This is a genomic window from Bacteroidota bacterium, assembly GCA_018266755.1.
Classification (GTDB): Bacteria; Bacteroidota; Ignavibacteria; order Palsa-1295; family Palsa-1295; genus JAFDZW01.
Map to the genome: position 1 here is coordinate 288,358 of JAFDZW010000001.1, position 57,671 is coordinate 346,028.

General features: G+C 54.3%; 50 protein-coding genes (2 of these 50 only partly in view). 33 read left to right on the plus strand and 17 right to left on the minus strand.

All coding sequences use genetic code 11. The features are described from left to right. Together JSS75_01165 and JSS75_01170 are read left to right on the plus strand one after the other, a co-directional pair. Window positions 1-2,561, plus strand: partial view of a T9SS type A sorting domain-containing protein gene (locus JSS75_01165; protein MBS1902295.1) — the 3' portion only. The gene continues 493 nt to the left of window position 1, outside the view; the window shows 2,561 of its 3,054 coding nt (coding positions 494-3,054); its start codon lies beyond the left edge, outside the window; it ends in the stop codon at window positions 2,559-2,561. Between the two features lie 59 nt (window positions 2,562-2,620). Beyond that, window positions 2,621-3,157 (plus strand): GNAT family N-acetyltransferase, encoded by a 537-nt coding sequence (locus tag JSS75_01170; GenBank protein ID MBS1902296.1) that lies wholly within the window; start codon window positions 2,621-2,623, stop codon window positions 3,155-3,157. 47 nt (window positions 3,158-3,204) lie between these two features. Here JSS75_01170 and JSS75_01175 read toward each other — a convergent pair whose 3' ends face one another. The 6 genes from JSS75_01175 to gyrB form a co-directional block, all read right to left on the minus strand. Next, window positions 3,205-3,498: a hypothetical protein gene (locus tag JSS75_01175; GenBank protein ID MBS1902297.1), complete on the minus strand. Its 294-nt coding sequence runs from the start codon at window positions 3,496-3,498 to the stop codon at window positions 3,205-3,207. 93 nt (window positions 3,499-3,591) lie between these two features. Then, window positions 3,592-4,377: a hypothetical protein gene (locus JSS75_01180; protein ID MBS1902298.1), complete on the minus strand. Its 786-nt coding sequence runs from the start codon at window positions 4,375-4,377 to the stop codon at window positions 3,592-3,594. Between the two features lie 49 nt (window positions 4,378-4,426). After that, window positions 4,427-6,784: a hypothetical protein gene (locus tag JSS75_01185; GenBank protein ID MBS1902299.1), complete on the minus strand. Its 2,358-nt coding sequence runs from the start codon at window positions 6,782-6,784 to the stop codon at window positions 4,427-4,429. Between the two features lie 67 nt (window positions 6,785-6,851). Further along, a complete protein-coding gene (locus JSS75_01190) occupies window positions 6,852-7,604 on the minus strand; it encodes a phage Gp37/Gp68 family protein (GenBank protein ID MBS1902300.1) in 753 nt (250 codons plus the stop codon). Between the two features lie 742 nt (window positions 7,605-8,346). Next, window positions 8,347-9,480, minus strand: coding sequence for an ATP-binding protein (locus JSS75_01195; GenBank protein ID MBS1902301.1), 1,134 nt, complete (start codon window positions 9,478-9,480; stop codon window positions 8,347-8,349). Between the two features lie 21 nt (window positions 9,481-9,501). After that, a complete protein-coding gene (gene gyrB / locus JSS75_01200) occupies window positions 9,502-11,502 on the minus strand; it encodes a DNA topoisomerase (ATP-hydrolyzing) subunit B (GenBank protein MBS1902302.1) in 2,001 nt (666 codons plus the stop codon). 255 nt (window positions 11,503-11,757) lie between these two features. Between gyrB and JSS75_01205 the strand changes: the two genes are divergently transcribed. Then, a complete protein-coding gene (locus tag JSS75_01205; protein ID MBS1902303.1) occupies window positions 11,758-14,361 on the plus strand; it encodes an ATP-binding protein in 2,604 nt (867 codons plus the stop codon). A 323-nt stretch (window positions 14,362-14,684) separates the two neighbouring features. Here JSS75_01205 and JSS75_01210 read toward each other — a convergent pair whose 3' ends face one another. From JSS75_01210 to JSS75_01220, 3 genes are read right to left on the minus strand one after another with little or no spacing between them, the layout of a single operon-like run. After that, window positions 14,685-14,852 carry a hypothetical protein gene (locus JSS75_01210; GenBank protein MBS1902304.1) on the minus strand — a complete coding sequence of 56 codons (168 nt, stop codon included), beginning with the start codon at window positions 14,850-14,852 and terminating at the stop codon, window positions 14,685-14,687. Next, window positions 14,839-15,132, minus strand: coding sequence for a helix-turn-helix transcriptional regulator (locus JSS75_01215; GenBank protein ID MBS1902305.1), 294 nt, complete (start codon window positions 15,130-15,132; stop codon window positions 14,839-14,841). The genes JSS75_01210 and JSS75_01215 overlap by 14 nt, the downstream gene beginning before the upstream one ends. Beyond that, window positions 15,095-15,454 (minus strand): type II toxin-antitoxin system RelE/ParE family toxin, encoded by a 360-nt coding sequence (locus JSS75_01220; GenBank protein MBS1902306.1) that lies wholly within the window; start codon window positions 15,452-15,454, stop codon window positions 15,095-15,097. Before JSS75_01220 ends, JSS75_01215 begins: the two co-directional genes overlap by 38 nt. 211 nt (window positions 15,455-15,665) lie before the next feature. Between JSS75_01220 and arr the strand changes: the two genes are divergently transcribed. Further along, on the plus strand, window positions 15,666-16,076 hold the full coding sequence (gene arr / locus JSS75_01225) for an NAD(+)--rifampin ADP-ribosyltransferase (protein MBS1902307.1): 411 nt from the start codon (window positions 15,666-15,668) through the stop codon (window positions 16,074-16,076). A 21-nt stretch (window positions 16,077-16,097) separates the two neighbouring features. On the opposite strand, the gene JSS75_01230 is transcribed toward arr, so the two are convergent. Continuing rightward, window positions 16,098-16,544 (minus strand): CopD family protein, encoded by a 447-nt coding sequence (locus tag JSS75_01230; protein MBS1902308.1) that lies wholly within the window; start codon window positions 16,542-16,544, stop codon window positions 16,098-16,100. A 191-nt stretch (window positions 16,545-16,735) separates the two neighbouring features. Between JSS75_01230 and JSS75_01235 the strand changes: the two genes are divergently transcribed. Continuing rightward, the gene (locus JSS75_01235; protein ID MBS1902309.1) at window positions 16,736-17,731 is read left to right on the plus strand and encodes a PD40 domain-containing protein; all 996 of its coding nucleotides are present in this window, start codon (window positions 16,736-16,738) and stop codon (window positions 17,729-17,731) included. Window positions 17,732-17,998: 267 nt separating this feature from the next. On the opposite strand, the gene JSS75_01240 is transcribed toward JSS75_01235, so the two are convergent. Continuing rightward, the gene (locus JSS75_01240; GenBank protein MBS1902310.1) at window positions 17,999-18,244 is read right to left on the minus strand and encodes a helix-turn-helix transcriptional regulator; all 246 of its coding nucleotides are present in this window, start codon (window positions 18,242-18,244) and stop codon (window positions 17,999-18,001) included. A gap of 105 nt (window positions 18,245-18,349) precedes the next feature. Here JSS75_01240 and JSS75_01245 point away from each other — a divergent pair, with 105 nt between their 5' ends. Next, entirely contained in the window at window positions 18,350-18,490 is a 141-nt protein-coding gene (locus JSS75_01245; GenBank protein ID MBS1902311.1) for a helix-turn-helix transcriptional regulator, read from the plus strand. Between the two features lie 62 nt (window positions 18,491-18,552). On the opposite strand, the gene JSS75_01250 is transcribed toward JSS75_01245, so the two are convergent. Beyond that, window positions 18,553-20,073: an aminoglycoside phosphotransferase family protein gene (locus JSS75_01250; protein MBS1902312.1), complete on the minus strand. Its 1,521-nt coding sequence runs from the start codon at window positions 20,071-20,073 to the stop codon at window positions 18,553-18,555. A gap of 440 nt (window positions 20,074-20,513) precedes the next feature. Next, complete coding sequence (locus JSS75_01255) at window positions 20,514-22,382, minus strand: AAA family ATPase (GenBank protein ID MBS1902313.1); 1,869 nt, start codon at window positions 22,380-22,382, stop codon at window positions 20,514-20,516. 271 nt (window positions 22,383-22,653) lie between these two features. Between JSS75_01255 and JSS75_01260 the strand changes: the two genes are divergently transcribed. Further along, the gene (locus tag JSS75_01260; protein ID MBS1902314.1) at window positions 22,654-23,289 is read left to right on the plus strand and encodes a peroxiredoxin; all 636 of its coding nucleotides are present in this window, start codon (window positions 22,654-22,656) and stop codon (window positions 23,287-23,289) included. 715 nt (window positions 23,290-24,004) lie between these two features. Here the strand turns inward: JSS75_01260 and JSS75_01265 are convergent. Together JSS75_01265 and JSS75_01270 are read right to left on the minus strand one after the other, a co-directional pair. Further along, window positions 24,005-24,490: a hypothetical protein gene (locus tag JSS75_01265; GenBank protein ID MBS1902315.1), complete on the minus strand. Its 486-nt coding sequence runs from the start codon at window positions 24,488-24,490 to the stop codon at window positions 24,005-24,007. A gap of 130 nt (window positions 24,491-24,620) precedes the next feature. After that, the gene (locus tag JSS75_01270) at window positions 24,621-25,100 is read right to left on the minus strand and encodes a hypothetical protein (GenBank protein ID MBS1902316.1); all 480 of its coding nucleotides are present in this window, start codon (window positions 25,098-25,100) and stop codon (window positions 24,621-24,623) included. Window positions 25,101-25,408: 308 nt separating this feature from the next. Between JSS75_01270 and JSS75_01275 the strand changes: the two genes are divergently transcribed. The 20 genes from JSS75_01275 (at window position 25,409) to JSS75_01370 (ending at window position 47,924) form a co-directional block, all read left to right on the plus strand. After that, a complete protein-coding gene (locus JSS75_01275) occupies window positions 25,409-26,794 on the plus strand; it encodes a tyrosine phenol-lyase (protein MBS1902317.1) in 1,386 nt (461 codons plus the stop codon). 152 nt (window positions 26,795-26,946) lie between these two features. After that, on the plus strand, window positions 26,947-28,326 hold the full coding sequence (locus tag JSS75_01280; GenBank protein MBS1902318.1) for a tryptophanase: 1,380 nt from the start codon (window positions 26,947-26,949) through the stop codon (window positions 28,324-28,326). Window positions 28,327-28,529: 203 nt separating this feature from the next. After that, window positions 28,530-29,096 (plus strand): hypothetical protein, encoded by a 567-nt coding sequence (locus JSS75_01285; GenBank protein ID MBS1902319.1) that lies wholly within the window; start codon window positions 28,530-28,532, stop codon window positions 29,094-29,096. A 42-nt stretch (window positions 29,097-29,138) separates the two neighbouring features. Further along, window positions 29,139-29,468, plus strand: a complete 330-nt coding sequence (locus JSS75_01290) for a VOC family protein (GenBank protein ID MBS1902320.1) — start codon at window positions 29,139-29,141, stop codon at window positions 29,466-29,468. After that, window positions 29,465-31,450: a DUF2723 domain-containing protein gene (locus JSS75_01295; protein MBS1902321.1), complete on the plus strand. Its 1,986-nt coding sequence runs from the start codon at window positions 29,465-29,467 to the stop codon at window positions 31,448-31,450. The genes JSS75_01290 and JSS75_01295 overlap by 4 nt, the downstream gene beginning before the upstream one ends. Window positions 31,451-31,686: 236 nt before the next feature. Beyond that, window positions 31,687-32,766, plus strand: a complete 1,080-nt coding sequence (locus JSS75_01300) for a bifunctional phosphoglucose/phosphomannose isomerase (protein ID MBS1902322.1) — start codon at window positions 31,687-31,689, stop codon at window positions 32,764-32,766. 220 nt (window positions 32,767-32,986) lie between these two features. Continuing rightward, window positions 32,987-33,289 (plus strand): GIY-YIG nuclease family protein, encoded by a 303-nt coding sequence (locus JSS75_01305; GenBank protein MBS1902323.1) that lies wholly within the window; start codon window positions 32,987-32,989, stop codon window positions 33,287-33,289. Window positions 33,290-33,402: 113 nt separating this feature from the next. Further along, window positions 33,403-34,359, plus strand: a complete 957-nt coding sequence (locus JSS75_01310; protein MBS1902324.1) for a methionyl-tRNA formyltransferase — start codon at window positions 33,403-33,405, stop codon at window positions 34,357-34,359. Window positions 34,360-34,361: 2 nt separating this feature from the next. Further along, a complete protein-coding gene (locus JSS75_01315) occupies window positions 34,362-35,057 on the plus strand; it encodes a glycerophosphodiester phosphodiesterase (GenBank protein ID MBS1902325.1) in 696 nt (231 codons plus the stop codon). 218 nt (window positions 35,058-35,275) lie between these two features. Beyond that, on the plus strand, window positions 35,276-37,330 hold the full coding sequence (locus JSS75_01320; GenBank protein ID MBS1902326.1) for a thioredoxin domain-containing protein: 2,055 nt from the start codon (window positions 35,276-35,278) through the stop codon (window positions 37,328-37,330). Continuing rightward, window positions 37,331-37,918, plus strand: a complete 588-nt coding sequence (locus tag JSS75_01325) for a DNA-3-methyladenine glycosylase (GenBank protein MBS1902327.1) — start codon at window positions 37,331-37,333, stop codon at window positions 37,916-37,918. It begins immediately after the preceding gene. An 11-nt stretch (window positions 37,919-37,929) separates the two neighbouring features. Continuing rightward, complete coding sequence (locus JSS75_01330; GenBank protein ID MBS1902328.1) at window positions 37,930-39,078, plus strand: redoxin domain-containing protein; 1,149 nt, start codon at window positions 37,930-37,932, stop codon at window positions 39,076-39,078. 43 nt (window positions 39,079-39,121) lie between these two features. After that, complete coding sequence (locus JSS75_01335) at window positions 39,122-40,189, plus strand: ankyrin repeat domain-containing protein (protein MBS1902329.1); 1,068 nt, start codon at window positions 39,122-39,124, stop codon at window positions 40,187-40,189. Between the two features lie 252 nt (window positions 40,190-40,441). Further along, the gene (gatB, locus tag JSS75_01340) at window positions 40,442-41,908 is read left to right on the plus strand and encodes an Asp-tRNA(Asn)/Glu-tRNA(Gln) amidotransferase subunit GatB (protein ID MBS1902330.1); all 1,467 of its coding nucleotides are present in this window, start codon (window positions 40,442-40,444) and stop codon (window positions 41,906-41,908) included. Between the two features lie 77 nt (window positions 41,909-41,985). After that, window positions 41,986-42,366: a four helix bundle protein gene (locus tag JSS75_01345; GenBank protein MBS1902331.1), complete on the plus strand. Its 381-nt coding sequence runs from the start codon at window positions 41,986-41,988 to the stop codon at window positions 42,364-42,366. An 89-nt stretch (window positions 42,367-42,455) separates the two neighbouring features. After that, window positions 42,456-43,229: a triose-phosphate isomerase gene (locus tag JSS75_01350; GenBank protein MBS1902332.1), complete on the plus strand. Its 774-nt coding sequence runs from the start codon at window positions 42,456-42,458 to the stop codon at window positions 43,227-43,229. A 13-nt stretch (window positions 43,230-43,242) separates the two neighbouring features. Beyond that, window positions 43,243-45,090, plus strand: a complete 1,848-nt coding sequence (locus tag JSS75_01355; GenBank protein MBS1902333.1) for a bifunctional homocysteine S-methyltransferase/methylenetetrahydrofolate reductase — start codon at window positions 43,243-43,245, stop codon at window positions 45,088-45,090. Window positions 45,091-45,096: 6 nt separating this feature from the next. Beyond that, complete coding sequence (locus JSS75_01360) at window positions 45,097-46,041, plus strand: glycosyltransferase family 2 protein (GenBank protein ID MBS1902334.1); 945 nt, start codon at window positions 45,097-45,099, stop codon at window positions 46,039-46,041. A 6-nt stretch (window positions 46,042-46,047) separates the two neighbouring features. Further along, window positions 46,048-47,073, plus strand: a complete 1,026-nt coding sequence (locus tag JSS75_01365; protein MBS1902335.1) for an NAD-dependent epimerase/dehydratase family protein — start codon at window positions 46,048-46,050, stop codon at window positions 47,071-47,073. A 242-nt stretch (window positions 47,074-47,315) separates the two neighbouring features. Continuing rightward, window positions 47,316-47,924, plus strand: coding sequence for a hypothetical protein (locus JSS75_01370; GenBank protein MBS1902336.1), 609 nt, complete (start codon window positions 47,316-47,318; stop codon window positions 47,922-47,924). A gap of 12 nt (window positions 47,925-47,936) precedes the next feature. On the opposite strand, the gene JSS75_01375 is transcribed toward JSS75_01370, so the two are convergent. Then, window positions 47,937-49,991, minus strand: a complete 2,055-nt coding sequence (locus tag JSS75_01375; protein MBS1902337.1) for a thioredoxin family protein — start codon at window positions 49,989-49,991, stop codon at window positions 47,937-47,939. A gap of 46 nt (window positions 49,992-50,037) precedes the next feature. After that, entirely contained in the window at window positions 50,038-50,688 is a 651-nt protein-coding gene (locus JSS75_01380) for a hypothetical protein (protein ID MBS1902338.1), read from the minus strand. Window positions 50,689-50,805: 117 nt separating this feature from the next. On the opposite strand from JSS75_01380, the gene JSS75_01385 reads away from it, so the two are divergent. The 6 genes from JSS75_01385 to JSS75_01410 form a co-directional block, all read left to right on the plus strand. Continuing rightward, window positions 50,806-51,891: a type 2 isopentenyl-diphosphate Delta-isomerase gene (locus JSS75_01385; GenBank protein ID MBS1902339.1), complete on the plus strand. Its 1,086-nt coding sequence runs from the start codon at window positions 50,806-50,808 to the stop codon at window positions 51,889-51,891. Window positions 51,892-51,970: 79 nt separating this feature from the next. Further along, entirely contained in the window at window positions 51,971-52,930 is a 960-nt protein-coding gene (locus JSS75_01390) for a polyprenyl synthetase family protein (protein ID MBS1902340.1), read from the plus strand. Between the two features lie 12 nt (window positions 52,931-52,942). Beyond that, complete coding sequence (locus JSS75_01395; protein MBS1902341.1) at window positions 52,943-53,209, plus strand: HPr family phosphocarrier protein; 267 nt, start codon at window positions 52,943-52,945, stop codon at window positions 53,207-53,209. Window positions 53,210-53,266: 57 nt separating this feature from the next. Next, a complete protein-coding gene (locus JSS75_01400) occupies window positions 53,267-55,354 on the plus strand; it encodes a T9SS type A sorting domain-containing protein (GenBank protein MBS1902342.1) in 2,088 nt (695 codons plus the stop codon). A gap of 204 nt (window positions 55,355-55,558) precedes the next feature. Then, on the plus strand, window positions 55,559-57,400 hold the full coding sequence (locus tag JSS75_01405) for a PD40 domain-containing protein (GenBank protein MBS1902343.1): 1,842 nt from the start codon (window positions 55,559-55,561) through the stop codon (window positions 57,398-57,400). A gap of 38 nt (window positions 57,401-57,438) precedes the next feature. Then, on the plus strand, window positions 57,439-57,671 hold the 5' portion of the coding sequence (locus tag JSS75_01410) for an outer membrane beta-barrel protein (GenBank protein ID MBS1902344.1). 598 nt of this gene lie beyond the right edge of the window; 233 of the gene's 831 nt are visible here — the first part of the coding sequence; it begins with the start codon at window positions 57,439-57,441; its stop codon lies off the right edge, out of view.

Sequence of the window (57,671 nt, forward strand, 5' to 3'; positions counted from 1 at the left end):
GCTCGCATGTGTACGATTATCCCGATTATCCCGACCGTTGGGTGTTCTCGACTCATAATCTGCTGGTCAATGGTAACGTCCAGACACTTCGGGCGATCGCCGACACGATGGCAATGTATAAGCTCAACGGGATCCAGCAGTCGGACTTTAAATATTCTGTTCTCCAATTACTGGGACCTTCATATTTCGCGAACATCGATTCGCTGCTTGCGACGAGTCGCAAGGACAATATCGATATTATCCCCGGTGTTGTCGGGCTTGGCTGGTCGGAAGGGATTCTCTATAACGATCCGAACCTTGCCGAAGGATTGCATGCGGTGTCGAAATATATCATCGAAGCAGATACCGGAAGGCTGATCCCGGACCCACGAGTGACAATCCCGAACGGAGGGTTCGAGCAGGTTGACGGTACCGGGAAGAAGTTCACAGGCTGGACGTTTTACGATGGCGTAAACGATCCCTCGACGGTGGACGTCACGACATCGCACAGTGGTTCGCGCAGTGCGCGGTGCTCGAATTTTACGCTGAATAATCCGAACGGGAATGCGCGCTTCAATCTGAAAGTCGATTGCGATTCCAACGGGTACTACGTGATGTCGTTCTGGTATAAGACCGATGCGAATTATTCCGGCGGTTTTGTGCAGTTACTTGCCACGGGCGTCAATGACGGACGGACGCTAACCTCGACCTCGCTTGCATTGCAGCCGAGCATGGACTGGACACGCGCGGAAGTCACTATTAACACGCTTGGCAACACCTCGATCAATTTGTACTGTGGTGTGTGGGGCGGCAGCAGCGGGACGATTTGGTATGACGACTTCCAGATCAAACCCGGAGGACTCTGCAATGTGCTTCGCCGACCGGGTACCCCGATCAAAGTGACCAACGTCCATACAGGCGTTACCTATGTGGAAGATGTCGATTTCGCGCACATCACCGATCCTTCGATCGCGACCTCCAACGGCTCGTATTTCCCGTGGCATACGCCGCCAACGTTTCGTCGTTTGACGAACGGCATTTTGCATAACGGCGATACTGTCCTGATCTCCTACTACCATCCCTATGCAGCCGTGAGCGATAACTCGGGTAATGGCAGCGTGATGGCATGTGTATCGGAGGATACTCTCTATAAGATCCTTCGCGACCAGGTGACACGTGTGAATAATCTCTATCACGGCAGCACATTCATGATGGGGCACGATGAGATCCGCAACCTCGATCATGACGCTGCGTGTATCAATCGCGGATTGAGCCCGGCAACATTGCTCGCGGATAATGTCACGAAGTGCCACGACCTCATCCGTTCGATCTCACCGAACGCCGATATCTGTGTCTGGAGCGATATGTTCGACTCATTGCACAATGCGACGAACAACTATTATCTCGTCAATGGCGATTTGCGCGGCGATTGGTTGAACATTCCGAAGGATCTGACGATCATGAATTGGAACGGCAGCGATAAAGACCGGTCGCTTCGGTTCTTCTCAAACCTGGGAATGAAACAGATCGCTTCGGCATACTACGATGTCGGCGATCTGACGTCGATCCTTGCATGGCGCAGAGCGATGGATTCGATTCCCGGGGTGCGCGGGATGATGTACACGACATGGCAAAACGATTACCGCTTTATGGTGCCGTACTCATTTTATGCATGGGGAGCGGGACCGTCGATCATTCATGTGCCACTCGACTCGAGCCGTCTGCATGGTGTGTCGATCGATGTCGATGCCGAGGTACACAGCGATCCGTACGATATTGCCGATAACGTTCAGTCCGTCGAGCTTGAGATCTACGATCTGAACGGGACGTTTTTGAAACAGGTCGATCTCGGGATACTCTCCGGTGCAAAGTGGCATGCAACGGCAACGAATTTGTATCCGAACGGATATGAATATAAGATCGTCGCGACGAACCGTCAGAGGTTGACACGGAGCACTCCGATGTATCGGATCGAACCGTTGAATTTCGTGCCGGTTGCTGGAACGTTGACAAGCCCGGACACGCTCAACTTCGGCGATGTCCCACTCGATAAGCCGGCAACAAAATCATTGTTGGTGACGAACTCGCCGCCGAGCGGTATGACGGTTGTGATGGATTCCGGTGTGCTTGCTGCCGGAACTGCTCCGTTTACACTCAACGGCTTTTTCCCGACACTATTCCTTGGCGGTGCGGTCAAACCGTTGAGCATCACATTCGCGCCAACGGCGATCGGGAATTTCAGCGCGAAGGTTCGCCTCTATTATTCACGAGGTGCCATGCGCGAAGCAGTGCTGGTCGCACATGCGGTGCAGTCGACCTCCGTACCGATGACTCATGAAGACGAACTCAGCGTGAGTGTGGTCCCGAACCCGTTCACGTCGCAGGCGCTCTTAACGATCCGCAATGCTTCGCCGTCGGTGAAGGTAACACTTACCGATATACTGGGCCGTGTAACACCTCTGCCCGCGAGCGAACAGATTCTGCTCGATGCAACGGCGCTCGGCTTGTCGAAGGGTACCTATGTGTTGCGTGTCGAAGACGGTGCGACGGTGATCACCCGGAATATTATCAATCTGAAATAAGCCCGCTGCTGGATTCGAGTACCGATATCCTCCCATTTCCTGTCCTCGAGACCGAACGGTTGATCCTGCGCGAGTGGGAAGAGCGCGATGCGCGCGATTTATATGAGATGTGGCGGCACGAACAGGTGCTGCAATATACTGGCGTACCACGTGTCGACAGTATTGATTCCGCCCAGCAATTGATCCAGAATTTTCGTTCGCGATTCCGTGAGCATCGGTCCGGTCTTGTCTGGGCGATTGCCAGTCGATCCGATGGTCGAGTGATCGGGGAGAGCAGTATTTTCCGTTTGCAGGAAGAGCACCGAAAGGCGGAGATCGGCTGTACGTTCGGTCCGAGCGGGTGGGGCCGTGGCTACGCGCGCGAAGCGCTTACGGCTGTCGTCAAGTATCTTTTCAACGATTTACCGTTCTTCCGATTGAACCGACTTGTCGCAGAAACCGACCCACGAAATGCATCGGCGATTCGATTACTCGAGTCGCTCGGCTTTCGGCAAGAGGCCCTTCTGCACGATTACTATTTCGAGCGAGGCCAATTCGTGGATCAGTACATCTATACGTTGCTGCGGCGAGAACAAAACACACCTGTTGGGCAGTGAGCCCTAGCCTCACTGCCCAATGACCGCGCATTGCGATCGAACAGGTACTACTGTTTTCCGCCCTGCCCCTTGCGCTGACCCTGACCTTGCCCTTGACCGCGTCGTTTCGCGCCTGAACCTTGCGTGGCTCGGTTCGCTTTCTGCCGGGCCTCGCGTGACTTCACGTTCTGCTCGTGATAGACGCCCGTCGAATCACGCTTACGAAGCTGCTTGCGTTGTTGGATCTGCGTTTTGAGCTGAGTTCCTTTCCCCGTACCCTGACCTTGCCCGCCCTGCGGTTGGGCCACGATTACCGAAGCGGAGAACATCAGCGCACACAGCGCCATGGAAATCGATTTCATTGCGATACCTTTCCCGGTTGTAGTTCGATCGGGGGAATCGAACCGGTGAATTACACTCGTGAGATGCAGCGCAGACCTAAAAGATTCAACCGGTCAATGCTGGGGAGTTTCTATATACCTGCTTCCGTCGAACTCGAAGAGTCGGTTCGAAGAGGTCAGGCTGTCACCGACGGCGACCGGTACACTCAATGTCTGCATCGTATTCGAGAACTTGATCTTGAACCGTTCGCGGCCCAACTTCTCGCTATAGTTTTTGAAGTAGTCGTATCGAAGCTCGATCGAATGCGCGGCGCCGCCGGTTGTTTGGAACAGTCGGGCGCCTTTCCGGAGCGATCCTTCCGAGATCGTGTACGCATCGAGCCGCTGTGCGACCTGGTTTGCGGTGAACTGCGAATTGACGAACGGAATATAATACGTCTCTCCTTGCTTCGTCGTGACCGTGTAGATCGTGTCATACCAATCGGGCGCATAACCCGTTGTCCCGGTCGGGCGCAGATCGGCCACCTTCACGCCACTCGACGTGCGATACTCGAAGAGCATAACGATCTGCGGTTGCTCGCCGCCGGTTTTCGTGTCCCACGCCCACGTCCTCAGCTTCTTATCGGCCGACGTCGTCAGCCAAAGATTCTCCGGTGTCGCGATCGGGGCATCGATCGATTCCGGGATCAGCGGCAGCGTTTGTAGCAAATATCGGCGCACGTCCTCGCTCGCTTCGCGCAGCGAATCGGCGTATGCGGCCGACTTCTCAGGATCGACGCGGAATTGACGTCCGAGCCGGTAACATTCGTTGATGCGATCGAACGAACGCGCCAATGTCGATTCGAGACTCTGGAGCGATTGCCCCGAACTCGGACGTGTTAACGCCAGTAACAGCAGCACAGCGGATAATCTTCGGGCAGTCGAACGGACTCTCATACAGTACAATAGATCAGTGCGTGACTATCAAACGTCGCTCGATGACGTATCCGTTCGATTCAAGACGGCACACGAGGCTGGAGGTTGGCAGCGAACGCGTGTCGAGATCGAGCGTGTAGCGGCCCGCTTCGCGCGTCTCATCGACGGGTCTCAGAAGTTCTCTGCCGGTTTCGTCATAAACGCTAAGTCGCACGCGTGCTCGCTCGCCAAGCTCGAATGAGAGCAGCGAGTGATCGGATGCCGGATTGGGAATCACGGAAAGATCCGTCCCGGATGTCGTCGCCTCCCCAACTCGTAACACGTATGTGATCGGTACACCCCAGAAGCAGAATGCACCGAGGCCGTTGTTGTTGCGAAGCCATGGGCCTTCGTAAGTGATCGTTGTGTTGTTATAGTATGTATCCGGCAGATATGCAATCGTCCGAGCATTCGTCGAATGCTTGAGCTTCAAAAGTATGGTGTCGCCATGCGCGGTGACTTCGCTAACAAGCGACGTATCGGTGCCGACGTAGAAATAGTCTTTGATAGACGCTCGCAGCGTATCGAACATGCTATCGGCGGGCACATTCATACCGCTGCCACCGGTGTTGAATAGTAGCGTGATCGAAGTGTGCGTCTCGTCGGTATATCGTGCGGATAGAATATCGGGCGAGTTGATGCCAATGGTGTCGGTGCTGTGATAGAGATCGCGCTCGACGAGTGCGAAAAGCTGGTCGCCGAGCATGTGATAGCCGTTGACCGCCTTGATAAAGTGGCAACCGTCATGATCCGGCAGGCCCATCGTTGTGTGTGTCACGACATCGAGGTAATATCTCGAGAGCGAGCGCAACAGGTCGCGCAACTCGCTGCTGTTGCCCGGAGCGGCGCAGCCCGGACGAACCTGCACGACGTAGAACTTCTTCACTGCAGGATAGTCGATACGCCAGGAGTTCGAAAGCTTCTTGAAGTTGTCGAAGTAATTCGTGATCGAGTTCGATTCACCCTGATACCAGAATAGCGCTTTGGCTTTGTTTACAAGTCCGGCCTTTCTCACTCGGTAGAGCATCGAACCATAGATCGTGCTAAGATCCGTCGGATTGTTTGCATTCGGCAAATGCTGTTCGATCGCCGTGCCACCGACGCTGCCGGTGATGAGCGCTGTCGGCAGGTGCATGCGCTCGGCGTAGTCGCGCTGGATCTCGAGCCCAAACGCGCCGACGTTCGATCCGCCGCCCGTGCCGTACCCGACTGAGAGCGACCACGCGGTATCGGCTTTCGATGATGAGAAGTTGCCGCCGAACGTGCGGCAGTATTCGTTCGTGTACGTATCGAGACCGAAGATGGAGTTCGACTGGCCGTCAATGAGAATTGCTTCGCCGCAGACCACACTGTCAACTTGTCGAAGCACGGAATCCTTGTCCGAACCTTTGGCGCCGATCGTGAACGAATACTCTGAGAGCTCTGCGTGAATGCGAGCGTTAAGCGCGAACGGCTTGCCCGATGTAAGCGGCACGCTTGAATATGAGTACGTGACACCGTTCTTTTTCGCGCGCAGATACACCGAATCGAAACCGATTGCACGTAGTGTCCCTTTGACGCCAACGGTCGCAGAGTCATCCTCATCACGCGCGTAGAAACCGAGGCGTTTCGGTACCTCGCTGAATGTCGTGTCCGGCGGCTGCGGGCCGGTGATGCCATATTTCTTGAAGAGCGTGTCTTCGAGCTGTCTGCGTTCGATATCGGAGACGAAGCGAGGATAGATCAACACCTCCGCAATATCGCCCGACATGAAGTTACCGCGCTGATAGCATCCGAGATAGATCGTGCTGTCGGTGTTCGTCCCGACCAGACTCGAATCGCCATCCTGACCGTTGACGTACCATCCTGCGTTTTGCGTACTCTGGCGAAAGCGCCCGATCACGACGGCAGGCGATGCGCTCAGAGGCGCTGAGGAGACCGCTTGTGTATTGAAGTTGCCGTGCAGGAAGCGAATGCTTGTTGCGCCACCGAAGTAGGTTGCATGCGTCGTGCCCGAGACGATGTTGTTCGTCACGCCGAAGTTCGTGATGCGCATCACCATTACGACGGTATAGTCCTGGCTCACAGGGAAGAGATGCGGCCCTTCGAGATAGCTGCCGCTCGGCAAGAACGTGATTACCGGATGGCCGTTGATGTTTGCGGCGCCAACGTACGGTCGGCTCGCGGTGTCCGGCGCAACGAACGCGACGCCGTTCTTGCTCGCATCGGACCATTGTGTCAGGCGTCCACCGGTCGAAGTCGTCTCCGCCCCCGCATCGAGCCGCAACAAAGCACCCGATGGATACTGCGCCGCGGCAACTCCCGCGAGCGCACACACGACCACCAACACAACCCAAGTGAAAGACTTTCGCATAGTAAGACTTCTCCGTGGGAGAATCAACACACGAGGGGAGGGGATTGGTTGAGGGGAGGAGGGACTTCTACTGAACTACTTCAAGTGGATAGTACTCTTGCTGTTTGGAATAATAGCCTGGCATCTGATCGTACGTGCGACCGTATAGTTTGCGGCCGGTGATATGCTTACGAACGCCTCCCCACTGTTTAAAAAAGAATGGGACTTTTGCATTCCTACATTGTCGGTGAATTGAAGTGACCCAAGCATTGAGCATTGGCCGGGATTTGGGCCCTGATTCACCGCCGACAATTACCCAATGAATGCCATCGAGAGGAAGGTTCTCAAGCGGCCCGATAAGTGGTTCGAGTGACAAAAAACGTGTGGTCGCAGGAACATGCTGTAGATCGGTAATGCGGTTTGCCACGCGCTCGTCTTCTACACTCACACCCATCCAAATATTCTCAGTCCATGTAAGGTACTTGGCAACCTTTCGAAGTCGTTCGCTTCGCTTGGTTAGAATTTGATATGTGTGGTGGGGAGTTTCATTCATCGTTTTGAACACCTGCTGAATGAACTCAAGGGGAATATCCGGATGGAAGAGGTCACTCATCGAGTTCACAAACACGATGCGTGACTTCTTCCACTTCCGAGGCAGGTCGACAAGATCGTCGTGCAATGTGACAGCAAAGCCATTGCGGTATCGCTCGGACCCCATGGCTTTCAGTCGCTTGGCCATCCGCTCTGCGTAGCAATGCTTACACCCCTGGCTAATCTTGTCACATCCCGTGACAGGATTCCAGGTGACCTCGGTCCATTCGATGTGGGAGATTGTTGACACGATTATGACTTCTTGTAATGACTGTGGAAGGAATCATACATAGAAATTCACGACAGGCGAATGTGTGGGACTCAGAGGCTCCGAATGAGTCCTAAGAAATGCTGAAAGGACTCGAGGTGATCGGATTGTTGCTGAACTCGACTCTCAAGCGCACCTATGAACGCTTGGCTTATTGCCGCTCCGGGGCGCGAGGGGTTGTATGAGCCACCACAGCCATGCATGAGTTCTCGTAGGTACTCTTTGTGAAACTGGTTGTAAGTGAACCGATGGTCATAATGGCCGCACTTTTCTGGATCTTCAACAAAGACATTATGGTATGCAAGGTATTCTCGAAGCGGGCTTCCGATAGGAGAGATTGTTCGCAATGAATTATTTCCGAGAAGCCAAGTCTCAAAACAACGGTTTTGGATGATGACGTGTAAGCTAGCGTGCAGCAGTTGGACGTCAAGTGCGCTTAGCCTCTTGAATACCTCTTGCACTCGAGGCGCTACACCTATCTCATCCCCGTCCAAGCATATCACTAGGTCTGTGTATTGGGGTAGTGAATTCAACTCAGAGACAGTATTCTTGAGTGCAACGTCGAGTATTCTTGGGTATCCACAACCACTGAATATATAGAACGAGTTCTCGGACGCGAGTTGCACCGACGGAACCCTTGAAAGGCCAGGGTTGAGCTTGTCAATCCAGGTAGGGTAGACCCTCTTCTCACAACTCCTCCCCTCCACCAAAAAGTAAACGTTTCTCACACTCCGATGCCTTCTGTGAAGGGCTCTGAATTGAGCAGTTGGAGAAAGGCGTCATGTTTGCTTAGTCCTAGACCTAGATCGCCGGCGTCTCTCACTGAAACAACATGGCCACGTCTGAGGACGACGCGCCAAGATGGCATTGGTACCTGATTGATAATATAGGGATGGTGGCTGGTAATAATGAACTGGATGTCCTTTCGTTTCGACAGGATCACATTGGTAACGAAATCAAGGCAGTTTACTCCCATGCTATTTTCAAACTCATCAATTAGGACTATGCTTCCTGGACTTGCCAAATATAGGTCTGCCAGATTACTTAGCGTACGTCTCATTCCGGATGAAACATTCTCGCTGCGAATCCAACGGTCGGCTTCCCTAATTTGAAGCAGATATCTTTCGTTATCTTCTCTGTCAAGGTTTTCAACACTTGGTTGAACAAACCTCAAATCTTCAACTGTCGGAAAAATTTCCTTAAAAGCACCGAATATAGGAGCGACTTCCTCTGGGAAATAGCGGTATAGCTCGATTAGCTTAAACTCGGAGGTATATGGTACCGCTATGATGCTTTGGGCGTCAGCATACGTCGGCTTGTTTGGCCAAGCGCTTGAGTCGGTAAACCAGGGTAACTCGGCGCGCGACTGGTCGTGGAGAAACATTTTTTTTAGCCCCCACACCAGCTCGAACAGTTTATCTTCCTCCTCAAATAACGAAATTAGGCTCTCCGAGGATGACAGCTTTGGTTCAACTTGCTTATTCTCAAAGAAAACCCCTCCGGGGCCACGTCGGGCGACTTCGGCACCTCCGAGATTAATCGTTTCGCGAAGTATCCTTGGTGCATTCTCAGCGGTGGCTTGTCGCTCATACTTTGCGGGCACCTTCAAGACCCCAATATTTTCGAACTCACCCTCCCATACATATCGCTTGTTTCCACTAGCCTCGAATTCCGCACTCCAAGTCAACCCACTCACGGATGCACCGTGCGCGATTTCATGTAAAGAGAGGATGGCCCTCAGTATCAGGCTCTTGCCGACTCCGGAAACGCCCACAAGGAGATTAAAATCATCGAAGTAGGTCCGCTCGAGCTTCCACTCAAGCGCTTTGTTCTCGTACTCTAATGATACCAGTCTCATGATTCATTGCGAACGATAGGTCTACACATCCAAATTCCGCACATACGTTGCATTCTTTTCGATGAACTGGCGGCGGGGTTCTACTTCGTCGCCCATGAGGGTTTCGAAGACGTCGGCGGCGGCGGCGGCGCTGTCGATGTTGACGCGCAGCAGTGTGCGCGTCTCGGGGTTCATCGTCGTGCTCCAGAGCTGCTCGGGGTTCATTTCGCCGAGACCTTTGAAGCGCGAGATCACGATGCCTTTCATCTCCGGCGGGACCGGCGTTGCAACGGAGGTTTCGTCGGCGACGAATTCGCTCTCCAGGATCACTTCCTCCTCCGGCTCGTCCTTCGATTTCTTTTGCGATTTGATGCGCTTGATGATCTCGTCGCGCTCTTCGTCGTTGTAGGCGTAGAACTCCTGCTTGCCTTTCTTCACCTTATAGAGCGGCGGCTGTGCGATATAGATGTTGCCGTTCTCGATGAGGTCGCGCATGTGATTGTAGAACAGCGTCAGGATGAGCGTGCGGATATGCGCGCCGTCGATATCGGCATCGGCCATGAGGATGACCTTGCCGTAGCGCATCTTCGAAAGATCCTGCTGTTCGCCGATGCCGACGCCGAGCGCTGTGAAGATGTTTCTGATCTCCTCGTTCTCGAGCATCTTATGCAAGCGCGCCTTCTGCACGTTCAAGATCTTACCCTTGAGCGGCAAGATCGCCTGGAAGCGTCGGTCGCGGCCCTGCTTGGCCGAGCCACCTGCCGAGTCGCCCTCGACGAGGTAGATCTCGCAATGCTCCGGATCGGTGATCGAACAGTCGGCAAGCTTGCCGGGAAGCGCCGAGTTCTCGAGCGCGTTCTTGCGGCGGACCATGTCCTTCGCCTTGCGCGCAGCCTCGCGGGCTTCGGCGGCGCGGAGCACCTTGTCGATGATGCGCTTGCCGATGGCCGGGTTCTCTTCGAGCAATGCCGAGAGCTGCTCGCCCATAATCATCTCGACGACCGACTGCGTTTCGCTATTGCCGAGCTTCGTCTTCGTCTGGCCTTCAAACTGCGGCTCTGCGACCTTCACCGAGATAACAGCCGTCAGACCTTCGCGATAATCGTCGCCCGTGAGCGAGATCTTATCGCTCTTGATGAGATTGTTCTTCTGCGCCCAGTTATTCATCGTACGCGTGAGCGCCTTGCGGAACCCCGCGACGTGCGTGCCGCCCTCATGCGTGTTGATGTTATTGACGTAGCTGAAGAGATTCTCGTTGTACGCGTCGGTGTACTCGAAGCAGATCTCGACGGGCGTGTTCTCTTTGTTGCCCTCGACATAGACGGGCTTGTGGAGCGAGATCTTGTTGCGGTCGGTGTGCTTGACGAAATCGCGCAAGCCGCCCTTTGCGTGAAAGACCTCTTCTTCCTTCGTGTTCTCGTCCTTGAGCGTGATGGAGACCGTCGGGTTCAGGAACGACAGCTCCATCATGCGCTCGCGCAGGTAGTCGAAGCGCATCTGCTGGGTCTGCTTGAAAATTTCGCCGTCGGGCTTCCAGGTCGTTTTGGTACCGGTCTTCTTCGTCTTGCCGATGACCTCGACCTTCTTCTTGGGTTCGCCGCGCTCGTAGCGCTGGAAGAAGATCTCGCCGTTCTGGTGGACTTCGACCTCGCACCACTCGGCCAGCGCGTTCACGACCGATGCGCCGACGCCGTGCAGACCGCCCGAGACCTTGTAGACATTCTTATCGAACTTACCGCCGGCATGCAGCACGGTCATGACGACCTGCAGCGCGCTGACTTTCTCGACGGGATGAATTCCGGTCGGGATACCGCGGCCGTTATCGGTGACGGTACACGATCCGTCGGCATTCAGGACGACCGTGATCTCGCTGGCGAACCCGGCGAGCACTTCGTCGATCGAGTTGTCGACGATCTCATACACGAGGTGATGCAGGCCGCGCGGACCGACATCGCCGATGTACATCGCAGGGCGCTTGCGCACCGCTTCGAGGCCTTTGAGAATTTGAATATCTTGAGCGCCGTACTCCTGAGTTTTCGCCATCAGAACGGAAAATTTAACGAGTTGAAAAACAACGACTTACGGAATGCAGAAATCCGATGAATGAGAACAAGAAAATGGGGGGGAAGGTTTGCGGAAAGGGAGTAAGACCTAACTCAATTCTGCGCTATTAACTGTCGCAGGATTCCCACTCCATTTGCAGTCTATTCGTTGTATCGCCAGTAGTAGCCGTCGAACCTTTGTATCTTTGATGAGTAGGTATAATCCACCCCTGAATATCTTAGGGTTGTGACGACAATGAGGGCAGTAGAAATGAAGAAAATCGAGGAAACAAAACTCTGGCTAGCTATGAACGCTGCACCCGAATTGCAGCATGAGCTTTTGTCAATTCGCAGCAACTGTGAGAAAATAGCAGATCGTGTCCAAGTTGTGCTTCCGGGGTATACTGACCACAGTGTGCGTCACATGGATGCACTCTGGGGGATTGCAGAAGTTGTCTTCACCGATAAGGAGCTTGAACGTTTCTCGGCTTCAGAGGTATTCGTACTCGGCGCCTCTTTTTATTTCCATGATCTTGGAATGGCGAGGGCTGCCACAGTCCAGGGCTGTGAGGATCTACGTAATAGTGATGCATATCGAGCTCAGAAAAGCCGAGCGATTTCGGTTCTTGGGCTTGCTGAGCGAGAGGCGGACTTTCTTGCCTTGGAAGTGGGCGCTCGAGATACACATGCTGAATTTGCTGAAAAGTTGTGTAAGGAGGAGTTCCCGGGGTTGGGTCAACATGTGATTGAAAAGGCGGAGATTCGGCGTCATTGGGCAGATTACATAGCAAAGGTATCAGTGAGTCATCACTGGGGAATGGCAAGAGTTGAGAACGAGTTAGGCAAACGTCAAACGGAAAACAGTACCAGAGGTGAAGCGGTCAATCTATCATTTCTAGCTTGCGCACTTCGAATTATTGATTATGCTCATATTAACACAGAACGAGCGAACTATCTAGAGCGGGTACTAAGAACAGGAGTGAGCGGTTCAAGCTTGCTTCACTGGAAAGCCCAAGAGAATATCAGTCCACCGATTCGTGTTGAAAATAGGATTAAATACACCACTTTCCGACCAATCGAGGACCAAGATGCTTGGTGGTTATTTTACGAAATGGCGACTGGACTGGACGTCCAAATATCCCTAGTCTCTGAATTCTTATCTAGTACAGTTACAACGACGAACAGGTTTTCGTTGGAGGGAGTGTCTAGAGTAAGTACGCCCACAAATTTTGCTTCATTTGTCCAACCCTTCAACTTCGAACCTGTCGATGTCAGGTTTAAGGCTGATTCGATTGAGTCTGTTGCTCGACTGATAGAAACTGTAGGTGGCAAGACTCTATACGGTGACGATGATCTTGTTCCGTTGCGTGAGTTGATCCAGAACGCAAGAGATGCGATAGTGCTAGAATCTCGTCAACGAAGGGCGGGTGACTTGCCGCACATCGACGGGAAGCTCATAATTGGGATGCTTGAGGAGAGTGGTGCTCGGACATTGATTGTAGAGGATAATGGAGTTGGGATGACGTCTTCTGTTATACGGAATTACCTTCTTGGCATCGCGACCAATTTCTGGGAGTCTCCTGAATTCTATAATGCATATCCGGACATACAGCGATCAGAATTTAGACCGGCAGGAAAATTTGGGATAGGCTTTCTCTCGATATTTATGGTTGGCAATAAAGTTTCTATTGCTACTGAGAAACGAGGTGAGAAACGTTTCGAGATTGAGCTGCACGGATTGGACAAGCGGGGCGCGATGCGGGAGGTCACCCCGAAGGGTATTAATGGAACGAGAATAACCGTAAAGATCGAGAAGCAGAGCCCGGAGACTTATTCTGAGCTAGGGAAACGAGTTTCGCTTCGTGCCCCAATGCTGCCATTTGATGTTGAACTGCGAGAGAATGACAAGGTATCAATCCTGCAGAAGGAGTGGTGGAAGCGAATATCTCAGAAGGAACTGTACGACTTTGTTCTGTCATCCGAACACGAGATACCAAGGCGTAGGACCTCACCCCGAGAGCTTCGAGGAGTATCCGATTTTGATTTCACTGGAGAGTCATCAAAAAAATATGACGACATTCCATTGGCAAAACGGTGGCTCGGTGATGCCCCAGAGTATGTCTCAAGTGACCGAAGGATTATTGCCATTCCAGGTTATGGCCGCGTCTTGCTCTGTTCGAAGGGCATTTCGATACAAACTATTAGGACTCGTGGGGTGGTTGGGCTCGTTGACATGGATGACGTGAAGCTAACCGCATCTCGAAACCAGACCATCGAGTGGGATTACAGTGCCTTTAACGTTTCCACATTCGCTGAATTGAAGGGTGGAATCGTACGAGCTATTGGAGCATTAGAAAGCGAAGGAATGATCCCTTCCCGCTCTGAGTTCCTCGTCACCGTTATCAGTGATTATGGCCCTTCTGTATTGTACGAAAGCACACTTCCATGGTTCAACGCCGTGCTTTCACCCGGTGAGTCTAGGCTGCTGACGACCGAAGGTGCAAAGCAGCTTCTTCTCGACAAATCGGAAGTGATGCTGTCGTATGGCGTTGGTCCGTGGTCCTCTGTTCCGGGGTGTAGGGCACGATTTCCTGGGGTAGCACCCAATGCTGTTGTTATCCCTGTCAGTAGAAGTGGACAGCCCAGCCTAAGGGGCAGCTATGATGATAAGAATATCAGCGGGACTCTTGAATCACACTTTCATAACGAACCATATAGGTCAATGCAGAGGGCCTATTTGCTTAATGCATACCTTGAAGTTATAGCAACTGCCTGGGGTATGTCAAGCAAGGATTTCTATAACTCAGTTTCAATTCGGCAAGGCTCGGATGAGTTCTATGTCCACTTGTCACGAAGGTAGTGAACTCAATCTTACCATGTCAATAAGTTCAAATCTTGGGGGAGGGGGGGTAGATCCCGTTCAGAAAAGGTTGGGGGCGCGTTTTCGTTTTACTCTATCAGAGATTGCTCCGTACTAAGCTGTTTCGACCAAAGCAACTACGATAGTTGGAAGCGCGCAAGTGCCAATTTGCGCGACTTGCCCCTGCAACCTACCCCCCTTTACACTCCTGCTGTCCCTCGCTGTTGTCTTGCCCATCCACTTTATCTAACAATTACCACCAATATGGCAAGACGACAAGAAGAAGATGTAAATGTCATTGTTTGATACTCCCTCTCCCATCTCTATTTCGCCAACACTTTCTGTGCTTGCTTCGGCATGGCAGCGACGAGCGTCAATAACGCCAACGCCGGGCCGCTGGGGGAGCGGCGGCCTTGCTCCCAGTTGCGTAGCGTACCGACGCTGACGTGCATCGTCAGCTTGAAATAGTCGAGCGTATCAGAGTTCAACACTCACGTGCAGTTTCCCTCCCAACCCCTGCTCGACGATTTTGATCAGGGTCGAGAGGCGGATGTCGCTGGCATCGTTCTCAATGCGCGAGATATAGGACTTGTTCGTATTTGCTTTGGCAGCGAGTTCGCTTTGCGAGAGGTGAAGCTCCTCCCGAGCTTGGCGAATCATCACTCCAAGCTTGAATGCCTCAAAGCCGCGTTCGAAGTCATCGCGCCGCTTGGTGCCGCGCTTGCCATAGCGCTTATCGAGATGTTCTCCGAGTGTGGTCAGCTTTTTCATCGCAATATTCCTTTCTGATTCGCAGCGCGCGCTGAATCTCTGAACTCGGCGTTTTCCGAGTCTTCTTCTGAAAACCGTTTGCCACGATCACTAACTTCCCTGCATCGAAGAAGCAGAACATCCGATAGATATTGCCGCTCAACTCGACGCGTATCTCATACAATCCGTCTGTCCCTTCAACGTGCTTCAAGAACTTCTCCGGCACAAGTTCAAGAGACTCGACCAGCCTTAGTACATGGTCGATCTTCCGACGCACTGTTTCGGACTGCTCCTCAAAGAAGTCCAAGAAGTAGCGTTTGTAGAAGACAATATTCCTGATCATGATGAATCGGTACTAAGCGCTAACGTTGTCTAATTAGACAACGACGGGACCGAAACAGTTCAGAGACAAAGGTCTGCAGCCACGTTGTAGCAGTACCGGGATATTGCGAACGAATACCCTGTGAAACCCAACACCCCTCTCCCGCCGTTGTGCGGGCGATTGAGTTAGCCATTGCATTGCCAGATCCTTGCCACAAGCCGAGAGTAACCAGATGAAGAACGATAACAACAACGTGTTGGATAATGGGCCGTTTTATCACGGGACGAAAGCCGATCTGAAAGTTGGCGATCTCTTGACCGCGGGGTATCGGTCGAACTACAAACCTGAGGTCGTTATGAATCACATCTACTTCACCGCATTGCCGAACGGTGCGGGGCTTGCTGCGGCGTTGGCGCCGGGAGACGCGCCGCAGCGTGTGTATATCGTCGAGCCGACCGGCGACTTCGAGAACGATCCGAACGTGACTGACAAGAAATTCCCCGGCAACCCCACCCGCTCCTATCGAAGCTCGGAGCCGTTGCGCGTCGTGGGCGAGCTAACCGAATGGAATAGACTTACAGAAGAAGAGATCGCCGACTGGCGCGCACGCATCGCGAATATCAAAGGGGATATTATCAACTAGACCGCGGACCATCCCATCTGGTTACCACCACCCACCAAGCCGAACGCCGGCGCCGAAGACGAGCATCGAGACGCCCAGCAGGGTGATCGTGATGATGTGCGCGGCGAGGAAGTTCAGGTTGCGTTCTTCGAGGCGGGTGATGAGGCGAATGCGCGCATGCACGGCGATCACCACCGTGACGAGCAGCAGGATGAGCTTCAGCGCGATCATCGCATGCGGTCCCGGGGCGAAGTCGAAGACGTCGAAGAGATTTTCGGTATAGTTATAGGCCATCCAGATACCGGTCGCGATCTGCAGCAGCAGGGCAGGGACGCCAATGTGCTCGAAGATCGCCTCGAAGTTCGCGACGATCGTATGGTCGCGTTTCTTGAGCGCCTTCGGCAGGACCATGAGGGCAAGCACCAGATGTCCGCCGACCCACACCGATGCGCCGACGAGATGCAGGACGAGTAGTAATTTGAAAAGCATAGCGTTTGCAGTTTGTGAGCGTGCGCCGACGCTACGAAGTTACTCAACCGTGTGGTTTCCGTGTATGATCTATGTCATGCCCCGAGTACGAACGTCCGTCCGACGCCGTGATTGCTTCCGCTGTTTGCAACATCAATTCCTACGTATCTTTGTGAAATTGTATTGGGATACAATCATTTCTATTAATCACTATGAGACCATTCTTTCCCCGTGCGATTGCCGCGTTGTTGTGTGTGTTTTCGTTCGCGTTCGTATCATGCAAAAGCTCGACATCTCCAAATAATGACGGTGGCCAGGGCTGGAGCGGCACGCTCATTTACGATATTCCGTCGGCAGATGGCGAGATCGGCATCTATGACTTCGCAAATCGGCGCGAGACGGTGGCCTTCTCGAGCGGACGCGGCCCAAGCTGGTCGCCGAGCGGGCTTATACTCTACGAAGAACCGAGCGACGTGTCGCCGCGTGTGAATTGGAAGATCGCTACCCGAGCGAGAAACGGTACGGCAGAGAACATCCTGCTCGATTCAAAAGCGTTTAGCCTGAGCGTCTCGAAGTCACCGAAGATGTCGCGAGACGGCAAGACGATCTGCTTCAATTATTGGTATGACAACGTCGGAGGGCCGGACCTCTACACCGCAAGCGGTTCGATCTTGATGCAAAGCGACGGCACGCTCATCGGCGGGCTCGACAGCGTCTTCGACGGTTCATGGATGCCCGACGGTTCGATCGTCTTCTCGGCAACGGTCGACGAACTCGACGGCGAGCGCACGTTTTATCAGGACGGTCTCTACCGGCTCTCGTCCGACTTCTCTCAGTTTACCGCCGTCGGCAGCGGTCTTGTCAAGCCGAAGCATCCGGCCTGTAGCCCCGATGGAAAGCGAATCGCCTTTGCAATGAACGGACACATCTGGATGATCAACGCCGACGGAAGCGGGCTGCGACAAGTGACGACCGGATCGAAGGAAGAGTCGCATCCGTGCTGGTCGCCCGATGGGAAGTTTCTGGCATGCATGAGTTTCGGCACATTCGAAGTATCGTATTATACCGCCATCGCAGTCGTGCCGACGGATATTTATTCCCCGATCGATATGACGAACGAGTCGCCATATTGGATTCGCGATGCGCAGTATAGCTCGCAATCGTCCGAGGGTCGCCGCTCGGCCTATACGTCGATCTCCTGGAAATAGGCGAAGGGCGCTTCGCTGGGTGTCGGTGGTGAATGAAGCAGGGAAGACGGCCTTCGTCCGGCAAGTCAGATTCCGCGCGTCGAGTAGTGACACCGTCCTACCCGCCGTCATTCTGAGGTCGCCGCGGCGACCGAAGAATCCCTTGATGAAACGGAGTGAGTCTGAGCCACAGCAATTTGTTGCGGAGCTCGCACGGAGCGAAGCGTATGTGCGCAGAATGACATCGGTGTAACACCATCCGACACCGGGCCGCTGCTCACGTCGTATTCATACAGGCTCGGCGACGGACACGAGCGCCTGCACCTGCACCCCGAGCGCCGTGGCGATGCGCGAGAGCGTATCGGCGCTGACATTCACGCGGCCGCGCTCGAGGTTGCCGACGAAGTTCAGGCTCAGCCGCGACCGCACCGCAAGCTTCTCCTGCGACCACGCCTTCGACTCCCGAATCGCCCGAATATTCGACCCAATCGCGCGGCGAAGCGATAGTGCGTCCTGGGATAGGTGTCTTTCCATACGGGAATAATACGGAAAGGGGAAGCGAGTTTTATGCGGTGCTACTATTAGGTAGTATCAACAATCCTGCTCATCTCTGTTGACGCAAAAAAGCACGCCGAGAAAATGAAGCTACATAGAGCCTACGTAGTTTTTTTGGAGCGAGGGGAGAGGAATATCTCGGTGGATACGATTGTGGTGATCTCTGAGGCTCTTGGTGTCGCGCCTTGGGTGGTCCTGTTGCCTAAAGTCAGGAACTGGATGTGAGCGACGCATGGATGTATCTTATTAGTATGGAGCGAGCTTGCGCATTCGAGATATGACGACAGTCAACCGGAGGACATAATTGTTGGTATTAGCACCCGAATTACAGACCTGACAAACGTCTGTTGTAACTCGGGCATAATCAATGACTGGGTTGCAACAAGGAAAAGTGCAGCTAGGTAATCAATCGCGCCTCCACCATGTGATTCCATGACTCCGACAGCATTATTGCGGGCGGCAACCATGCCACCCAGACAAATACGGGCGTGAGGGGAAGGCCCGAAGACCGCAGGATATTTTTCTATTAGTGCCGACATATCGTGTCGGGTTATCGATAGGTCGAAGACAAACTGATCAATGTCTGCCTCCTCACAGTATTGCCTTAGTTGCGAGAACATCAAGGCACACTGCAGACGAACCAAGTCCACGGCAGGGTGGCCTCGTCCACTGGAAGCAAAATCAATTAGATGCATTGACTCTTCGGCACTTACTAATATGTTGCGAAGATGGACATCCCCGTGAATAATGCCCCTCTCCCTGTAGGCGGCGAGAATTGCGGTTGCCTTGGTCCGTGCAGCACCGAAGTCGGGACCTAGCCTCCAGTTGTATCCCTTTTCCTCCAGATCGTTGATCTGCGAGACACTGGGATTCTCGTAAATCGTGAAGTCGTGGTTCGTTGACGTCCCCTTATTTAGCTCGGCAAGGTGTGCACATAGATTTCTCAAACCGCTTTCCAAATTCGCAGTATAAGCAGGACTCAATTCATCCGTTCCCATTGCAGGAAAGATCTCTTTGTTCCAACATAGTTCTAATACATCCCATAGCATTGGGGCCGGTTGGGAGGTTCGGTCGGCACGGTTGACGAGCTTAAAGTAGAGTACAGCAGAGTCACCATGGATGAATAACTCGGGCGTAATTGTTTCGTCCCATCGTTGGATAAATGTGCGGAAACGTTGCGTTTCTCGAAGAAGGGACTCCTTTCGATCTATCTTAGCCACGTAGTATTTCCCGTCATCATTCGTTTTTACGAGTGCAAGTTTTGCATCGGTACGACCACCGCGGAGAAATCTTGCTTCAACGCTCTTCACCGTAAACTCCTCGTAGTTTCTCAGACGGGACTCCATCTCGTAAGCGGCTGCTACCAGAAGGTGCGATTGGCCCTGCGTGAGGTCACCAAGAGTAAAATTTACACGTTTGTGGCGATTAAGAATATGTTGAGCATTAAAAATGCTCTCAAGCTCGGACTCTTTGATCTGAGGGCTGTTTTGTAGCGACAGAATTGTTGACGGTACGTGGTCCTTCCGTGACTGCGCCGAGCGCACAATTGCCTCGATTTCATGATTTGAAAGGTGGGACGCAGAGACGTCAATGCGGAGCCAAGCGAAGGTGGAATAGACAGCTAGGTCTCCAATCAGCTTTGTCTGTTCGGCCTTGTTTAGCCCTTTCAGTACTGAGCTGTCGATCAACACAGCTACAATGTCATTGTTGGTAGAAAGCTGTAGCAATGCAGTTTCGGCGGTCTCAAGGCAGATAGGTACGAAACTAGGATCGAGAATATGGCGATATCTGTTTGCGTTGTGTAGCATAGTGAGAACTAGGACGGACATCCTCTCTGCCGAGGGATGCTGCAAGTCTTGATCCTTATTTGCCTTGGCTCGAGCACTGGGAGCGGGTGCCTTCACTCCTACCTGCTTCTTGAATAGCGACCCTCGGATTTCCTCAGACGCTGCCCCTAATATTTCGTTTCGAAGGTGAGACCTCAGCGATGGCGTCCTAGTAGACAAGAGCGTGAGTTCACTATCATCAAGTGCCAGTTTGTTGAGGACAGCTCTAAAGCGCGTTGCCTGCTTAAATTGGCCAACTCCAGGCGAATCGGCAAGTGCCACTCCAATATCATGAGCAAGTTGTACCCGGTCCAGACCATGACTAGCTGGAGTAGTGGTTAGTTTGGATATCCCACTAAGGAAAGTCTGATCTTCTGGGGAACAGACTAGTGTGATTCTTGAATCAACTTCCTGCGTACTCATTATGCTTCCAACAACTGTTTGTATTTAGCCTCGCGTTTTTGGAATGCATCTATGCCGCCTTCGAGAAGATCCAGAATGTCAAATTTTCTCTCGTCAACTGATCCGACTTTCGGTGGGTTTGCACGGTGGGGAGTGTCCATACTCATCACTACGATACTCTCGGCCTCCCCTAATACAGGGATATTTGCATTGTGAGTGACAAAAATGATCTGGCGACTCTCTTTTAGCTGCGTGATTGCGTCAATCAGACGTTCCGTGATGTGACGATTGTCGAGATCGTCCTCTGGCTGGTCAAATATCAGCGGGTAGGGTAGTGGTCTCAGTATGAGAGGGAGAATTGCAGTTGCCTTCTGCCCCTTGGACAGTGTTTCGATTGGCTTCGCCACTCCATCATCGAACATCACTATCTCAAGCTGGCACAGAGGTGGGGTGACTTCCAGCTCGAAGAGTGATTCGTGGTCCGACAAATGTGCGATTACCCTTTGCATCTGCCCAATATCTCGACCAAGCAATTCTGCCATTCCAATGCTGTCTGCCTGCTCTACATAGTCGACTAATTGGAATGGTGTGAGAGTGGACGCAATTTGTCTTGCAACTTCGTCGCGAAATTTTATCCTGGAGCCGCTCAGCATGTCAGTTAGGGCAGTTACATATTTTGGTGACCCTGTCCCGTAGCGGAGTGTCAATTGTATACGCTGAGCGTGTTCTTCGTTTATCTTCTCCACCTCTTCGAACCTTGTATCAAATATCTTTCCATCGAGCGATTCAATTTCCGCCCGCAATTTCTGGCGCTCGAGATTGAGCGTGTCGCGTCTCTTTTCCGCTTCGTCAAGTTTCTTCTGCACAGATGCTAGCAATACTTGTTGCTTGTTCAACATCTCCTTCCGCTTAAGAAACTCGTTTGCACGTTGTTGCTCCTGTCTCAATCTAAAGTAATTCGCGTTCAAAGATGTAAAACGTTCAGAAACTCGAGGTACGATTGTTTTGAGGTTATCCTTCTTGAGTATGCCTAGGGTTGAGATCACTGCCGGAATACCGTCAACAAAATCATCAAACGGCTGCTTAGTTGTTAAGTCTGAAGAAAAGTCCGCGTCGCTCTGAAAACCAGAGTATAGCCGCAGGGCATGTTCAAGTCTGTCTCGCAAGACTCTCACATCTTCAAGTGTTTCAGACTGAAGCATCGCCAATTCGTTCAGTTCTGCCAACACTCGATTTCTCCGCTCAAATGAAATATTCTCAACCTCAAGCTCGTTGGAGATCGAGGGTGAATTTTGGTTGAGTTCCTCAAGCTGACGCTGAACGTTAGCCGAAGGCTGAAGCTGTTCCTTTTGAATCGCGATCTCAGAATTCACAGATCGAAGGTCATTTCCCACCTTCCTTAATTGCCCTGCGAGGTTGTTCCTTCTTAACTGGAGCATGAGGATGTGAGCAGCCTTTGGTCTGTCAATCAAAGCGAGCCTCAATCCTTCATCAGCCTGGTCTGCCAATTCTTGGATTTGACCCTGGGAGTATATTTCAACGCAATTTGAAAAATCGTTTGTTTCGAGCTCTCTAATGTCGTCCTCGAAGATGGTTGCCTCTGAACCAACCTCTCGCTCAATCACAAACCTAGATTCGTCCGTGTCGTCCTGTCGCAGCAACTCGCAATTAACGGTGCCAAAACCAAGTGTGTTCTGGATAATCCCCGATTCAATCGTCCTTAGCTTCTCATCAGATCCGTGACGCAAGGCAAATCGGATACTTTCGATCACTGTGGACTTGCACGTCCCTCTCGCGCCTATGATACATGTGAGTTTAGGGCTGAACTGTATCTTGCAGTTCTCCAGAAATCCACCTGTCGTCGAAATTGAGCTAAGAGTGTATCGCATATTAGAGTCGAGTATGTTGTACGGTAGCATCACCCGAGGTTAATGTTGAGAGCCGCCGATTGAATTCAAATCCAAACAGCCTATGATTAGTGCCATCGTCGAAACGATGCCAATTTGGGAGGCTAATACAATCGTGTCTCTCAGACAACTCTGAGTCTTAGCACTATTCAGGGATCGAAGCTGCCCCCTGCCTCCCCCGAACTCATCCCCCTCCCACCCCGTTTTCCCATCCCGAAATTGGGCTTAGTTTACCATTTATTTACCACCCACCATGGCAATTCGATTAGGAGATATTGCGCCGAATTTTACGGCGAACACTACTGAGGGGGAGATGCATTTTCACCAGTGGCTCGGCGATTCGTGGGGGATGCTGTTCTCGCATCCGGCGGACTTCACTCCGGTCTGCACGACGGAGCTCGGGATGGCCGCGAAGCTGATGCCGGAATTCGCGAAGCGCAACGTGAAGATCGCCGCGGTCAGCGTCGATGCGATCGACGATCACTGCGGCTGGGTGAATGATATTAACGCGTCGCAGGGCACGTCGATGAGCTTCCCGATTATCGCCGACGATTCGCACGTCGTCGCGAACCTTTACGACATGATCCACCCGAATGCGAACGCGACGATGACAGTGCGTTCGGTCTTTATCATCGGTCCGGATAAGCGCGTGAAATTAATGATGACCTATCCGTCGTCAGTCGGGCGCAACTTCCACGAAGTGCTCCGCACGATCGACTCGCTGCAACTCTCGGCGCAATTCCCGGTCGCAACCCCGGCAGATTGGAAGAACGGCGACGACGTCATCATCATGACCTCCGTTACGAACGAACAAGCGAAGGCGCAATTCCCGCAGGGTTTCAAAGAGATCACTCCGTATTTGCGCACAACGGCGCAGCCGAACAAGTAGGGCACGACCATACGGTCGTTCTGAGTATAGCGAAGAATCCCTTTCGGTATGTACGGGAGCTCCGTGCAGACCTGAAGGGATTCTTCGCGTTGCTCAGAATGACGCAGTGATAAAAGATTCTTCGCGTTGCTCAGAATGATACTGTGATAAGGGGTTCTTCGCGTTGCTCAGAATGACGCCGTGATAAGGGATTCTTCGCGTTGCTCAGAATGATACTGTGATAAGGGGTTCTTCGCGTTGCTCAGAATGACGCAGTGATAAGGGATTCTTCGCGTTGCTCAGAATGACGCAGTGATAAGGGATTCTTCGCGTTGCTCAGGATGACGTGAATCTTATTGACCGGGGTATATAGGTGCCCGTAATATTAAATCTCAACTTTCTTTTGATGGGCACCTTGTAAGTCCCATACGCTCGCCCTATATTGGAAGGGTGCAATATGAGCACCTACGTTTGACCACATCCTAACCATCTCCGGGCAAGCGTGCAGCCGGAAATCCTCCTATCGGACAATAGCCAACGGTCCGACCGGTTGCCGCTGCCCCCTCCCTTTTTCTCGGCATGCTGTGGCGAGAAGGCGGGGGAGAGAATGTAAAATGTAAGATGTAAAATTGGGGATGCGGATCGGGTTGGCTGGTTGGATTTGGGCGGAGAGGGATAGGTGCCTTTGTGTAAACTTATATCGATGAATTATAAAGGGTTAGATATGGCTCGAGGACTATTTTCGATGGCGGCGGCGATGCTTTGGGAGTGGGTCCTTTTGCTGCTCGACGAGCTGGGGTGCGGGTGTTGTTTGTGTTGGTGCGACCTCGAAATTCTTCGAGTGGATCCAGATGATGAGTGGATCTTTTGACTCAAAACCGAGATCGGTCGGCTTTGTTGCCTTGCGCCGACTGCCTAATTCATACGAACCGACGAGGAACGGCGTGTTGTGCGCGTGGTCGACGAACCCCATGATCCAAATATGGGCCGTCGCCCGGGCGCTGATGTCGTTGTCGTTGCTATCGACGATCGTTAATTTGTACGCCCCGGCCGGAACGGGGTCGATTTCGATCGGCCCTTCGGAGACGGGGTAAGTCCAGTGGTGCCATCCGCCGATTTGTTGGAGCTTGAAAAAAAATCGGTCGTCGGCACGAGCGAATGCGGCGACAGCGAGGAGTGTGGCAGTCGCAAAAAATGTACGTGTAGCGTGGCGGATCGTCATTCGATGTTGCATGCAACAACAGCTATAGCGGTGAACGTGCCGATGTAGAAATAAAATACGTCACGACCCTGCAGCTGGGGGATGGCTGCAGGGTCGTGATTGTGTAGTGTACGGGACACTCGGGATACGATTAGCGAATGTTGCCGACGGAGTTCTTCGCGGTCTCGTGCCTTGTCTTGAGCAACGTGGCGTCGTCGAAATTCGAGATCGTGATCTTCCACGATCCGATCTTCCCGCTGGATTCAAGAACGTGCGGCAGTACGAACTCTTTAGTGCTTGACGCGGCAGCGACCGGTTGGGGTTCGAAGCCGAAGACGGCAAGATCCACTGCCGAGGTATGCGAGTTGACGACGAAGCCCTGAATCTTTACATCTGCACGGATCTGGCCGGTGACATCTTTGCCCTCAGCGTTGACGATGATCACCGTGTAGGTGTCAGGGGGTGTATGATCGACCGTCCAGGTGCCATTCTTGCAGGCGACCGACTTGACAACCGTACCGTGTGCATTCTTGAACTGCAGGTAGTAATCGGCCGAAGCAAAGGCCGAAGTTGTCGTACAGAATGCCGCGATTGCAGCAAGAGCGATGACGAATGTTCTGAAGTGTTTCATAGTAGTGTACGATGAATGTGTGTGAATGAAAGTCATGTGTCTCGAACGTTTCGCAGGTATTCGGGCGTGACGGATCGGCGGATGAATTCGCATTCATAGTGCCCGCATCGGCTTTTCGACAATTCATAATGCCTCTGAAAATATGGTATCCTTTCTAATGCCGTAACCCTTGAGAGACACTATCTGGATTGCCTGTCATTACCGTAGATCCCGGCAATATGTTTAACGTCCGCTCGTGGTGGCACGATTGTTGACTTATTGCGTCGCTGAGCCCGCATCGCGGGGTTATACCAGCACAGTGCACGCACATGAAATCAATCGAACGCCATCATTCCTGGGCAGAACCGTATAAGATCAAAATGGTCGAGCTTGTTCACATGACAAGCCGGGCCGAACGCGAAAAAGCCATACAGCAAGCGGGTTACAATACCTTCCTGCTTCGAAGCAAGGATGTATATATAGACCTGCTGACCGACAGCGGAACATCGGCCATGAGCGACCGTCAGTGGGCGGGCATGATGATTGGCGACGAAGCGTACGCGGGAAGTGAGAATTTTTATCACCTTGAGGCGGCCGTAAGAAAATATTACGGCTATCGGTATGTCACCCCGACGCACCAGGGGCGAGGTGCGGAGAATATCATTTCGAAGATACTCATCCGTCCTGGGGACTATATCCCAGGCAACATGTACTTCACGACGACTCGCCTGCACCAGGAATTAGCCGGCGGGACGTTCGCCGATGTGATTATCGACGAGGCCCACGATCCGGAAAGCCTGCATCCATTCAAAGGCAATGTCGATCTGAAGAAGCTCGACGCTCTTGTGAAGAAGGTCGGCGCGAAGAAGATCCCATACGTTTCCATCGCAACATCGGTCAATATGGCGGGCGGCCAGCCGATCTCGATGGCGAACCTACGAGAGCTTCGAGAATACACCAAGAAGCACGGCATCCTCATTATCCACGACATGACGCGCGTCGCGGAGAACGCCTACTTCATCAAGCGCCGCGAAAAGGGTTATGCGGACAAACACATAACCGAGATCGTCAAAGAGATCTGTTCGCTCACCGATGGCGCTACGATGTCTGCCAAGAAAGACGCACTCGTGAATATCGGCGGCTTCCTCGCTGTCAATAGTAAAAAGATCTACGAAGAGGCGAGCAACATGGTCGTCGTCTACGAAGGTCTGCACACCTACGGCGGCCTTGCGGGACGCGATATGGAAGCGATGGCCATCGGTATCACGGAATCCGTGGACGACGATCACATCCGCGCTCGCGTCGGGCAGGTTGAGTACCTCGGACAGAAGATGCTCGACGCCGGTATCCCGATCGTTAAGCCGATCGGCGGACACGGCATCTTCCTCGATGCGAAGAAATTCCTGCCGCATCTGAAGCAGTCGCAATATCCGGCACAAGCATTGGCGGCGGAGATCTATCTGGATTCAGGCGTCCGCTCGATGGAACGCGGTATCGTCTCGGCCGGTCGTGACAGCGAGGGCCATGAGCATGCCCCGAAGCTCGAACTCGTGCGGCTCACGATCCCGCGTCGCGTTTATACGCAGGCACACATGGACGTCGTCTTCGAGTCGGTTGCCGAGGTGTACGATAATCGCAAAAAGGTGAAGGGCCTAAAGATGGTCTATGAGCCGAAGTACTTGCGATTCTTCCAGGCGAAGTTCAAGCAGTTGTAAGAGATCGAGCCTCACATCATTCCGACGACGGGCAAACGTCCGAGGAGGGATCTGAGGTTGCACGGGTCTATGAGCATCCCTAGAGCTTCTATATCCGCGCGATTCGAGATTCCTCCTTCTGTCGGAATGACAACCACCAATAGTACGAAGCAATGAAGCACAAGACTATTTTCGAGCCGTTCAAGATCAAGACCGTCGAGCCGATCCGCGTGACGTCCGAGCACGAACGCGTGGAGCGACTGAGGGAAGCACACTATAACCCCTTCCTGCTGCACAGCGACGATGTGCTGATCGACTTCTTGACCGATAGCGGCACGTCGGCCATGAGCAGCGCGCAATGGTCGTCGATGATGTCGGGCGATGAAAGCTACGCGGGCGCGAGAAGCTGGCTGCGGCTCGAAAAGGAAGTACAGGATCTGACAGGGATGCAATACGTACTACCCACCCATCAGGGGCGTGCTGCGGAACGTATTCTCTATGGGTATCTCGGCGGCAAGGGAAAGGTCTTCATCAGCAATACGCACTTCGATACGACTCGCGCGAACATCGAGTTCACCGGCGCAACTGCAATCGATATTACCATTCCTGAAGCGAAGGACATCGAGAGCGATTATCCATTCAAGGGCAATATGGATACCTCCGCGCTTGAGGCGCTCGTGAAGAAATACGGCCGCGACAAGATCGCTGCGGTGATCCTCACCGTCACGAACAACTCCGGCGGCGGCCAGCCGGTGAGCATGGCGAACGCCCGCGAGGTTGCGCGTATCTGCAAGAAGCATAAGCTGCTCTTCGTGCTCGATTGTTGTCGCATTGCGGAGAATGCCTACTTCATCAAGCACCGCGAGAAAGGATTCGAAAAGCGATCCTATCACCAGATCGCACAGGAGATGTTCTCGCTGGCCGAAGGTGCGGTGATGAGTGCGAAGAAGGACGCACTCGTGAACATCGGAGGATTTCTTGCGCTCAAGAGCAAGGCCCTTGCCGATGCATGCACCAATCTACTGATCATCACCGAAGGCTTTGCAACCTATGGAGGTCTTGCCGGACGCGACATGGATGCGATGGCCGTCGGGCTTCGCGAGGTGTTCAATCCCGATTATTTGCATTATCGCATTCGTTCGACGGCCTACCTCGGCGAGCATATCCGTTCAAAAGGGGTTCCGATCATTTGGCCGGTCGGTGGTCACGCGGTCTATATCGATGCGAAGGGACTCTATCCGCACATTCCGGTCGATCAGTATCCCGGTCAGGCGCTGGTCTGCGAGCTATATACGAAAGGTGGTATACGCTCGGTCGAGATCGGGTCGGTGATGTTCGGCAAGTATAATAAGAACGGCAAACTGATCCCAGCGTCGAAAGAACTCGTGCGACTTGCGATCCCGCGTCGTGTTTACACTCAGAGCCACATCGATTACGTCATCGAGGTGTTCGATGAGATCGTGGCGACGAAAGACAAAACGAAAGGCTTCCGCATCACGCAAGAGCCGCCGTTCCTGCGGCACTTTACAGCGCACTTTGCACCGGTGAAGTGAGTGCCGGGGGGCGGTAATTGCAAGTCGTTCGTTTTGCCAATCAATATTCTTCGCAGGGCCACCTACCGATTGGCTGTTGCGTCGACTACGTCATTCGTACGCTCATGACACACAAATGTATTCTCCTTACATTGGTTAGTTGTGTACTGCTCTCGATAGGATGTTCGAGTACCTGGGTTAATTATTCTGAGACAGCAGTAAATATGAAGGACCTACAACCGCTGAAGCCCGGCGATGTCTGGGTCTTTCAGACCGTCCGCTATATCAACGGGATACCGTTCGATTCGACCTTAGATACGACGATCGTCTTGGCAAGAACGACGTTCGGAGGAACGCCCGCCTACGCTGCCAAGCTGGGTTCTTCCGATACGGTTTACAAGTACTACGATTCAAGCGGATCCGAGTTGTGGGGAATGAGAGGTGCGAGTATATACGGGCCTGCGTACAACGATCGCATCCTGTGGTATCCGTTACCAAGTGGTGATTCGGTCTCTCTGTTCGATTCCACTCTCTCAACGGATGGGTTGCGTCTCCGTCGGTCAGAGACATACAGAGGACTCAGCGTCATCCCCGGACCAGATGGGAGGAGACGACTCTGCTATTGGTTCACTCTCAGATCGTATTTCACTATTGAAGGCGAGTCTGAACAGCTTGAATCGTCTGAAGATGTGTACGTAGAGCCGTTCGTCGGTACAATCTACGAAGTGGTTTATTACGCCAACGGGAGTATCAATTTTACATCATCGCTCCAACGTTACGTTGTGTTCTGAGTTCTTTGATGCGACTGCAATTTCACCGTATTTTGATAGATCATGAAATACACTCTAAGCCGCTGTATTTGCATCGAAACCCCCGACCACGAGGCCGCTGCAGAGTTCTACCAACAGGTGCTCGGGCTTGAATTTTCAACGCGAGAAGGGGAGAGCATCGAGTTGAAATCCGATGATAAACTGCTTTACTTCGATAAGGCAGACCAGCACCGTACCATCTTCGAGTTCGTCGTGGACGACCTCGACGCCACCCGCGCCGATCTCGAATCGCACGGATGTACCGCCATCCGCTGGGAAGGCAGAGGGAAACCATGCTACATGCGCGACCCGTTTGGGAATGTGTTTAATCTGTATCAACCCAACGCCAGTTGAATCGCTTAGTATCTCGTCCGCTCTTCGCGTCCGTCATCGTCTTTCTAGTAGCGTTCATCGTGTACCTGCAGACGATGGCGTCGGGGGTGCCGTTCATTGACGGCGGAGAGCTGGCGACGGCCGTCTCGACGCTCGGCATCTGCCACCCGACAGGGTATCCGCTCTTTACGTTCATCGGATATCTCTTCGCACATCTGCCGATCGCAGCGCACGTCATTGTGCGCCTCAACATCATGGCGTCGTTCTTCACAGCCCTCGGCGCGGCTTCGATGGTATTTCTGGTGCACGAACTTGCGGGCCATTGGTTCTCGCTCAAGAGAACAGCGAGTACGCCAAAGCAGAAGGGGAGTCGTCCGGTGGATACGGAGGAGCCGTCGTCGTTGCCGGTGCTCGTCGGCGTTGTCACGGGGATCGCTGCAGCATTCAGCGGGACATGGTGGGCGCAGTCGAACGGGATCGAGGTCTATCCGTTGCATGTCTTCTTCGTGCCGACGGTATTGACCTTCTTCTTCCGAATGCTTCGCATCGAAGGTACGGCATTTGGGAAGAATGCGGTGCTCTTTGCACTCACGCTCGGTCTCTCATTCTCGAATCACCTCACGACGATTCTGCTCGCACCGGCATGCTTGTATATGTACTTCGCGATCGGCGGCTTCTCAGCGCAGAATTTCAAACGGCTCATGCTGCTTGCCGTACCGTTCGTGATCGGTCTGCTGCCGTATGTATACTTGCCGATCCGCGCAGCCCAATACCCGCTTATGGACTGGGGGCACCCAGGAGACCTAAAACTCTTCCTGAAACAGTTCACGGGCGGGCAGTATTCGATCTGGATGAACCGGTCCGAAGCCGTCCCAAAGAACTGGGCATACTTCTGGCACGAATTCCCAACCGAGTTCTCGTTGCTCGGCATGCTATTGCTCGTCATCGGCTGTTACGCGCTCATCATCAATACCGCGTCGAAGCGACTGCATTTGGCGTCGTTCGTACTCTTGCTGTTCGCAGGATGCTTAGCGTATTCGATGCGCTACGATATCCACGACATCGCCCAGTATTTTCTGGCGGCATACGTTGCCTGCCTGATCGCCATGGCGTGTGCCGTTGCATTCGTACTCGATCTAGTGAAGAAGAGAGGGGCGTCGGCGATCGTAGTGGCTGCGCTGATTCTGGCGCTTGGGATCGGCGGCGCAGAGATCGCAACGAGCTATCACGAAGTTGACGAAAGCGGTAATCACATGGTGGATGATTACACGATGAATATGCTCAACAATCTTCCGCCGAATGCGATCATCTTCACCACTGCGTGGGATTTTTGGACGAGCGGCGCATTCTACTACCAACTCGTCGAGAACATACGGCCCGATGTGCTTGTCGTTGACGCAGCGATGCTGCGCGACCGGCCGTGGTATTATAGCCACTTGCAGCAGCGCGCGCCGGAAGTAATGCGGCGGGTAAAGCCCGAGATGGACGCATTCCTCGTGCAACTTCGCGCATTCGACCGTGACGAGCCGTTCGATCAGGTGGCGATCGGGGATCGGTATAAGGAGTTCACCGAAGCGCTCGTCGCCCGCAATCTCGACCGACCGATCTATGCGGCACCGGAGGTCATGCAGCAACGTGACGGGCTTTTCGCCCCATCGTTCAAGATGATCCCCGCCGGTATCGCGTTGCGGATGTGGCCGCGCGATACGATCTTCGACGTGCCGATGGCGAAGATCCAGTGGCGTGACGAACACTACCGCGAACGCAGCTACTACACCGATAACACGCGACTGCTGCAAGCGATGGCGTTCGCGATGACGGGACAAGTCTATGCCGGCGCCGGAAAGATAGCCGATGCCCGGGCCTGGACCGACCTCGCCCTGCGCCTCAAGCCCGATATGAACGCCGACCTCACCGACTTGCAACCGCGCGACCGAGACTTCGCCTACACGACCAACGAGCAATTCGAGAAAATTGAGAAGTTGAGAGCGGCGTTGAAGTAGAATTTAACGGAAGGTCGTAACTGCATGCTCGCCGCCCTCGCGTTGAAACGCGGGGCTAATATCTTTCAGTCTGCTGAAGCAGACGGTTGTGAGACGTCGGAAGGACCGAAGGACAGTAGCCATGGGTTGTAACCCATGGCGGTCTCGCGGATTATCTCACAACAATTCCGAAACATCACTTCCCCGAACGCCACCCCTCTGATTCGGTGTTGCTCTACTTTACTTTCTTGCCACGTATGAGCGGAGGTATTACGATCACGCATGACCTGATCCAGGCATTGGATGCGGGCGGTATGGGGACGGCAATCGCCGGGATGGGAGAGCATTTTATGGATGCGGCAGTTCGCACGGCTGCGGCACTCGCTTCGGCAAAGCTGCCCGAGAAGGCGAATATCCGCTGCATTGTACTTGCAGGGCTCGGCGGCTCGGCGATCGGTGGCGATCTGGTGCGATCATATTTGCTTGGCTCGCTTCCCGTCCCGTTCGTTGTCAATCGTACGTACCGGTTACCGGAGTTTGTCGGCCCGAACACGCTCGTGATCGTTTCGAGCTACAGCGGGACGACGGAGGAAACGCTGGCGATGTACGAAGCAGCAAAAGCTCGCGGCGCAATGATCGTGTGTCTCTCGACCGGCGGCACGGTGAAAGAATGGGCCGCAAGAGACGGTAACACGTTTATTCCGTTGCCGACGGGGTTCCAACCACGTGCAGCGCTCGCACACTCGTTTGTGCCGGTACTGATGCTGCTCGAACACATCGGACTCTGCGCACCCCAGGCCGGGCATATCAAAGAGACGAGCGATCTGCTGACGTCGCTTGCAGCGAGCTACGGCACGGCGAATCTTACAGATACGAACGCGGCGCTCACGCTCGGTCGATTGCTCGCACCGAAGATTCCGGTTGTGTATTCCGACAGCGAACTCATCGATACGGTGAATCTTCGTTGGCGCGGACAAATTCAAGAGAATGCGAAGCATGTCGCATTCGGTAACATCCTGCCCGAGATGAATCATAATGAGATCAACGGCTGGGCGCATCCGGTAGGTCGTCAGGACGAATTTGTCGCGATCTTCTTGCGCTCTCCGCAAGACGAGCACGAACGCGTTGCGAAGCGATTCGAGATACTACACCAAGTGCTCGTCGGCAAAGGCGTGCATGTAGAGCATATCAACGCCAGCGGCTCGTCGAGCCTGGCGAGAATGTTCAGCCTCATCTCCCTCGGCGATTGGGTGAGCTACTATATCGCGCTCCTGCTTGGCGAAGACCCAAGCCCCGTGCCGGTGATCCAGTTATTGAAAGCAAAGCTGGCAAGTTGATACGATTGTCATTCCGACCGAAGGGAGGAATCTGTGACTACGCGACACCCAGAGCAATGCGAGTGTTTACAGAGTAACGCCATCCCAGATTTCTCACATTCATGTGCGCCATTCGGAATGACAACCACACTGTCATTCCGATCGAAGGGAGGAATCTGGGTAGGTAGTATCTCATGAGGAACGATCGATGCCTGCAAATACTGAATACTTCGTGTACATTATGGCAAGCCTAAGCAAGCGAACGTATGTAGGTGTCACAGCCGACTTGTTTCGCAGGGTATACGAGCACAAGTTCGGCGAGGAGGAGAGTTTTACCCATCGTTATCATATAAACAAACTGGTATATTACGAGACATTCAACGATATTCGGGATGCGATCTCGCGCGAGACGCAGATTAAGGACTATCGCAGAGAGAAGAAGGTGGTGTTGATAGAGGGGATGAACCGGCAGTGGGCCGATCTTGCACATGGGTGGTACCCGAAGGGTTCTGCCTTTACAGATTCCTCCCTTCGGTCGGAATGACAATATACTCTAATGAGCAATGAAAATGAAGACCGTGAATCGTGTATTGTACCCTTTGTTGTGCATGAACGATGCATCCTACCCAGATCCCACGCTTCTCTCGGAATGACACAATGGTAACAACCGTACCAATCCCCAATCCCCGCGTCGTCTTCTTCGGCACCCCGGAGTTCTCGGCGTTTATCCTCGAGCATCTCGTGAAGAACGGGGTGAACGTTGTGGCCGTCGTCACGACACCGGAGAAGGAGCAGGGAAGAGGCCTCAAGACACGGCCATCCGTCTTGCAGGACAAAGCGATCGAACTTGGCCTGCCCGTGCTGGCACCGACGCTTACGCGCGACCCCGAGTTTATCGATGCGCTGCGCGAGTTCGATGCGGATATCTTTTGCGTCGTCGCCTACAAGATTTTACCGAAGGACGTATTCACCATGCCGCGGCTTGGCACATTCAACGTGCATACGTCGCTGCTGCCGAAGTATCGCGGTGCCGCCCCGATGCAGTGGGCACTGATTAACGGCGAGACGGAAACGGGTATCACCACGTTCCTGCTCGATTCGAAGATTGACACCGGAGGCATCCTGCTGCAAGAGCGCGTCGGCATCACCGAGAACGAAACCCTCGGCGAGTTACACGACGAGTTGATGCACCTCGGCGCGAAGCTCGCTCTCGAGACGATTACCGGTCTCGTCGCAGGCACCCTCGCGCCTCGACCGCAAGACGATTCGCTCGCTACGCCAGCGCCGAAGATCTTGCCCGAGCACTGCATCATCAAGTTCGATCGTCCCGCCGAAGCGGTACACAACCAGATTCGAGGACTCTCGCCATTTCCGGGTGCAGTGATGACAATACTTGACGGCGAACGACTGAAAATATTTCTCACCACTGTCGCTCGCGGAATGAAACCACTTCCTGTCGGCGTGCTTCATGCCGATGCATCGCATAAACATCTCTTCGTCGGCACGGCCACCGATCCGCTCGAAGTGCTCGAAGTGCAGCGCGAAGGTAAGCGGCGAATGAGTGCCGAAGAATTCTTGCGCGGAATGCGAATTCCACTACCAGTCGTAATTTGAGTATGCTCATCCCCCTGAGAGAATATGATTTCGATCGTCTGCCGATGATCTGCGCCCACCGTGGCGATACCTCGCTCGGCGCAGCGGAGAACAGTTTGGAGGCGGTGGGTACGGCGCTCTCGAGCGGCGCAGAGATGGTGGAAGTCGATATCCAGTTCACGAGCACCGGCGACATCGTTTGCCATCACGACGAGATCGAGCGAGGCGGCGTGTACGAACGCTTCGAAGATATTGCGACGCTTGCTGCGGGAAAAATGTATCTCAACATCGAACTCAAGGGCTATGGCGTCATCGACGAAATGCCGTTTATCCCAGGCCTTCTGCAATTCATTGACAAGATCGGGATGAGCGAACGCACACTGTACTCGTCGTTTCGCCCCGATTACATCAAAGCCCTCTCGCAACGAGCCATCACGACGATCATCCATCCGACCGCAGAAATGTCGGGCTATCTCGGCCTACAAGGGATCGAGGAACTGCTCCCCTCCGAGCTGATTCGATTGACAGGCGCGGCAACCTATGCCTGCTCGCTCGAAGAACTCGAACCTCGCCGGCTCGAGGATATCCGCGACAATTCGATCCATCTTTCCGTCTATACTATCAACACTCAGGCTGAGTTCGATGCGGCGATGCGCGCCGGCGCGAAAGCAATGGTGACTGATGTGCCACGTCAGCTGGTAAAGATGAGAGCGGCATGATAGGGCGCTGATCGTGATGTATGATCAAGCGATGTATTGTCATTCCGACCGAAGGGAGGAATCTGGGACATCGTTTCGATCGAAGCATAGCGAACGGTTATAGATCGGAACCAGTCCAGATTCCTCACATCGCTTCGCTCCGTTCGGAATGACACGGTTCCACTCACTGCGATGAACCCCGTAAGCACACAATCCACCGATTCGTTGTTCACAACCCCATGCATTCAAACCACCTGATCTCGGAGAAGTCGCCGTACCTCTTACAGCATGCCCACAATCCAGTTGATTGGTATCCGTGGGGACACGAAGCGTTCGAGCGTGCGAAGACCGAGAATAAGCCCATCTTCCTTTCTGTCGGTTATTCCACGTGCCATTGGTGTCACGTGATGGAGCGCGAAAGCTTCGAGAACGAGGCGATCGCGAAATATCTCGGCGAACATTTCATCGCGATCAAGGTGGACCGCGAAGAGCGGCCCGATGTTGATGCGATCTACATGTCCGCCACGCAGGCGATGACAGGAAGCGGCGGGTGGCCGATGACATGCTTCCTGACGCCCGAGCTCAAACCGTTCTTCTGTGGCACATACTTTCCTCCGGTCCCGTCGCACGGCCGGCCAAGCTTTGGGCAATTGCTCGAGCGCATTGTCGAGCTTTGGCAGACACGTCGCGACGACATCGTCGGCTCGGCAGACGAGCTAACGAAGGCCATTCACGAGATGCGACTCGAGGCACCGACCACTGCATCGCTCGAACTCGCCGTCGAATCGTGTCTCGATTACTTCAAGCGTTCGTTCGACGAACGCGAAGGCGGCTTCGGTGGCGCACCGAAGTTTCCGCGTCCGGTGCAGTTCGAGTTTCTGTTTCAGCACTACGCAACGAGCGGCGATCTCGATGCTCGTAACATGGCGCTCTTCACCCTCAAGAAGATGGCCATGGGCGGAATGAACGATCAGATTGCCGGAGGATTTCATCGCTATTCGGTGGACGCTCGCTGGTTCGCACCGCATTTCGAGAAGATGCTCTATGATCAGGCGCAGCTCCTTGATTCGTATCTCGATGCCTATCAGATCACGAAGGACGAGTTCTACGCCGATGTCGCTCGCAGTATTGCGGACTTCGTGCTCTCGGACATGACGCACCCGGGAGGCGCGTTCTACTCGGCGCTCGATGCCGATAGCGAAGGCGTTGAAGGAAAGTACTATGTCTGGACTCTTGACGAGATCGAACGCATTGTCGGTAAGTCCGATGCAGATCTCTTCGCCATGCGCTTCGGTGTCACGAGTATCGGCAACTGGGAGAATAAGGAGAACATCCTCTATCGTGCGGCGACAACGCCTGATGTCGCCAAGCACTTTGGCCTGGAGACCGCTGAAGTCCGCAAACGTCTGGCCGCAAGTGCGCGGTTGTTGCTCGCCGAACGGAAGAAGAGAATCCCGCCGCATCTCGATGACAAGATCCTCACCTCATGGAACGGCCTGATGATCGGTGCGCTCGCACGCGCTGCCGATGTCCTGCACGATGCACTGTACCTTCAGGCAGCCGAGCGAGCTGCTGAGTTCATTTGGTCCGAGCTCGTTGAGAACGTTGGTGGGCAGTTGCTCCACCGCTGGCGTGAGGGTGAAGCGAGGTTCGAGGGATATCTGGAGAGTTATGCGTATCTCATCAAAGGCGTTCTGCGTCTCTACGAATGTTCGTTCGAATCGAAGTGGCTTGATCGGACGATCACTCTACAACAACAGCAGGATGCCATCTTCTTCGATGCAAAGCTTGGCGGATACTTTTCAAGTCGGGAACAGTCGGATCTGATCCTACGGACGAAGAACGATTACGACGGTGCAGAGCCGAGTGGGAATTCGGTCGCCGTCGAGAACTTGTACCGACTCTGCACGATCACGGCGAAGGCTGAGTACCGGGATCGGGCTGACCTGACCATCGCCGCGTTCAGCGGCAGGCTTGCACAGTATCCCTACACGATGCCTGCGTTACTCGCCGCTGCAACCTGGCAGTTGCGTCCTGCGGCCGAGATCGTCGTGAGCGGATCGCTCGATAAGACCGCCTATCGTGCCATGCGCTCGATGTTGGCCACCTACTACCTGCCGCACACCGTCTTGATGTACGCAACAGCCGAGAACGAACATCTCGCTGATTTCGCACAGAACCTTGCTGGAAACGACAGGACGTTCACCATCTATTATTGCCACCGTCAGGTTTGTGAATTGCCGGTACACTCTGCGGTGGAGTTGGAGTCATTGCTGCCGAAACTCGAACAGTAGATGCGTTTTTCCCGATCGTTCTTTGAGCGCCCCGCAGAGCTGGTTGCCCGCGAGTTGCTGGGCGCCAAGCTTCATCGCGTCATTGGGAAGCATCATCTGGTCGGTCGCATCGTCGAGACGGAGGCGTACGATCAGACGGAAGCGGCCTGCCACGGGTACCGCGGTATCACCGAGCGTACCGCACCGCTCTTCGGGCATGCAGGAATGTCGTACGTGTATTTTACATACGGCATGCACTTCTGCTTCAACGTGGTTACCGGCGCGCACGGACATGGTGCGGCGGTGCTCATTCGTGCGCTGGAACCACTGGATGATGTCGAACACATGCGCACGCTGCGTCCGAAAGCGAAGCACGACCGCGACCTTCTTTCCGGACCCGCAAAACTATGTCAGGCCTTTTCGATCGCACGAAATGAGAATCTGATAGATCTGATCGCCGACGATTCGTTGTACTTAACGACAGGGCGGCTGCACCAAGGCGAAACCGTGCAGGTGACAACTCGTATCGGTATTACGCAAGCGCGCGAATTGCCGTGGCGCTTCTTCATCGCGGAAAGTCCGTTCGTATCCAAAGGCAAGCCGTCGTAGTCTGAACTCGTATGCGGTATAACAGTTTGTATCTTCTCGCACTTTCAATCGTTTTTCTTACCGGCTGCGGCAAAACCGCTCCGGCTTCAGCGCAAATGTCGAGCCATCAGTTACCAGCGGAGCGGGCCAAGCTTGCAGCCGAGATCGAAGATCAGGGCGGCGAGCATGTCCACATGCCGCCGTTGCCGCGCGGATATTCGGCCGATCGATACTATAACGTGAACCCGGCCGATCTCAGCCCTGGGGCACTCAAAGGGAAGATCGTGCTGCTCGATATTTGGGATTACACCTGCGTCAATTGTATTCGTACACTCCCGTATATCCGCTCGTGGGCCGAAAAGTACAAAGACAAGGGGTTAGTGATTATCGGCGTGCACTCGCCGGAGTTCGATTTCGAGAAAGCGCCCGAGAACTTGAAGGCAGCGATCGAGAAGTTCAAGCTCGACTATCCGATTGTTGCGGATAATGAGTACGAGATCTGGACATCGCTTGCCAACAAGTATTGGCCGGCGAAATACATCTTCGACGGAAAAGGCATCTTGCGGGCGACGCATTTCGGCGAAGGTGAGTACCAGCAATTTGAGGCGTTCATTCAAAAGTTACTCATCGAGCGTGACTCGAACACCGTGCTGCCCGAGCTTTCTGAGCTGGTGCGCAGCACCGATAAACCGGGCGCCGTCTGTTACAGGCCGACGCCGGAAACATATGTGGGCTTCGAACGCAATCATCTCGGGAACGCCGAGGAAGCGACTCCGAACAAGCCCGAGAAATTTGTGACGCCATCGACGCTGCAAGAGGACAGGCTCTATCTCGACGGCTCGTGGGTTGTCAGACGCGAGTTCGCCGCGCCGGCCGGGATCGGGACATCGTCGCTCGTGATCAACTACGAGGCGAAGGAAGTCAATCTGGTGATCAAGCCGCAAAGCACTGGGCACCTCCGCGTGCTGGTCGAGCAAGACGGGAAACCCATTGCAGCAGCTGATCGCGGCACCGATATTGTTGAAGACGCAGGCAAGACGTACATCGCCGTCGACGAACCGAGGATGTACAATATCGTCAACAACTCGAAGTTCGGCCGCGCGGTCTTGCGTCTGTCGAGCGATTCGCCGTCGTTCGGCGCGTATGCGTTCACATTTACCAGCGATTGTAAGCAAGAGTAGCATCCATTTCGTACCAATTATCTTTCATCGACGAACATCATCTATGCTTCTCAAACTCATTCTAATGCGTTTTGGAATTGTGGTTATTGCAGTGCTGTGCATGCTCAGTATTGTCGAACCTGCCGGTGCGGCGACACAGGCGCAGTTCGATCAGGTCAAGAAAGCGATCCGGGCCCATGACCTTCGAGCAGTGCAAGCGTTGACTCGGAGTGAACCGGGTGTTTTGACGTTTCGCGACAGTGTTGGCAACTTCACGCTGCTACATATTGCCTGCATGAACGCCGATGCAAAAATCGTCTCGTTCCTGCTTACGAAACAGCTCGACCCGAATGCGATCGACCGGATGAACATGACTCCCGCGCATTGGGCGGTGGTTGCACGTTCGGTCGAAACGATGAAAGCGTTGGCCGATGGCGGCGCCAATTTGCATGCGGGCGACAGCGTCGATTATCTGCTCGACGATGCGATCGGGATGGAGGATGTCAAAATGGTCGAGTATCTGCTGAGCAAGGGTTTTTCGCCGAACTTCTATTCGATGCATGTGAACCTGCCGCTCGTTTCGGCAGCGTGGGTTGGCAACACCGAGATCATCAAGCGCCTTCTCGATGCCGGTGGCAAGATCAACCTACAGGGAAACCAGAGCGAATCGGCGATCTCGACGGCATGCGGCCGCGGGAAGCCCGATGTCGTGAAATTCTTGCTCGAACATGGAGCCGAACCCAACGGTAATTATCCTCTCGCTGCCGAACCGATGGTGCAAGTGCTGAAGATGGACGATATCGAAAGTTTCAAACTGCTGCTCGCACACGGGTATGATCTGCACAAACAACGAGAGGTCGCTCCGCTTTGCGCACTCGCTCGGTTTTCCGATAACCCTGCCTTTGGCGACCTCATGCTCTCTCACCATGCGGATATGAACGTGACCGAGCGCCGCTCGCTCGCGACGCCGATGCAGCTTGCGGTGCGCTACCAGCACCGCAAGGTGATGAAGTGGTTGATGGCCCATGGCGCACGCATGGATACAGCAGATCCCGAGACCGACGAACCGGTCACGCTTGCGCTGAAAATGCAGGATATCGAATCGATGCAGATGCTGCAGTCGAGAAAGTAGCTTGCATTATTGAACGGAGTTTTCCCTCGACGGGCGGCCACCAAGCCGCCCGTTGTGTTTGCATCGCTTTCAAACGACGTCATTCTGAGCGAAGCGAAGAATCCCTATGGCGGAGCCTCACAGGGTTTCATCGAGGGATTCTTCGCCTCGCTCAGAATGACAATGTGGATAATGTCGAAACCGAGCCACTCTCGATTCGCTCCCGTCCGAACCCTGTAAGTATCCTATCTGTTAGCCATAGCTTACAGAACCATGGATACCGAACTCCTGCAGAAATACGAACCCGTGATCGGGCTTGAGGTGCATGCGCAGATGCTGACGAAGTCAAAGGCATTCTGTACGTGCTCGACCGAATTTGGAGCGCCGCCGAACTCACGCACGTGCCCCGTCTGCCTTGGGCATCCCGGGACATTACCCGTGCTCAACGAAAACCTCGTGCGGTTTATCGTGCGTATGGGGATAGCGACGCATTGCCATATCCGCGAGCATTCGATCTTCGCACGCAAGAATTACTTCTACCCCGATCTGCCGAAGGGCTACCAGATCTCGCAGTATGAGACGCCCATCTGTCATGGCGGCTGGATCGAAGCGGAGCTGCCGGATGGCGCACTCAAGCGTATCGGCATCACCCGAATTCACATGGAGGAGGATTCCGGCAAGTCGATCCACGATTTCGGCAGCGAGACGCTCGTCGATCTCAATCGCGCGGGCGTGCCGTTGATCGAGATCGTCAGCGAACCGGACATGCGCTCGAGCGACGAAGCGTACGCATATCTCACTGCGATCAAGGCGATCGTCACGTACCTCGGTATCTGCGACGGGAATATGGAAGAGGGCTCGCTTCGCTGCGATGCGAACGTCTCTGTACGGCTCAAAGGGAGCCCGCAGTTCGGGCAGAAGACCGAGGTGAAGAATCTGAACTCCTTCCGCAACGTGCAGCGCGCGATCCAATCCGAGATCGAACGGCAGATTGGCTTGCTTGAGGCCGGGCAGCCTGTCATACACGAGACGATGATGTTCGATGCGAACAAAGGCGTCACACGGGCGATGCGTACGAAGGAAGAAGCGCACGACTACCGCTACTTCCCGGAGCCGGATCTGCTTCCGGTCACGATCACGAGCGAGTACATCGAAGAGACCCGCACACAAATCCCCGAACTGCAGCGCGAACGCCGAGACCGATTTGTGCACGAGTATTCGTTGCCGAAATACGACGCCGATGTGCTCACCGTCGATAAAGCGATCGCAGATTTTTTTGAGAATGCCGTGCTTGCGCTCGAGAGTCGCAATGCCGAGGACATCAAGGCGATCTCGAACTATACGATGGGCGATGTGATGCGTATGCTCACCGAGCAGAAAAAGAGCATTGCAACGCTCGGCCTGGATCCGAGGCACTTAGCCGAGCTGATAACGCTGGTGTCGAAGTCCACGATCTCGAATAAAATTGCCAAAGATCTCCTGCCCGAGCTATTGGGGTCGGCGAAGTCGCCGAAGCAGATCGTCGAGGAGCGAGGGATGGTACAGGTTTCCGACGAAGGCGCACTGCGCGAGGCCATCAAAACCGTGCTCGCAAACAACGGCGATAATCTTTCGAAGTACAAAGCCGGCAAGGTCGCATTACTTGGCTTCTTCGTCGGTCAGACGATGAAGGCCATGGGCGGCAAAGCAAATCCGACACTGTTGAACGAATTAGTGAAGCAAGAGATTGAGAAGTGCTGAGTGCTGAGTGCTTAGTGCTTAGTGCTTAGTGCTTAGTGCTTAGTATACAGTTCAACCTACATGTAAGGAGGTCAGCAATGGCAAAGATAGAACGATTTGAGGATCTGATTGCGTGGCAGAAAGCCCGAGTGTTAACGCGCGAAGTGTATCAAGTAACGCGGACCGGCCGATTCTCGAAGGACTTTGGGCTTGCAGGACAAATTCAGCGCGCATCTGTTTCTGTAATGTCCAACATTGCCGAAGGATTTGAGCGAGGACGACGAGCTGAGTTGCATCAGTTTCTATCTATAGCCAAAGGATCGTGCGGCGAGGTCAGAAGTCAATTATATGTAGCGTTGGATGCAGAATATCTTTCTGAGGAGCGGTTTGCGGAGTTGAAGTCGCTCTGTGAAGAGACCGGAAGGATCATTAACGGATTGCGTTCGAGCATTCAACGCAACCCAAAATCAGGATTTTAGAACTACAACAATAACACTCGGCACTCAGCACTTAGCACTTAGCACTCAGCACTTAGCACTTAGCACTCAGCACTTTACCACACCTGTTCATGAGACGCAAATTTGTGTGCGGTAACTGGAAGATGAACGGCGCAGCGTCCGAAGCGAGCGACATCATCTCCGGTATTGTAGGGCATTGGGATGACTCGTTCAAGTCCGTCGAGATCGGGGTGTGTCCGCCGTTCACGTCGATTGCAGCGGTACATGGACTGGTAAGCGGCCGGGGCGTGCAGATCGCGATTGGTGCGCAGAACTGTCATCATCAACAGAAAGGCGCCTTCACCGGCGAGATCTCGCCGCGTATGCTCGTCGAAGCCGGGTGTACATATGTCATTCTCGGCCACAGCGAACGCCGCACACTCTTTGGCGAGAACAACGAGTTCATCAACAAGAAGATGATCGCCGCGCTTGCTGCCGGACTCAAACCGATCCTGTGTATCGGTGAGACACTCGAAGAGCGCGAACTGCAACGAACGTTTGAAGTCTTGCTCGAACAACTCCGTGGTGGACTTCGCGATATCACGCCGATGCAGATGCATCAAGTCACGATCGCATACGAACCCGTGTGGGCAATCGGCACGGGGAAGACGGCGACGCCCGAGATCGCGCAGGACGCACATTCGTTCATCCGTCAAGAACTTGGCAAATTATTCGACGATGCCGTTGCCGGTCGTGTGCAGATTCTCTATGGCGGCAGCATGAACGACAAGAATGCTGCCGATCTGCTCGCGCAGCCCGATATCGACGGCGGACTCATCGGCGGCGCCGCGCTTGTAGCTGCTTCGTTTGTTTCCATCATCCGCTCTGCGGTTGCCGCCTCATAAGCAATACCCACGCGTGAACAGATTTCTCAAGCGACTCGCATCGGCAACAACGAATCCGATCGTCACCGACGGTTCGATGGATGTGGCGCTCGCCGCACAAGGTATTGTCGCTACGCCGATCGAGGCGCTGAACATCGCCAAATCGGTTGCCGTTGAACATGCGCACCGCGAGTTTGCGAAAGCAGGCGCCGAACTGATTTGTTCGAATACCGAACATGCCTCGCCGCTTGCGCTCGAACGCAACGGGTTGCGCCAAAAAGCGTACGAAATCAATCGTAAAGGGGTGTGGCTCGCACGCAGTGTTGCCGCCGAATCCAATTTGCTTGTTGCCGGCGTTGTCGGTCCGGTTGGGAAGTATCTTTCTCCGCTCGGCCCTGCAAAGCCGGATGCCGTTCGTGTGTCGTTCGAAGAACAGATCCGTGCACTTGCCGATGGCGGGCCAGACGTATTGCTGCTACGTAGCTTTATCGAACTGCGCGAGCTCGAGATTGCAGTGGAAGCGGCGAAGAAGGTGGCACCCGATCTGCCCATCATCGCGCAGAAGACATTCCCGGAAGACGGTTCGTTGCTGGCAACGGATTATGCTCGCAAGGTTGCAGAGCGTCTGGTCGAACTCGGCGTGACGGTGATCGGTACGAATGGTACGGTCGGCCCGCAGCGGATGTTGACGATCGTGAAAGCATTCGCAGTGCCCGAGATCCCGCTCTCGGCACAACCCGATATCGGAATTCCTACACTTGTCGGCGGTCGAGCGATCTACAATGCGACGGCCGAATATGTAGCATCGAGCGCAAAGCGGCTTCTCGAGGCCGGTGTTTCGATCATTGGCGCGTTCGGCGGAGCTTCGCCGGATCACATTCGTGAGATCGCGAAAGCAGTCAAGGGTGAACACGTGCAGCCCGTCAAGGTTGAGGTGATCGAAACGAAGCACGAGGCGGTCAACGGCTCGCACGACGATGGAAAGTTTTCGAACTTCAAGCGCAACATCGGGAAGAAGTTTCTTGCAACGGTCGAGCTCGATATTCCACGAGGTCTCGATATGTCGAGTGTCCTCGACGGCGCGAAGTATCTGGCCGGAACAGGGATCGATGCAGTGAATATCTCCGACGGCGCGCGTGCGCGTTTGCGAGTGTCGTCGATCATGCTCTCGCATTTGGTGCAGCAGGAATGCGGCATCGAGGTCATCACCCATCTTGCATGCCGCGACCATAATATGGTCGGCTTACAGAGCGAGCTGCTTGGCGCAGAATTACTCGGCGTTCGCAATATTCTTGCCGTTACCGGCGATCCTGCGCAGATCGGGGACTTCCCGTATGCAACGAGCGTCTATGATATCGACGCCATCGGGCTTATCCGGGCGCTCAGTTCGATGAACGCCGGGCGCGACTTGATGGGGAACCCCGTTATCGGACAGCATCAACACGCTACGCATTTCATGGTCTCGTGCGGATGCAATCCGGTAGCCGACGATATGGATACCGAGATCGCCCGTCTCGAACAGAAAGTAGCCGAAGGATGTGAAGTGATTTTCACTCAGCCGGTATTCGAAATGAGCATCCTCGAGAATTTCCTCGATCGCATCAAACCGTTTCGTCAGAAGGCAGCGATCATGCTCGGCATCTTGCCGTTGCGCAGTGTACGTCATGCCGAGTTTCTGCATTACGAAGTGCCCGGTATGAATATCCCGACCTGGATTCATGACCGGCTCGCGTCGAAACACAACGTCGAAGCACAATCGGCCGAGGGCGTGGAGATTTGCGTCGAATTCCTCCGGGATGCAAAGCCGCTGATCGACGGAGCATATTTGATGCCGCCGTTTAAGAAGTACGCGATGGCGGTCGAGATCCTCGATCGTCTGTAATCGGACATGCAGCAGACGCCACGCATCGGGATTGTCCTCGTGCATTTGAATGCATACGCTGACTCTGCGTTGTGTCTGCAGTCGCTCGAGTCGATGACCTACCCGAACGCGGAGATCATCGTCGTCGATAACGGTTCGACCGACGGTACGGGCTACCGTTTGCGCGAGGAATTTCCTGCCGTCACTCATCTTCGCAGCGAAGAGAATCTTGGGTTTACCGGTGGCAACAATATCGGCATCGAATATTCGATGAGCCACGGTTGCGATCATGTACTGCTGCTGAACAACGACACAATCATCACACCGGGGTTTCTCGAACCGCTTGTCGAACGACTGCTCTCTCTCGATACCATCGCGGCCGTCAGTGGGAAGATATACTATTATCCGTCCGCAATGGGTGGGCGTGATAAAATCATATGGTATGCAGGCGCATTCCAAAAGTGGCATACCGGATATCATCATGTCGGTGTCTTCGAAGAGGATCGGGGCCAGTTCGATACGGCGTGTACGACGGAGTATGCGTCGGGCTGTTTGATGCTCATGAGAGGGGATCTAATCAAGACGCTCGGGGGACTCTCGAAGGAATACTTCATTTATTGGGAAGAATCCGATTGGTGTATGCGCGCACGCGAGCGTGGATACTCCTGCTGGTACGAACCCCGGGCGGTGATCTACCATAACTTCAAAAGCGCACCGCACGGGAAAGAGACGCCGTTTTATATGTATATGCAAACGCGTAACAGCTTTATCTTTGCGCGCAAGCATTTTCATGGGTCGGTATGGCTTCGCTATATTGCGTTCTATCCGCTCTACCTGCTGAATTTTTATGTGGATCTGCTTCGCTCGAAGAACTTTCGCGGCGCAAAAGCACTTGTGTTCGGCATCATCGATTACTTCCGCGGGTATCGCGGAATGCAAGGACTTAAAGAACGCGGATATATCCGCCCATAGAATCTCATGGCGACCAGTTTAGTGACAGGTGCGGCGGGCTTCATCGGTTCGCATGTTGTTGATGCATTACTTGCCGACGGGCATACCGTCGTTGCGTACGATGACCTTTCGGGCGGCTTTGTCGATAACGTCAACCCGAAGGCGACGTTCATCGAAGGAAGCGTCGTAGACGATCGCAAGCTCTCGCGCATCTTCAACGAATACAAATTCGACTACGTATTTCATCTCGCCGCATACGCCGCAGAAGGGCTCTCGCACTTTATCAAGCGGTTCAACTATACGAATAACGTCATCGGCTCGGTCAACCTCATAAACGAATCGGTTAAGCACGAGGTTAAGCGCTTCATCTTCACGAGCTCGATCGCGGTCTACGGGAAGAATCAGCTTCCGATGCGCGAGGATCTCGTTCCGCAGCCGGAAGATTCGTACGGCATTGCGAAGTATTCGGTTGAACTCGATCTGAAAGCGTCGCATGAGATGTTCGGCCTCGATTATGTGATCTTCCGTCCGCATAACGTCTATGGCGAGCGCCAAAACACCGGCGATAAGTACCGCAACGTGATCGGTATTTTCATGAATCAGATCCTGCGGGGTGAGCCGCTGACGGTCTTCGGAGACGGCGAGCAGAAGCGTGCATTCAGCTACATCGCCGACGTCGCGCCGATCATTGCCAGAAGCGCAACACTCGACGCAGCGAGAAACGAAGTGTATAATGTCGGCGCCGATACAGTGTACACCGTCAACCAGCTTGCAACGTCGGTCATGAAAGCGATGGGCTCCGATGCGCCGATCAATTATCTCCCGGCACGCAACGAAGTTGTCGATGCATGGAGCGATCACGAAAAGGTGAAGAAGGCGTTCGGCATTGCAAGTGAAGTATCGCTCGACGAGGGGATCGCGCGGATGGCCGAGTGGGTCAAGTCGGTCGGGTCGCGTTCGACAAAGCCATTCGAAGGCATTGAGATCGAAAAGAACCTGCCGCCGAGCTGGAGAGTCGCCGCTGCGGGGAATTCAGCAATGACCCAGTTTTGACTGTTTTCCAATTGTCATTCTGAGCAACGCGAAGAATCCCTTGATGAAACGCTGTGAGGCTCCGCCACAGGGATTCTTCGCTTCGCTCAGAATGACAGGTAATGACAAGTATTTAGACAACTTCAAACTGAGCCGCTGCGGGGAATTCCTGAGTAGAAACTTTTTAGTTGTAGTGTCGTTAATTTAATCGTGGTCGCCCCGGATCGCCCGCGGTGGTCGTTATCATCGTACCAAGATTGTCCATGTCCCGTATTTGTCTGTTTGTCATTGTCGCGGTCGTATGTGTTTGTGCCGGTTCCGTCTTTGCACAGGAGCGCACGACGGGTACACGTACGGAAGTCGATTCGACGACCGGCGTGAAAACGGTACGGAGTTACGTCGAGGAAAAGAAAGTTGAAGATGTAACTCCTCGCCACGACATGCTCGTCGTGAATCCGCTGAAGTTTTTCGTGTTCTACAACCTATCGTACTACCATGCATTCAGTGAGCGAATCGCAGGCGGGATCGGTTTGCAGACCCCGACGCTTTCGGGAATCAGCGGATTCGGTGCGAATGCAGAACTTCGGTTCTATCCGTCCAAACATGCGCTTCGTGGCTTCTATATTGCACCGAACGTGTCCTTCAATTCGCTGAGTTCTACGGATACATATGCCAATAACAGCGTCTCTGCAACGACATTCTCGGTCGGTGTCCTTCTGGGATGGCAGTGGTTTCCGGGCGACGACTTCGCGATCGGTCTCGGCATAGGGTACGACCGTTATTTTCTCAACGGCAGTACGTCGGGTGTGATGTTCGGATCGTATAACGGCGGCGTGCCGGCGTTGCGATTCGATATTGGGTATGCGTGGTAAGAGCGCCTGCGATTACCGCTCGGCTACTTGCTTTTGCGTGCCGTCGGCGTGCGGCTTGAGGAAGTTTAGGAATGCGGGCAAGTCGCGGGTAAAACCGGGGAAGGTTGCCAGCGGCTTATCGTCCGGCGAGATGATAGCATAATACGGCTGCGCGATCGTGTTGAAGCGCGCTTCCTCCATGTTGCGGTTCGAATCGTTGAGCGGACTTCCGTCGTCGGCGTACAGACGTGCAAGCACATACTGCTTGAAGAGTCCCTGCACTTCCTGCTGTTTGAAGATCGTTGCCTCCATCGCGCGGCAGTTTGTGCACTGATAGCCCGTGAAGTCGATGAAGACGTTCTTCCCGGTTCGCTTCGCTTCCGCAAGTGCTTCGCTATAGCGGGGAAACCAATGTAATTCGTTCGCCGCCAGCGCAGCTCCCGGCCCAATCCCTGCTCGTGCTACGGACACCGTTCCGTTATCGAGTTGCGGCGGCAAGAAGCCGTCGAGTTCGCCGAGCGGCCTGCCGCCGAGGCCGTTGAAGAGATAGATACCGAACGTCAGAAACATGATCGCGAAGACGGCGCGGATCGGCCCGATGTGCTGGCTCGGAGTATCGTGAGGCAAGTTGAAGCGTCCGAGCAGATACATCGTCGTGACGACCATGATTGCCATCCACGTTGCAAGCACAAAGTCGCGGGTGAAGAAACCCCACTTGTACACGAGATCGACGTTTGCGATGAATTTCATCGCTGCCGCAATCTCCAGGAAGCCCATCACCACTTTCACACTATTGAGCCAGCCGCCTGATTTCGGCATGGCCTTCATCGCAGACGGGAAGAGTGCGAGCAAGAAGAAGGGAAGTGCAAAGACACTGGCAAAGACCAGCATGCCGAGCATCGGCACGAACCATGCCCCGCGCGAGAACGAGACCATTAGCGTTCCGACGAACGGTACGGTGCACGTAAAACTCGTAAGAGAAAAGACGAAGCCCATCAGGATCACCGAGCCGATCTTGTTGTCGGACGAATGCGCCTTCATGTGCAGCTTCGTCAGCACCGACGACGGAACGCCAAGCTCGAAGAGGCCGAAGAGGTTGAGCGCAAAGGCGACGAAGATCACGGCGATGAAGACGTTCACCCAGGGGTTCGCCGCAAACTTATTGATGCCCGCAGGCCCCATCACCAGCGCAAGCAGGAAGCCCAGCGCCACGAACGTGCCGATAATTCCGAGCGCGTAGAAGGATGCGTCTTTGACCGCATGCTTTCGCGAACCTTGATTTCGCTTGGTAAAAAAGCTCACGGTGATCGGGATCATCGGAAATACGCAGGGCGTGACGAGCGCGAGCAACCCGAATCCTATGGCTGCAAGAATGAACTGCCAGATCGAGGTGTCGGCAAGATTCTTCAACCCTTCGGCGGTCGTCGCATCGGTGTTTGTTGCAGGCGGGGCGGCCTTGACGGACGTATCGTGCTTCTCTGCAATTGGAGCAACGGCAGTGGTTGTGTCCGGCGCAGATGCGACTTCCGTGCCGTCGCCTTTCTTGATCTCGATCTTCAGCGCCTTCTCACCGAGGAAGAAACGCGGGACGGTGTACGTACTCGGGGGGATGCAGGTCGAGGTGTCGCACGCTTGATAGAACGTCCAAAGGTAGAAGTCGGTCGGGCCTGTCGGTGCGCCGGGTTTGACCTTTACCGTAACGATAGCATCGAAATCCTTATAGTGCGCGAGTGTCGTCTCATTGAGTTCATCGTCATGATGGGAAACGACCGGGCCCGTTTCTTTGATATCGACGATCTGAAAATTTTTCTTGAGCTCGTCCGGGATGGCAATCTTGAGCGGGACGCTGGCATTCTCGCCCGACTTCATATTGTAGATATGCCAATACTTGCGCAGCTTGAAATGGAGTTTGGCCTCGAATGTCTTTCCCTGTACGATCTCGGCTTTCGGATCGACCGAAAGGGTGAGTTTGGTCGAATCCGTGGCGTATTTATTACGGATCGAACCGGCGGATTGTGCATACGCGCTGACGCTGCCCCACAGGAGCGCGACTGCGACAAGAAGGAAGATAATCGGATTTTGCTTCACCGGAACCGATAACACGAGTACCCGTCTGTTGGTGTCCGTTAGAAGCTCAGCGCACGGTGTAGGTCGTCACGCCATTCTTGGTCGATGACGAAATTTTGGCCTTGGCATTTCCTTCGGCACGGAGTTCGGCAAGGTGTTCCTCGGCTTCCATACTGTTGGTTGTCGAATAGCCGGTTGATCGTGGGTGAGAGACCGTACGTCTCTTTTTCGGTGTTGTGCTCGGCTTCTCAGAACTCGGTTCGTTTGCGGACGTTTCTTCGGTCGTCTTTGGGCTCGATGGCATGCAGCATGAATCTATCTTCGGGGCGGCTGCGGCCATGCCGGATTCCGGCGCAGGAGGCGGTGCCTGTGGCGGCATTTCGGGCGGCATCTGCAGATGGTGCATTGTCGTTGCAGGCAGTTCCGGCATGCGATCACGCTGGAGCATCATAATTACCACGACGAGCGAGAGCACCCCTACGACGCCGAGGAGCGCACCAAGAATGGAAACCGGATTCCAACGGGAGTTACGTTCAACAGCGGTCGGCATGGCAGGCTCTCCTTTCACAGATGGCAGCGGTATATTCGGGGCGGATGCAGATTGTGTTCCATAGAGCAGGTTCTGTACCTCGCTCTCGGGTATTCCATATCGTTCGCTCAGGCGCTTGCTGGCGCCGCCGGAACGCTCGTTCGCATCGAATGCTGCTCGAAACATCATGCACTCTAAACCCTTACCGGTGCTCCGCGTTCCCGCCATTGTAACCCACCGCCACAACGGACTCTGGAGGCGCGTACGTCGAATTCCGTAATTTTATAGTTATTACAGCGACTATCCGTGGGAAAGAAAAATAAACGGCGCGAATCAAACGCATATCCGAAGCGAGCAACCGCGACGGTCTCGCGCAAGGCCGAGCATGTCGATCTCGTCGTGGCGAACAACGTTTCGCACCGGCATGCGAGCGGATTCGAGGCGTTGCGTTTCGAACATAACGCGCTGCCCGAATTGTCGCTCACCGAAATCGATACGTCGACGCTGTTTTTCGGCAAGCATCTCGATGCGCCACTCCTGATTTCGTCGATGACGGGCGGATACGATGAAGCAGAGAAGATCAACGGCGCACTTGCGCGTGCAGCCCGGAAGTTCGGGCTTGCGATCGGCATCGGTTCGGCACGGCAAGCGCTCGAGAATAAGAAATTTCACAAGTCGTTCTCTGTCGTGCGCAAGGAACATCCCGACGGGCTTGTGTTCTCGAACATCGGCGGGGTCGAAGTGGCGGCACTCAACGCCAGCGGGAAAATCGATTCGCTCGAACGCATCGTCGAGTTGGTGCAGGCCGATGCACTCATCGTTCATCTGAACCCACTACAAGAGCTAATGCAGCCAGAGGGAGCCCGCGATTTTCGCGGTGTGCTTGCCGGAATCGAAGCGGCAGCGAAGCATCTGCATGTTCCGATCATTGCGAAAGAAGTCGGTGCCGGTATCTCGCAATCGGTTGCAAAGAGACTCCTCGATAGCGGTGTGCTGGCGATCGACGTTGCCGGCTCGGGCGGGACGAGTTGGGCTGGTGTCGAGATCCTGCGTCGCAGTTCGGCCTCGCGCTCGACATTCGAACAGTTTTGGGACTGGGGGATACCGACCGTCGACGCACTGCGCGCCGTGAAGGAATTGCGCGAGTCGATGACATTCGGTCTGATCGCAAGCGGGGGAATCCGTTCCGGGGTGGATGTTGCGAAGTCGATCGCCCTCGGAGCTGATCTGGCCGGAATGGCCCAGCCGCTGATCAAGTCGCTGGCCGATCACGGCGAATCGGCGCTTGTCGATCACGTCGAAGCAATCTTGACACAGCTTCGGATGAGCATGCTGCTTTGTGGTGCGAAAACAACGACAGAACTTGCCAAGCAAGTGTTATATACGGTCTGATGAGCGACGATCGGGCGAACATTCCGGTATCGTGCCGGAGTACGCAAGCTGAGCGTTTGCTGCACGTGAGCGAGATTCGATGACGACCAAAGAACTGCTAACTGTTGTACAGACCGAGGTAGATCGGCACATGCGTTTGCTCGTGCCGGAGGCACCTCGTAGTTTGTACGATCCGGTCCGCTATATTCTCGATGCCGGCGGCAAGCGCTTGCGCCCGGCACTGACGTATCTCGCGGCGAATGACACAACCTCGTTGCAGTGGCTCCCTGCGGCATGTGCAGTCGAGATGCTGCATACGTTTACGCTCGTGCATGACGACATCATGGACAATGCCGCAACCCGCAGAGGCCGAGCGACCGTCCATGAACAATGGGATGTCAATACGGCAATTCTCTCCGGCGACGTTCTGGTGGCGCTTGCCGAATCTGCGCTTGCCGCTGGTAACTACGAGCATGCCTCGTCGATGATGGCCGAGTTCGCCGCCGGTTTCCGCTACGTCTGCGAAGGGCAGGCGCTCGACAAAGAATTCGAAACCAGCGCGAACATCGGAGTGGGCGATTATTTCCGAATGATCGATCTCAAAAGCGCGAAGATGATCGAGCTTGCGGCGGTGCTCGGCGCGTATAGTGCAGGCGGAACAAATGTCGAGGCGTTGAGAACCTTCGCACATCATCTGGGCCTTGCGTTTCAGTTGCGCGACGATCTGCTCGACCTGACTGCCGCCGATGATTTCGGTAAGACGATCGGCGGCGACATCGTCGAAGGCAAACGGACGTTTCTGTTCCTTTCTGCGCAGGCGGCTGCACGAAGCGAGGCAGACATTGCCCTGGTGACGGCGATTGCCGAGCGTCGGGCAACCTTCGACGATATTCCTGCCGTTCGGGAGATGTGTACGCGCCTGTCGGCGATCTCGGAAACCCAGCGGATGATCGCAGTACATACCGATCTGGCAACGACGGCCCTGAAAGAGTTGGAACACGAAGGCCAGCGAAACGCTTTATTATCCTTCGCAGACTATTTGCTAACGCGCAGCACTTAATTTTTCGAACGCGTGATCACACGAGAAGTTACCGTCAAGAACCGTGCAGGACTCCACACCCGTCCTGCTGCAGCGATCGTCAAACTGGCGAGCGAATTCCAGTCCGATTTTTTCATCAACAATGCCGGTTTCCAGATCAACGGGAAATCGATCATTGGGGTGATGACGCTTGCAGCCGCACAGGGGACCAGCCTGGAGGTGAGCTTCGACGGGCCGGATGAAGAGCAGATGGCCGAAGCCGTCTGCGACTATTTCGATCGCGGGTTCGAAGAGATGTAGCCGCCACACCCGGCGAATCCTGCACTCGCTCGTTTTCCATCGTAGAGTATCGTCACTATGAAGAATTCTTTCCTGCGTACGGCTGCGGCCGTACTCTTCGTCGCACTGGCATCGTCGCTTACCCATGCGCAATGGACTCAACTCGACGGCCCCCATTCCGGCCCTGCCGGATTCGTCTATCAATATAACGGCAATCTCTACGCATCGCTGACGAGCTTCACGAACGCGAAGATCTATCGCTCGGCTGATGCCGGGCAAAACTGGATGTATTTCAACGGCAGTGTTCCGTCGATCGGCATCTCGTCGGCAGCGGGCACGTCGTCTGCGTTGTATATCATATCGCCGGCTCGCGATCTCTACATCTCTGCAGAGGGAACGGGTGCATGGAAAGTGGTCGACAGCGGGTTTATCAATCGCAACATCATTACGCGGCTTGTGACCTCGAACGATAGCGTATTCGCGATCGGAAGCAACCTGAGTTGTTACATCATCGATACGGCAGTGGCCCGATGGTCGCCTCGCGATACCGGGGTCAGCGGCGTTCAGCAGGTGACGGCTGCCGTTGCCCGCAACGGAATGATCGTCGTTGCAACGAGCGGGAAAGGCATCATGCGCTGTGGTGACGGCGGATTCAACTGGGCGCAGTCCAATACCGGTTTGCCGAGAGCGACCGGCGGCGGACTCGTGGTGCATGGGAATACGCTGATCTACGGCATGAACACCAATCAGGCGGTCGATAGTCTCTTCGCGAGCACCGATAACGGCGCGACATGGTCGTTCCTCTCGACGGCACCGACCCACGTGTCGGCGCAGATCGCCAGCGACGGCAGCCACTTATATGTGTTCGCTCCCTATGTCGGTTTATGGCGTTCCGACGACGACGGCAAAACATGGAAGACGATTGGTGCCGACTTGACGACACTCGGCATTCAGGGCATCAGCGCAACCGGCAATCTGCTTGCGCTTGGGACGAGCGCCGGGCCGTTTGTATCGAACGATCTGGGAGAGCATTTCACGTTTGCGGCTGTCAAGCAACCCGGTTGGTTCGCGACGACACAATCGATGGTTGTTGCACCGGGTGCGGTGATTGCTGGCACGCAATCCTCGGGCGCGTATCGCTCGTTCGATCGAGGCGCGACCTGGTCGCCCGCGGATATTGGGTTCGGCAGTACGTCAGTGAATGCACTCACGGTATTCGGTGGGGCGATCTATTGTGGTGCAGGTAACGTCTATAAAACGACCGATAACGGAGGAAGCTGGAAGCGTACCGATACACTGCGAACCGGGATGCCGCGTGCGGTCACTGCCATCGCAGGCGAGGGCTCGACACTGTTCGTCGCATCGACGAACCAAGGCGTATTCCATTCAACCGATAACGGGTTCTCATGGTCCGCCGATACGGTGGGGATCTCACGAAAGTCATTCACATCGCTGAATGTCGTCGGCGATTCGATCTTTGCCGGTACGACAACCGGCGTATTCCGCAGCACCGATCGGGGTGCATCGTGGTCGGCAAGTAACAGCGGGATGACGGATACGAATATCCTCTCAATGGTGAGCACCCATGGAATACACATCGTAAGTACGGCGTCGGGAATTTTTACATCGAGCGATGGCGGTGCTACCTGGTCACCGACGCTGATGTTCACGTCGATCCGCTCGCTTGCAGTCGTCGGCGACACAGTGTACGCCGGCGGCGACGGCATGTACCTCTCGACCGACCGAGGGTTCACATGGGACATTGACGGAAACGATATGACATCGGTCACTGTCAGTTCGCTTGCAACCGACGGGGATTATCTCTACGCCGGAACGACAACTACCGGTGTCTGGCGCCGTCCGGTTTCGGCAAGCGCCGGTACATCGGCAGGCGAAGCAGGTTCCTCAGCGAATCAAGTCAGCATCTATCCGAACCCATTCCGTGGTACGGTCAATGCAACTGTGACTGTCGAAACCGATTGCGACGCACGAGTTCGGATGTTCGACATCCTTGGTCATGTAGTGTTTGATGCCGGGATCCTCCCGCTCACAACGGGAAGTAATCGTGTTGCGCTACAGCCGGAGCATATCGGTGCGGGGCTGTTTTTCGTTCGGTTCGACTTCCCGGATGGCCGTAACTCCATCGTTTCAGTCAGAAGGCAGTAATAGCAGCTCTGTGAATGCCGGTTCCTACATACGAATTGCGGAAACGGGCCCTTCGGTTTAAGGGGACCCCGTAAGTCCTGATTTCGTATATTCGTGCGGTTAATTGCGAACGCTTTTGCTCACGAAGCGTTAGTTATTTATTCCGACTCATGCTCGACCTGCTCTGCTGACCCCACAGAGCCGGGTTGGCGGTTGTGTGTGAACATGAATTATAAGATCCGGCAGTACGAGATGACGTCACGACGTATTGTTCCTTTGCTCGTTGCATTCATTCTCTCACTTTCTGTCGTCACAGTGTTGTTCGCGCAGACGGACAGCACGAAACAGATGATGGCCAGTGGCTTCGCTCAGACGCATGCGGAGAATGTCAAGAGTCTCAACTCGTCGAGCGACGAAGCCGCACCATTCCTGAGTGCGGACGGCAACTCTATTTATTTTTCCAGTTATCGGCTGAACAATCGGTCGGCCCTGTTCTCTGCAACCCGCTCGTCGTCTACAGAGTGGTCCGCACCAAAATTGCTGATCGAGCTCGAAGGCAAGCAAAGCATTAGTGTGCTGACGGTTGCTGCGGACGGGCGTACGGCGGTCGTCCAGTGTTGCAACCGCCCCGACGGGATCTATTCGACATGCGATCTGTACATGGGCGATCTCGACGGTGGCGAACTCAAGAACCTACGTCCCTTCGGCGCCCCGATCAACTCCGAGTGGTGGGAAGGTCAGCCCTCGATCTCGTCGGATGGCCAGTTGCTCTTCTTTTCGAGCGATCGAAAGCATGGTGAAGGCGGAAGCGACATCTATATGATGACTCGCAACAGCGCCGGCGATTGGAGCGAACCGGTAAACCTAAAGATCAACACCGGCTCCAACGAGGTCTCTCCGTTCATCGCCAGTGATAACCAGACATTATATTTTGCCTCTGACCGCTCGGGCGGACAAGGGGGATATGATATTTACGTGACCTACCGCAAAGGCGACAACGAATGGTCCGAGCCGAAGAATCTCGGTGCCGCTGTCAATACGAAGTCCAACGAATTGTTCTTTTCGATTCCGTCGCGCGAGGATGCGGTGTATGTTTCCTCGGATCGTGAAGGTGGCCAGGGCGGATTCGATATCTGGAAGATCGTCCCGAACCCGGTGAAGCCGAAACCCAAGTTTATCGCATTCAGCGGCCGAGTGCTCGATGCGGTTACCGGCCAACCGATCGCAACAAATGCCGATGTAAGCATTAATATCTCGGCGACCGGCGAAGCGATCACGAATACCGGTTCGGCCAAGAACTACAAAGCGGATGTTCCGATCGGCAAACCGATTCGTGTCACGGCCATGGCCGACGGTTACGCATCGGGGAATGTCGAAGTACAGACGCCGGATGCTTTCGACCCCAACGGATTTTCACAGGATATCAAGCTGAACCCGTCGAAGGTTCGGATCGTCGGCCACACGACCGACCTGTTTACGAACAAGAAGATCGCCGACGCAAAGGTCACGCTCGAAGAGATCGACGCCAACGGTAATTCGCTCGGGACACAATCGGTCCAGACCGACGCCGATGCCGCGTTCGGTTTCGATGCGAAAGTCGGCGCGAAGTATCGCATCGCCGCGAGTGCGAATGAGTATCAAGGCTACTATCAGCCGCTCGACGATATCCCGCTCAAGCGTGAAGCGAGCGTGACGGTCCCGAAAGAGATACGCATGACGCCGAACGAGATTAAGCCGATCACGGTCAACTTCGAAACGGCGAAGTACGATCTGATGCCGAGCCAGTTGCCGCAGTTCAACGACTTTATCCGCCGGGTGAAAGACAATCCGTACGTCAAGCTTGAAGTACAGGGATATACCGACGAGCGCGGCTCGGAAGAACTCAACCGCGTGCTTTCGGAAAAGCGCGCAAAGGCAGTGCAGGACTATCTGCAATCGCAGGGTGTGCCGGCCAATCAGTTGGCCGTTGTCAAAGGTTACGGCAAGAGCAACCCGCTCGATCCGTCGAGCAACGAAGAGGCGTGGAGAAAGAACCGCCGTTGTGAAATTCGTATCGTCGGAAAATAAGCCGCGCAAGGAGAGTGTAGGACATGAATCAACGAGTAATGCAGAGAGTTACAGCAGTGTTGGTCGTTCTGGCGGTGTTCGCCGGCGCGAATCGCTCGGATGCACAGATCCTCAGTCGCGGCGATCTCTTCGGCCCCGGTGCTCCGCCGGCGATGATCGGCGTCGAACTCGGGCTTGGGATGCACCAACAACAGGGGACGTATCAGGCGGCGTGTAGTTGCGAATTCACCGACGGTTCGATGAGCGGTTTCCTCGGCGGCCTGCTCTTCGA

Excerpts from the sequence above, each read along its gene's own strand:
- arr (MBS1902307.1), top strand. The coding sequence starts at position 15,666 with ATGAAGAACGATAACAACAACGTGTTGGATAATGGGCCGTTTTATCAC.
- JSS75_01250 (MBS1902312.1), bottom strand. The coding sequence starts at position 20,073 with ATGCTACACAACGCAAACAGATATCGCCATATTCTCGATCCTAGTTTC.
- JSS75_01260 (MBS1902314.1), top strand. The coding sequence starts at position 22,654 with ATGGCAATTCGATTAGGAGATATTGCGCCGAATTTTACGGCGAACACT.
- JSS75_01305 (MBS1902323.1), top strand. The coding sequence starts at position 32,987 with ATGGCAAGCCTAAGCAAGCGAACGTATGTAGGTGTCACAGCCGACTTG.
- JSS75_01240 (MBS1902310.1), bottom strand. The coding sequence starts at position 18,244 with ATGGAAAGACACCTATCCCAGGACGCACTATCGCTTCGCCGCGCGATT.
- JSS75_01325 (MBS1902327.1), top strand. The coding sequence starts at position 37,331 with ATGCGTTTTTCCCGATCGTTCTTTGAGCGCCCCGCAGAGCTGGTTGCC.
- JSS75_01235 (MBS1902309.1), top strand. The coding sequence starts at position 16,736 with ATGAGACCATTCTTTCCCCGTGCGATTGCCGCGTTGTTGTGTGTGTTT.
- JSS75_01280 (MBS1902318.1), top strand. The coding sequence starts at position 26,947 with ATGAAGCACAAGACTATTTTCGAGCCGTTCAAGATCAAGACCGTCGAG.
- JSS75_01220 (MBS1902306.1), bottom strand. The coding sequence starts at position 15,454 with ATGATCAGGAATATTGTCTTCTACAAACGCTACTTCTTGGACTTCTTT.
- JSS75_01315 (MBS1902325.1), top strand. The coding sequence starts at position 34,362 with ATGCTCATCCCCCTGAGAGAATATGATTTCGATCGTCTGCCGATGATC.
- gatB (MBS1902330.1), top strand. The coding sequence starts at position 40,442 with ATGGATACCGAACTCCTGCAGAAATACGAACCCGTGATCGGGCTTGAG.
- JSS75_01265 (MBS1902315.1), bottom strand. The coding sequence starts at position 24,490 with ATGACGATCCGCCACGCTACACGTACATTTTTTGCGACTGCCACACTC.
- JSS75_01205 (MBS1902303.1), top strand. The coding sequence starts at position 11,758 with ATGAGGGCAGTAGAAATGAAGAAAATCGAGGAAACAAAACTCTGGCTA.
- JSS75_01195 (MBS1902301.1), bottom strand. The coding sequence starts at position 9,480 with ATGAGACTGGTATCATTAGAGTACGAGAACAAAGCGCTTGAGTGGAAG.
- JSS75_01215 (MBS1902305.1), bottom strand. The coding sequence starts at position 15,132 with ATGAAAAAGCTGACCACACTCGGAGAACATCTCGATAAGCGCTATGGC.
- JSS75_01185 (MBS1902299.1), bottom strand. The coding sequence starts at position 6,784 with ATGCGAAAGTCTTTCACTTGGGTTGTGTTGGTGGTCGTGTGTGCGCTC.
- gyrB (MBS1902302.1), bottom strand. The coding sequence starts at position 11,502 with ATGGCGAAAACTCAGGAGTACGGCGCTCAAGATATTCAAATTCTCAAA.
- JSS75_01345 (MBS1902331.1), top strand. The coding sequence starts at position 41,986 with ATGGCAAAGATAGAACGATTTGAGGATCTGATTGCGTGGCAGAAAGCC.
- JSS75_01380 (MBS1902338.1), bottom strand. The coding sequence starts at position 50,688 with ATGATGTTTCGAGCAGCATTCGATGCGAACGAGCGTTCCGGCGGCGCC.
- JSS75_01400 (MBS1902342.1), top strand. The coding sequence starts at position 53,267 with ATGAAGAATTCTTTCCTGCGTACGGCTGCGGCCGTACTCTTCGTCGCA.
- JSS75_01320 (MBS1902326.1), top strand. The coding sequence starts at position 35,276 with ATGCATTCAAACCACCTGATCTCGGAGAAGTCGCCGTACCTCTTACAG.
- JSS75_01335 (MBS1902329.1), top strand. The coding sequence starts at position 39,122 with ATGCTTCTCAAACTCATTCTAATGCGTTTTGGAATTGTGGTTATTGCA.
- JSS75_01275 (MBS1902317.1), top strand. The coding sequence starts at position 25,409 with ATGAAATCAATCGAACGCCATCATTCCTGGGCAGAACCGTATAAGATC.
- JSS75_01300 (MBS1902322.1), top strand. The coding sequence starts at position 31,687 with ATGAGCGGAGGTATTACGATCACGCATGACCTGATCCAGGCATTGGAT.
- JSS75_01290 (MBS1902320.1), top strand. The coding sequence starts at position 29,139 with ATGAAATACACTCTAAGCCGCTGTATTTGCATCGAAACCCCCGACCAC.
- JSS75_01270 (MBS1902316.1), bottom strand. The coding sequence starts at position 25,100 with ATGAAACACTTCAGAACATTCGTCATCGCTCTTGCTGCAATCGCGGCA.
- JSS75_01370 (MBS1902336.1), top strand. The coding sequence starts at position 47,316 with ATGTCCCGTATTTGTCTGTTTGTCATTGTCGCGGTCGTATGTGTTTGT.
- JSS75_01310 (MBS1902324.1), top strand. The coding sequence starts at position 33,403 with ATGGTAACAACCGTACCAATCCCCAATCCCCGCGTCGTCTTCTTCGGC.
- JSS75_01360 (MBS1902334.1), top strand. The coding sequence starts at position 45,097 with ATGCAGCAGACGCCACGCATCGGGATTGTCCTCGTGCATTTGAATGCA.
- JSS75_01230 (MBS1902308.1), bottom strand. The coding sequence starts at position 16,544 with ATGCTTTTCAAATTACTACTCGTCCTGCATCTCGTCGGCGCATCGGTG.
- JSS75_01350 (MBS1902332.1), top strand. The coding sequence starts at position 42,456 with ATGAGACGCAAATTTGTGTGCGGTAACTGGAAGATGAACGGCGCAGCG.
- JSS75_01285 (MBS1902319.1), top strand. The coding sequence starts at position 28,530 with ATGAAGGACCTACAACCGCTGAAGCCCGGCGATGTCTGGGTCTTTCAG.
- JSS75_01330 (MBS1902328.1), top strand. The coding sequence starts at position 37,930 with ATGCGGTATAACAGTTTGTATCTTCTCGCACTTTCAATCGTTTTTCTT.
- JSS75_01255 (MBS1902313.1), bottom strand. The coding sequence starts at position 22,382 with ATGCGATACACTCTTAGCTCAATTTCGACGACAGGTGGATTTCTGGAG.
- JSS75_01390 (MBS1902340.1), top strand. The coding sequence starts at position 51,971 with ATGACGACCAAAGAACTGCTAACTGTTGTACAGACCGAGGTAGATCGG.
- JSS75_01175 (MBS1902297.1), bottom strand. The coding sequence starts at position 3,498 with ATGAAATCGATTTCCATGGCGCTGTGTGCGCTGATGTTCTCCGCTTCG.
- JSS75_01405 (MBS1902343.1), top strand. The coding sequence starts at position 55,559 with ATGAATTATAAGATCCGGCAGTACGAGATGACGTCACGACGTATTGTT.
- JSS75_01365 (MBS1902335.1), top strand. The coding sequence starts at position 46,048 with ATGGCGACCAGTTTAGTGACAGGTGCGGCGGGCTTCATCGGTTCGCAT.
- JSS75_01245 (MBS1902311.1), top strand. The coding sequence starts at position 18,350 with ATGAAGCTACATAGAGCCTACGTAGTTTTTTTGGAGCGAGGGGAGAGG.